Origin of the sequence: Saccharopolyspora sp. NFXS83, from assembly GCF_026241095.1 — a bacterium.
Lineage (GTDB): Bacteria > Actinomycetota > Actinomycetes > Mycobacteriales > Pseudonocardiaceae > Saccharopolyspora_C.
This window is the reverse complement of sequence record NZ_JAPFGB010000006.1, coordinates 112115-169785: the sequence shown is the minus strand read 5'-3', so window position 1 is coordinate 169785 and position 57671 is coordinate 112115. Positions and strand designations below refer to the sequence as shown.

The 57671-nt window shown below is 71.0% G+C and carries 45 protein-coding genes (2 of these 45 running past the window's edge); 22 read left to right on the top strand and 23 right to left on the bottom strand.

All coding sequences use genetic code 11. The annotated features are described in order from the left end of the window. The 5 genes from OOZ19_RS08940 to OOZ19_RS08920 form a co-directional block, all read left to right on the top strand. Positions 1-580: the 3' end of a glycosyltransferase family 87 protein gene (locus OOZ19_RS08940; RefSeq protein WP_266089570.1), read on the top strand. The gene continues 749 nt to the left of window position 1, outside the view; 580 of the gene's 1329 nt are visible here — the last part of the coding sequence; its start codon lies beyond the left edge, outside the window; the stop codon is at positions 578-580. A 769-nt stretch (positions 581-1349) separates the two neighbouring features. Further along, positions 1350-5915, top strand: coding sequence for a glutamate synthase large subunit (gltB, locus tag OOZ19_RS08935; RefSeq protein WP_266089569.1), 4566 nt, complete (start codon positions 1350-1352; stop codon positions 5913-5915). Next, positions 5908-7359, top strand: a complete 1452-nt coding sequence (locus tag OOZ19_RS08930; RefSeq protein ID WP_266089568.1) for a glutamate synthase subunit beta — start codon at positions 5908-5910, stop codon at positions 7357-7359. The genes gltB and OOZ19_RS08930 overlap by 8 nt, the downstream gene beginning before the upstream one ends. Positions 7360-7611: 252 nt before the next feature. Further along, positions 7612-9795 (top strand): ATP-binding protein, encoded by a 2184-nt coding sequence (locus OOZ19_RS08925; protein WP_266089567.1) that lies wholly within the window; start codon positions 7612-7614, stop codon positions 9793-9795. 86 nt (positions 9796-9881) lie between these two features. After that, entirely contained in the window at positions 9882-10835 is a 954-nt protein-coding gene (locus OOZ19_RS08920; protein WP_266089566.1) for a serine hydrolase domain-containing protein, read from the top strand. A gap of 9 nt (positions 10836-10844) precedes the next feature. Here OOZ19_RS08920 and OOZ19_RS08915 read toward each other — a convergent pair whose 3' ends face one another. Continuing rightward, positions 10845-11639, bottom strand: a complete 795-nt coding sequence (locus OOZ19_RS08915) for an HAD family hydrolase (RefSeq protein WP_266089565.1) — start codon at positions 11637-11639, stop codon at positions 10845-10847. Positions 11640-12148: 509 nt separating this feature from the next. Between OOZ19_RS08915 and OOZ19_RS08910 the strand changes: the two genes are divergently transcribed. Continuing rightward, positions 12149-13345, top strand: coding sequence for a macrolide family glycosyltransferase (locus tag OOZ19_RS08910; protein ID WP_266089564.1), 1197 nt, complete (start codon positions 12149-12151; stop codon positions 13343-13345). Positions 13346-13410: 65 nt separating this feature from the next. Here OOZ19_RS08910 and OOZ19_RS08905 read toward each other — a convergent pair whose 3' ends face one another. Further along, positions 13411-13989 carry a TetR/AcrR family transcriptional regulator gene (locus tag OOZ19_RS08905; protein ID WP_266089563.1) on the bottom strand — a complete coding sequence of 193 codons (579 nt, stop codon included), beginning with the start codon at positions 13987-13989 and terminating at the stop codon, positions 13411-13413. A gap of 154 nt (positions 13990-14143) precedes the next feature. Between OOZ19_RS08905 and OOZ19_RS08900 the strand changes: the two genes are divergently transcribed. Next, entirely contained in the window at positions 14144-14734 is a 591-nt protein-coding gene (locus OOZ19_RS08900) for a hypothetical protein (RefSeq protein ID WP_266089562.1), read from the top strand. 129 nt (positions 14735-14863) lie between these two features. On the opposite strand, the gene OOZ19_RS08895 is transcribed toward OOZ19_RS08900, so the two are convergent. After that, entirely contained in the window at positions 14864-15433 is a 570-nt protein-coding gene (locus OOZ19_RS08895) for a TetR/AcrR family transcriptional regulator (protein ID WP_266089561.1), read from the bottom strand. 73 nt (positions 15434-15506) lie between these two features. Between OOZ19_RS08895 and OOZ19_RS08890 the strand changes: the two genes are divergently transcribed. Continuing rightward, on the top strand, positions 15507-16556 hold the full coding sequence (locus tag OOZ19_RS08890) for a zinc-binding dehydrogenase (protein ID WP_266089560.1): 1050 nt from the start codon (positions 15507-15509) through the stop codon (positions 16554-16556). 108 nt (positions 16557-16664) lie between these two features. Here the strand turns inward: OOZ19_RS08890 and OOZ19_RS08885 are convergent, their stop codons facing one another. The 3 genes from OOZ19_RS08885 to OOZ19_RS08875 form a co-directional block, all read right to left on the bottom strand. Then, positions 16665-17285 (bottom strand): nucleotide exchange factor GrpE, encoded by a 621-nt coding sequence (locus OOZ19_RS08885; RefSeq protein WP_266089559.1) that lies wholly within the window; start codon positions 17283-17285, stop codon positions 16665-16667. 3 nt (positions 17286-17288) lie between these two features. After that, positions 17289-19154, bottom strand: coding sequence for a molecular chaperone DnaK (dnaK, locus tag OOZ19_RS08880; protein WP_266089558.1), 1866 nt, complete (start codon positions 19152-19154; stop codon positions 17289-17291). Between the two features lie 159 nt (positions 19155-19313). After that, positions 19314-19847 carry a DUF1697 domain-containing protein gene (locus tag OOZ19_RS08875; protein ID WP_266089557.1) on the bottom strand — a complete coding sequence of 178 codons (534 nt, stop codon included), beginning with the start codon at positions 19845-19847 and terminating at the stop codon, positions 19314-19316. 310 nt (positions 19848-20157) lie between these two features. Between OOZ19_RS08875 and OOZ19_RS08870 the strand changes: the two genes are divergently transcribed. Both OOZ19_RS08870 and OOZ19_RS08865 read left to right on the top strand, forming a co-directional pair. Next, complete coding sequence (locus OOZ19_RS08870; RefSeq protein ID WP_266089556.1) at positions 20158-20922, top strand: crotonase/enoyl-CoA hydratase family protein; 765 nt, start codon at positions 20158-20160, stop codon at positions 20920-20922. Beyond that, the gene (locus OOZ19_RS08865) at positions 20915-21676 is read left to right on the top strand and encodes a PaaI family thioesterase (protein WP_266089555.1); all 762 of its coding nucleotides are present in this window, start codon (positions 20915-20917) and stop codon (positions 21674-21676) included. Before OOZ19_RS08870 ends, OOZ19_RS08865 begins: the two co-directional genes overlap by 8 nt. A gap of 53 nt (positions 21677-21729) precedes the next feature. Here the strand turns inward: OOZ19_RS08865 and OOZ19_RS08860 are convergent, their stop codons facing one another. Next, positions 21730-23283, bottom strand: coding sequence for a long-chain-fatty-acid--CoA ligase (locus OOZ19_RS08860; RefSeq protein ID WP_266089554.1), 1554 nt, complete (start codon positions 23281-23283; stop codon positions 21730-21732). 332 nt (positions 23284-23615) lie between these two features. Here OOZ19_RS08860 and OOZ19_RS08855 point away from each other — a divergent pair, with 332 nt between their 5' ends. Next, positions 23616-24380: a 3-hydroxyacyl-CoA dehydrogenase gene (locus tag OOZ19_RS08855; protein WP_266089553.1), complete on the top strand. Its 765-nt coding sequence runs from the start codon at positions 23616-23618 to the stop codon at positions 24378-24380. 476 nt (positions 24381-24856) lie between these two features. Here the strand turns inward: OOZ19_RS08855 and OOZ19_RS08850 are convergent, their stop codons facing one another. Continuing rightward, the gene (locus OOZ19_RS08850; RefSeq protein ID WP_266089552.1) at positions 24857-25528 is read right to left on the bottom strand and encodes a TetR/AcrR family transcriptional regulator; all 672 of its coding nucleotides are present in this window, start codon (positions 25526-25528) and stop codon (positions 24857-24859) included. A 210-nt stretch (positions 25529-25738) separates the two neighbouring features. On the opposite strand from OOZ19_RS08850, the gene OOZ19_RS08845 reads away from it, so the two are divergent. From OOZ19_RS08845 to OOZ19_RS08820, 6 genes are all read left to right on the top strand, one after another. Then, positions 25739-27280 (top strand): acyl-CoA synthetase, encoded by a 1542-nt coding sequence (locus OOZ19_RS08845; protein WP_266089551.1) that lies wholly within the window; start codon positions 25739-25741, stop codon positions 27278-27280. Between the two features lie 83 nt (positions 27281-27363). Then, entirely contained in the window at positions 27364-28509 is a 1146-nt protein-coding gene (locus OOZ19_RS08840) for a thiolase family protein (protein ID WP_266089550.1), read from the top strand. 82 nt (positions 28510-28591) lie between these two features. After that, complete coding sequence (locus OOZ19_RS08835) at positions 28592-29821, top strand: acyl-CoA dehydrogenase family protein (protein ID WP_266089549.1); 1230 nt, start codon at positions 28592-28594, stop codon at positions 29819-29821. 22 nt (positions 29822-29843) lie between these two features. After that, positions 29844-30920, top strand: a complete 1077-nt coding sequence (locus OOZ19_RS08830; protein ID WP_266089548.1) for an acyl-CoA dehydrogenase family protein — start codon at positions 29844-29846, stop codon at positions 30918-30920. A 51-nt stretch (positions 30921-30971) separates the two neighbouring features. After that, the gene (locus tag OOZ19_RS08825; RefSeq protein ID WP_266089547.1) at positions 30972-31835 is read left to right on the top strand and encodes an enoyl-CoA hydratase-related protein; all 864 of its coding nucleotides are present in this window, start codon (positions 30972-30974) and stop codon (positions 31833-31835) included. A gap of 316 nt (positions 31836-32151) precedes the next feature. Then, the gene (locus OOZ19_RS08820; RefSeq protein WP_266089546.1) at positions 32152-33807 is read left to right on the top strand and encodes a class I adenylate-forming enzyme family protein; all 1656 of its coding nucleotides are present in this window, start codon (positions 32152-32154) and stop codon (positions 33805-33807) included. Between the two features lie 247 nt (positions 33808-34054). On the opposite strand, the gene OOZ19_RS08815 is transcribed toward OOZ19_RS08820, so the two are convergent. The 8 genes from OOZ19_RS08815 to OOZ19_RS08780 form a co-directional block, all read right to left on the bottom strand. Beyond that, entirely contained in the window at positions 34055-35029 is a 975-nt protein-coding gene (locus OOZ19_RS08815) for an acyl-CoA dehydrogenase family protein (RefSeq protein WP_266089545.1), read from the bottom strand. Further along, positions 35026-36120, bottom strand: coding sequence for an acyl-CoA dehydrogenase family protein (locus OOZ19_RS08810; protein WP_266089544.1), 1095 nt, complete (start codon positions 36118-36120; stop codon positions 35026-35028). Before OOZ19_RS08810 ends, OOZ19_RS08815 begins: the two co-directional genes overlap by 4 nt. Then, positions 36117-37436 carry an MFS transporter gene (locus OOZ19_RS08805; protein ID WP_266089543.1) on the bottom strand — a complete coding sequence of 440 codons (1320 nt, stop codon included), beginning with the start codon at positions 37434-37436 and terminating at the stop codon, positions 36117-36119. Before OOZ19_RS08805 ends, OOZ19_RS08810 begins: the two co-directional genes overlap by 4 nt. Beyond that, complete coding sequence (locus tag OOZ19_RS08800; protein ID WP_266089542.1) at positions 37433-39517, bottom strand: acetate--CoA ligase family protein; 2085 nt, start codon at positions 39515-39517, stop codon at positions 37433-37435. The genes OOZ19_RS08805 and OOZ19_RS08800 overlap by 4 nt, the downstream gene beginning before the upstream one ends. Positions 39518-39525: 8 nt before the next feature. Beyond that, a complete protein-coding gene (locus OOZ19_RS08795) occupies positions 39526-40308 on the bottom strand; it encodes an enoyl-CoA hydratase/isomerase family protein (RefSeq protein WP_266089541.1) in 783 nt (260 codons plus the stop codon). Positions 40309-40645: 337 nt separating this feature from the next. Continuing rightward, positions 40646-41350 carry a GntR family transcriptional regulator gene (locus OOZ19_RS08790; RefSeq protein WP_266089540.1) on the bottom strand — a complete coding sequence of 235 codons (705 nt, stop codon included), beginning with the start codon at positions 41348-41350 and terminating at the stop codon, positions 40646-40648. 151 nt (positions 41351-41501) lie between these two features. Continuing rightward, positions 41502-41822 (bottom strand): ferredoxin, encoded by a 321-nt coding sequence (gene fdxA, locus OOZ19_RS08785; RefSeq protein ID WP_266089539.1) that lies wholly within the window; start codon positions 41820-41822, stop codon positions 41502-41504. Positions 41823-41886: 64 nt separating this feature from the next. Further along, positions 41887-43266 (bottom strand): dihydrolipoyl dehydrogenase family protein, encoded by a 1380-nt coding sequence (locus tag OOZ19_RS08780; RefSeq protein WP_266089538.1) that lies wholly within the window; start codon positions 43264-43266, stop codon positions 41887-41889. Positions 43267-43408: 142 nt separating this feature from the next. Here OOZ19_RS08780 and OOZ19_RS08775 point away from each other — a divergent pair, with 142 nt between their 5' ends. The 4 genes from OOZ19_RS08775 to OOZ19_RS08760 all read left to right on the top strand — a co-directional run bounded on the left by OOZ19_RS08775 (position 43409) and on the right by OOZ19_RS08760 (position 49160). Next, on the top strand, positions 43409-43645 hold the full coding sequence (locus OOZ19_RS08775; RefSeq protein ID WP_266089537.1) for a hypothetical protein: 237 nt from the start codon (positions 43409-43411) through the stop codon (positions 43643-43645). Positions 43646-43706: 61 nt separating this feature from the next. Beyond that, positions 43707-44123, top strand: coding sequence for a CBS domain-containing protein (locus OOZ19_RS08770; RefSeq protein WP_266089536.1), 417 nt, complete (start codon positions 43707-43709; stop codon positions 44121-44123). Between the two features lie 467 nt (positions 44124-44590). Further along, positions 44591-45247: a response regulator gene (locus OOZ19_RS08765; RefSeq protein WP_266089535.1), complete on the top strand. Its 657-nt coding sequence runs from the start codon at positions 44591-44593 to the stop codon at positions 45245-45247. 4 nt (positions 45248-45251) lie between these two features. Continuing rightward, positions 45252-49160, top strand: a complete 3909-nt coding sequence (locus OOZ19_RS08760; RefSeq protein ID WP_266089534.1) for a HAMP domain-containing protein — start codon at positions 45252-45254, stop codon at positions 49158-49160. Positions 49161-49174: 14 nt separating this feature from the next. On the opposite strand, the gene OOZ19_RS08755 is transcribed toward OOZ19_RS08760, so the two are convergent. Next, positions 49175-49321 (bottom strand): hypothetical protein, encoded by a 147-nt coding sequence (locus OOZ19_RS08755; protein WP_266089533.1) that lies wholly within the window; start codon positions 49319-49321, stop codon positions 49175-49177. A gap of 238 nt (positions 49322-49559) precedes the next feature. Here OOZ19_RS08755 and OOZ19_RS08750 point away from each other — a divergent pair, with 238 nt between their 5' ends. Further along, the gene (locus tag OOZ19_RS08750) at positions 49560-49739 is read left to right on the top strand and encodes a hypothetical protein (RefSeq protein WP_266089532.1); all 180 of its coding nucleotides are present in this window, start codon (positions 49560-49562) and stop codon (positions 49737-49739) included. A 16-nt stretch (positions 49740-49755) separates the two neighbouring features. Here OOZ19_RS08750 and OOZ19_RS08745 read toward each other — a convergent pair whose 3' ends face one another. The 6 genes from OOZ19_RS08745 to OOZ19_RS08720 form a co-directional block, all read right to left on the bottom strand. Continuing rightward, the gene (locus OOZ19_RS08745; RefSeq protein WP_266089531.1) at positions 49756-50280 is read right to left on the bottom strand and encodes a hypothetical protein; all 525 of its coding nucleotides are present in this window, start codon (positions 50278-50280) and stop codon (positions 49756-49758) included. Between the two features lie 7 nt (positions 50281-50287). Further along, the gene (locus tag OOZ19_RS08740; protein ID WP_266089530.1) at positions 50288-51805 is read right to left on the bottom strand and encodes an Nramp family divalent metal transporter; all 1518 of its coding nucleotides are present in this window, start codon (positions 51803-51805) and stop codon (positions 50288-50290) included. A 19-nt stretch (positions 51806-51824) separates the two neighbouring features. Then, complete coding sequence (locus tag OOZ19_RS08735) at positions 51825-53957, bottom strand: acetate--CoA ligase family protein (protein ID WP_266089528.1); 2133 nt, start codon at positions 53955-53957, stop codon at positions 51825-51827. Beyond that, complete coding sequence (frc, locus tag OOZ19_RS08730) at positions 53957-55186, bottom strand: formyl-CoA transferase (RefSeq protein ID WP_266089526.1); 1230 nt, start codon at positions 55184-55186, stop codon at positions 53957-53959. The genes OOZ19_RS08735 and frc overlap by 1 nt, the downstream gene beginning before the upstream one ends. Before the next feature lie 130 nt (positions 55187-55316). Beyond that, positions 55317-57008: a thiamine pyrophosphate-binding protein gene (locus OOZ19_RS08725; RefSeq protein WP_266089525.1), complete on the bottom strand. Its 1692-nt coding sequence runs from the start codon at positions 57006-57008 to the stop codon at positions 55317-55319. Positions 57009-57490: 482 nt separating this feature from the next. After that, a protein-coding gene (locus OOZ19_RS08720) for a GntR family transcriptional regulator (RefSeq protein ID WP_266089524.1) crosses the window boundary here: on the bottom strand, positions 57491-57671 show its 3' end. 527 nt of this gene lie beyond the right edge of the window; only the last 181 of its 708 coding nucleotides appear in the window; its start codon lies beyond the right edge, outside the window; it ends in the stop codon at positions 57491-57493.

Genomic DNA, 57671 nt, shown 5'->3' with positions numbered 1-57671 from the left:
GGCCGGAACCTGCTTCGGCTTCGTGCTGAGCCGGTCGGCCTCGATGGACTACTGGTTCGGCAGCGGCCCCGCGGCCGGGGTGAGCGGTTCCGCGTTCCACACCAACCAATCGGTCATGGGCGGGCTCGCCCGGTTGGACCTGCCGACGTTGACCCAGTACTCCCTGTGGGCGCTGTTCGCCTTGGTGCTGACGCTGGTGACGGTCCGCGTGCTGCGGTCGGCGGAGGTGGGACCGGCGCTGCTGGGGACCGCGCTGCTGGCCCTGCTGATCTCGCCGACGTCCTGGTCGGACCACTGGGTGTGGGTGGCGCCGGGCCTGCTCGTCGTGGCCGGTACCGCCCTGCGCAGGCGCAGCACGGGCTGGCTGGCCGCCGGTGCGGTCATCACCGTGGCCGCGTTCGCCGCCACCTTCCGGATGTTGCCCGCGCGCGGTGACTGGAATGCCGTACAGCACGTGATCGGCGATTCCTATCTGCTGATCGGGATCGCAATGCTTTTGCTGCTGTCGCGTTATGCGGCACGACCGCGGCGGTTCCCCGAACCGCCGGGAGTGCTCACCGGTCGGCTCTCGCGCGATTGATCGGGGGAGGGGGAATCTTTCGTGACGGTGTGAAATCGTCCGATTCCGCTCCGCTCCGCGGCAATTCGACAATCGATCAAGAATGGCCTTCGCGGTGGTTCGCCCAGCGTGGCAGGAGAATTGCGCAGCGTGCCGATGCGGCCTTTCCGGGCGGACCGGTTCCGGGGTGGGTGGCGACGCGCGTCACGTGAGGAGTCGGATTCGTCCAGGTCAGGGGCGTGGCCTGCGAGGTTGTGAGTCGTCGGCGTCCGGGTGGGTGGACCGGTGGGCGCGCGTTTCCGCGCATGGTGAGAAAGGCGACCGCGCGGGTTGCGGCATCCGTGTGAACTTCGCACGGCCGTCGGACAATCGACCGCTCCACAGGGGACGGTGCGGCGAAAACCCGCTGCGCGCAAGGGTTCCTGAGCTGTGGCCTACATCACCAGTAACGCGGACTGGACCGAAAAAGCCGTCCTGAGCTGGGAGAACGCCTCTCGGCGGCGTGCTGTCGGCCGTCGCTCGCCGCAGGTGGCGGGCACGGGCGGTTGATCGAACGTGACCTGCGGTGGAGGCGCTTGGAGAGGATCGTCGCGCCGGGCGGGAAGGCGCCATGTGATTTTTACCCGCGTTACTCAGGCGTAGCCTTGAGCGGCATCGGTCTGTACAGTGCCTCAAACTGACCGACGATGCAACGGCGCATCCTTTTGTCAGTGCCCGATAGGTTTTCGCGGATCGATGGCGAGTGCTCACAATTCCCTCGCTCGATCCGGGCCTGGCGACGGGAGGATCGATGCCGGATTCCCAGTATTTGAGAAATGAGGCGCAACGTCGCGCCGCCGAGCGGGGTCTTTACGACCCGGCTCACGACCACGACGCCTGCGGGGTGGCGTTCGTGGCCGATATGCACGGGCGACGCAGCCATGCCTTGGTGGAGAACGCGCTCACGGCATTGCGAAACCTGGAACACCGGGGAGCCAAGGGCGCCGACCCGGAAACCGGAGACGGTGTCGGCCTGCTCACGCAGGTTCCCGACGCCTTCTTCCGCGCCGTCGTCCCCTTCGACCTGCCCGAAGCAGGCGGGTACGCGGCCGGGACCGCCTTCTTGCCCGCCGATGAGGAAGCGGCCGAGGAGGCCGTCGGAGTCATCGAGCGGATCGTGGCCGAGGAGGGGCTCACGCTGCTCGGCTGGCGCGAGGTTCCGATCATCGCGGACAACGCGGGCCGGTCCGCCCGCGAGGTGATGCCGAGCTTCCGGCAGCTGTTCATCGGGCACGGAACGGATGGAGCCGAGCAGGAATCGGCCCTCCAGTTCGAACGCCGCGCCTTCTGCGTGCGCAAGCGCGCCGAGCACGAGGCGGCGGTGTACTTCCCGAGCCTGTCGGCCCGGACCTTCGTCTACAAGGGAATGCTCAGCGAGACCCAGCTCGACGCGTTCTTCCCGGACCTGCTCGACGAGCGGTTCGCGAGCGCGATCGGCCTGGTGCACTCGCGGTTCTCCACGAACACGTTCCCGTCGTGGCCGCTGGCGCACCCGTACCGCTTCATCGCGCACAACGGCGAGATCAACACGATGAAGGGCAACCGGAACTGGATGCGGACCCGCGAGAGCATGCTCGCGACCGACCTCATCCCCGGTGACCTCAAGCGGTTGTTCCCGATCGCCACGCCCGACGGCAGCGACTCGGCGACCTTCGACGAAGTCCTGGAGCTGCTGCACCTCGGCGGCCGGTCGCTGCCGCACTCGGTGCTGATGATGATCCCGGAGGCGTGGGAGAACCACGCCGAGATGTCCCCGGAGCGCAAGGCGTTCTACGAGTTCCACAACTACCTGATGGAACCCTGGGACGGCCCCGCGCTGGTGGCGTTCACCGACGGCACCCAGATCGGCGCGGTCCTCGACCGCAACGGCCTGCGCCCCGGCCGCTACTGGGTCACCGACGACGGGCTGGTCGTGCTGGCCAGCGAGGTCGGCGTGCTCGAACTGGACCCGGCGCGCGTGGTGCGCAAGGGCCGGTTGCAGCCGGGCCGCATGTTCCTCGTCGACACCGGTGCGGGCCGCATCGTCGACGACGAGGAGATCAAGGGCGAGCTGGCCGCCGCGCACCCGTACCAGCAGTGGCTGGACGACGGCGTGGTGCACCTGGGCGACCTGCCCGACCGCGACCGCGAGGTGCCAACGCACGCGTCGCTGGTGCACAGCCAGCAGGTGTTCGGCTACACCCAGGAAGAGCTGGGAGTGCTGCTCAAGCCGATGGCCGCCGGTGGTGCGGAACCGATCGGTTCGATGGGCAACGACGTGCCGTTCGCGGCGTTCTCGAAGCGCCCCCGGCAACTGTTCGACTACTTCACCCAGCTGTTCGCGCAGGTCACGAACCCGCCGCTGGACGCGATCCGGGAAGAGCTGGTGACCTCGCTGGCCACCCACGTGGGACCCGAGCACAACCTGCTCGACCACGACCCGGACGCCTGCAAGCAGCTGGTGCTGCCGTTCCCGGTGCTGGACAACGACCAGCTCGCCAAGATCGTGCACATCAACGACGACGGCGACCGGCCCGGCCTCAAGCCCGCCACGATCCGCAGCACCTACGAGGTCGGCGGTGGCGGGCAGGCGCTGCGGGACCGGCTGGACGAGATCTGCGACGAGGTCTCGGCCGCCGTCGCCGACGGAGCGCACGTCCTGGTGCTCTCCGACCGCACCGCCGACGCCGATCACGCCCCGATCCCGTCGCTGCTGGTCACCGGCGCCGTGCACCACCACCTGGTGCGCGAGAAGACCCGCACGCGGGTCGGCCTGGTGATCGAAGCGGGCGACGTGCGCGAAGTGCACCACGTCGCGCTGCTGATCGGCTACGGCGCCGCCGCGGTCAACCCGTACCTGGCGATGGCCAGCGTCGAGGACCTGGTGCACAACGGCGTGCTCCAGGGACTCGAAGGCACGCAGGCCACCGGCAACCTGATCAAGGCGCTCGGCAAGGGCGTGCGCAAGACCATGTCCAAGATGGGCGTGTCCACGGTGGCCTCCTACACCGGCGCGCAGATCTTCGAGGCGATCGGTCTCGGCGCGGAGGTCATCGAGCGCTGCTTCGCGGGCACCACCTCGCGGCTCGGCGGCGTCGGCTTCGACCTGCTGGCCAAGGAGGTCGCCGAGCGGCACCGCAAGGCCTACCCGGCCGACGGCGTCCAGGCCGCGCACCGGAGCCTGCAGGTGGGCGGCGAGTACCAGTGGCGGCGCGAAGGCGACCCGCACCTGTTCAACCCGCGCACCGTGTTCAAGCTGCAGCACTCCACGCGGGCCGGGCGCTACGAGGTCTTCAAGGAGTACACGAAGGCCGTCGACGACCAGTCGCGCGACCTGATGACGCTGCGCGGGCTGTTCAAGTTCCGCGACGGCGTGCGCAAGCCGGTTCCGATCGACGAGGTCGAGTCCGTCGAGTCGATCGTGAAGCGGTTCGCCACCGGCGCCATCTCCTACGGGTCGATCTCGCAGGAGATGCACGAGACGCTGGCGATCGCGATGAACCGCCTCGGCGGCAAGTCCAACACCGGTGAGGGCGGTGAGGACGCCGACCGGTTCACCCCGGACGCCAACGGCGACTCGCGCCGCTCGGCGATCAAGCAGGTCGCCTCCGGGCGGTTCGGCGTCACCAGCGAATACCTGGTCAACGCCGACGACATCCAGATCAAGATGGCCCAGGGCGCCAAGCCCGGTGAGGGCGGTCAGCTGCCCGGTCACAAGGTGTACCCGTGGGTCGGCAAGACCCGGCACTCCACGCCGGGCGTGGGGCTGATCTCCCCGCCGCCGCACCACGACATCTACTCGATCGAAGACCTCGCGCAGCTGATCCACGACCTGAAGAACGCCAATCCGAAGGCGCGGATCCACGTCAAGCTGGTCAGCGAGGTCGGCGTCGGCACGGTCGCGGCGGGCGTGAGCAAGGCGCACGCCGACGTGGTGCTCATCTCCGGGCACGACGGCGGCACCGGTGCCTCGCCGCTGTCCTCGATCAAGCACGCGGGCGGCCCCTGGGAGCTCGGCCTGGCCGAGGCGCAGCAGACGCTGCTGGCCAACGACTTGCGCGACCGGATCGTGGTGCAGACCGACGGCCAGCTCAAGACCGGCCGCGACGTGGTGATCGCCGCGCTGCTCGGTGCCGAGGAGTTCGGTTTCGCCACCGCTCCGCTGGTCGTGTCCGGCTGCATCATGATGCGGGTGTGCCACCTCGACACCTGTCCGGTGGGCGTGGCGACGCAGAACCCGGACCTGCGGGCGAAGTTCGACGGCAAGGCCGAGTACGTGGTGAACTTCTTCAAGTTCATCGCCGAGGAAGTGCGGGAATACCTGGCGGAGCTGGGTTTCCGGTCCATCGAAGAGGCCATCGGGCACGCCGAGCTGATCGACACCGACGACGCGGTGCGGCACTGGAAGACCGAGGAGCTCGACCTCTCGGCCATCACCCACGTGCCGGAGCTGCCCGCGGGCGCGGCGCTGCACAACACGACCACCCAGGACCACGGGCTGGACAAGGCCCTGGACCACACGCTGATCCAGCTCAGCGAGGGTGCGCTCAAGGACGGCTCGCCGGTGCGGCTGGAACTGCCGGTGCGCAACGTCAACCGCACGGTGGGCACCATGCTCGGCCACGAGCTGACCAGCAGGTGGGGCGGCGAAGGTTTGCCGGACGACACGATCGACGTGACGTTCACCGGTTCGGCCGGGCAGAGCTTCGGCGCGTTCGTGCCGCGCGGTATCACGCTGCGGTTGCTGGGCGACGGCAACGACTACGTCGGCAAGGGCCTTTCGGGCGGGCGCATCGTGGTGCGGCCACCGGAGAACGCCTCCTACACCGCCGAGGACAACGTCATCGCGGGCAACGTGCTGCTCTACGGCGCGACCGGCGGCGAGCTGTTCGTGCGCGGTGTCGTGGGTGAGCGGTTCTGCGTGCGCAACTCCGGCGCGGTGGCCGTCGTCGAGGGCATCGGCGATCACGGTTGCGAGTACATGACCGGTGGTCGCGCGGTGATCCTCGGTGGCACCGGGCGCAACTTCGCGGCCGGCATGTCCGGTGGCATCGCCTACGTGCTGGACCTGCGCGAGGACCGCGTCAACCCGGAGATGGTCGACCTCGACCCGCTCGACGACGCCGACCGCGAGTTCTTGCACGACCGGGTCCGCAGGCACTTCGAGCAGACCGCCTCACAGGTGGCGAGCGAGCTGCTGGCCGACTGGGACCGTTCGGTGGCGCGCTTCGGCAAGGTCATGCCGCGCGACTTCAAGCGCGTGCTGGAAGCGCAGGACGCCGCCGAGCGCGACGGTCGCGACGTCAACAAGGCGATCATGGAGGCGGCTCATGGCTGACCCGAAGGGATTCATCACCACGGCGCGCCAAACGCCCCAGCGCCGCCCCGTGGACATCAGGATCAAGGACTGGCGCGAGGTCTACCTGGACTTCGAGCCGGGCCGGGTCAAGGAGCAGGCCGGGCGCTGCATGGATTGCGGCATCCCGTTCTGCCACCAGGGCTGTCCGCTGGGCAACCTGATCCCGGAGTGGAACGACCTCACCTGGCGCGGCGACTGGAGCGACGCCGTAGAGCGCCTGCACGCCACGAACAACTTCCCGGAGTTCACCGGGACGTTGTGCCCCGCCCCGTGCGAGGCGGCGTGCGTGGTCGGCATCAACTCCGATCCGGTGACGATCAAGCAGGTCGAGATCGAGATCATCGACAAGGCCTGGGACGAGGGCTGGGTGACGCCGCAGGCACCCGCGTCGAAGACCGGCAAGAAGGTCGCCGTCATCGGTTCCGGGCCGTCCGGGCTGGCCGCAGCCCAGCAGCTGACCCGCGCGGGCCACGACGTCGTGGTCTACGAGCGGGCGGACCGCATCGGCGGGCTGCTGCGCTACGGCATCCCCGAGTTCAAGATGGAGAAGCGCCGGCTGGACCGGCGGCTCGGGCAGATGCGGGCCGAGGGCACCGAGTTCCGCGCGGGCGTCAACGTCGGCGTGGACGTGACGGTGGAGCAGCTGAAGGCGGACTACGACGCGGTGGTCCTCTCCGGCGGCGCGACCGCCGCCCGCGACCTGCCGATCACCGGCCGCGAGGCCGTCGGCGTGCACCAGGCGATGGAGTACCTGCCGCTGTCGAACCGGGTGCAAGAGGGCGATCTGGTGTCCTCGCCGATCGACGCCGCGGGCAAGGACGTCGTCGTGATCGGCGGCGGTGACACCGGTGCGGACTGCGTCGGCACCGCGCACCGCCAGGGCGCGGCCTCGGTGACCCAGCTGGAGATCATGCCGACGCCGCCGTCGACGCGGCCGGACAGCCAGCCGTGGCCGACGTACCCGATGACCTTCCGCGTGTCCTCCGCGCACGAGGAAGGCGGGGAGCGGCTGTTCTCGGTCAACACGCAGGAATTCCTCAGCGACGCCGACGGGAACCTGCGGGCGCTGCGGCTGGTGGAGGTGCGCCGCGAGGACGGCCGCTTCGTGCCGGTCGAGGGCACCGAGCGGGAACTGCCGTGCCAGCTGGCGTTCCTGGCGATGGGCTTCGTCGGCCCGGAGAAGGAAGGTCTGCTCACCGACCTCGGCGTGGAGCTCGACGAGCGCGGCAACGTCGCCCGCGACTCGGACTTCATGACCACCGTGGACGGCGTGTTCACGGCGGGCGACATGGGCCGCGGCCAGTCGCTGATCGTGTGGGCCATCTCCGAGGGCCGTTCCGCGGCGGCCGGGGTGGACCGCTACTTGACGGGCCGGGACGTGCTGCCGGCTCCGATCGCTCCGACGGACCGCCCGATGGTCTGATCGATGGCATCCGGCGCCTCGGAATCCGCCGCGGATTCCGAGGCGCCTTTGCCGTGCGCTGCTGAGGGAAGGCCAGCGCGGTTCGATTCATCCGGGCGAGAGCGAACCCTCTGTGCGGCCCGTTCATCGTCCGCCCGGTTGTTCCACGAAGCCGTTGCCGATGTGCCGATCAGCCCAACCGGACCCGAAGTGAGCGTCCGGGAAAGATCAACTCGGTAATCTCGGTGCCACGTGACGATCGGGGATCGGGACATGGCGACTCAGGATCCGCGCAACGGCACCGGAGATGGGGGCGAACAAGGGCCACCGGGTGTGCACAACGAGGTCGCCGCGAACGCGGCATCCGACCTGGTGGTGCAGGCGGGCACCATCACCGGCGGCGTTCACCAGCACGTGAGCGCTCGCGAAGTTCCAGTGCCACGGCAGCTGCCCCGCACGCCGTCCACGTTCATCGGGCGCACCGCCGAGCTCGCCACGCTCAGCTCCGCGCTGGACGAGGCCGTTGACCGGGGCGACGGGGCCGCGGGGGCCAGGGTGTGCGCCGTCACCGGGAGCGGCGGCGTCGGCAAGACGTGGCTGGCATCCCGATGGGCGCACCAGAACCTCGCACGATTTCCCGACGGCCAACTCCACGTGGACCTGCGCGGGTTCGACCCTTCCGGGCAGCCGATGTCTTCCGAGGTCGCGGTGCGGGGGTTCCTGGACGGATTGGGCGTGGAACCCACGGCTATCCCGGTGGACTTGGAGGCGCGGGCGGCGCTGTACCGAAGTCTGGTGGCAGGCAACCGCATGCTGATCGTGCTGGACAACGCGGCCGATACCGCGCAGGTGGCTCCGCTGCTTCCCGGCAGCCCGACCTGCGCGGTGCTGATCACCAGTCGTCGGCGGTTGGCGGGGCTGGGGGTCAACCACGGTGCGTGGCTGCTGGACCTGGACGTTTTTCGCGAGGACGACGCTCGGGCGTTGCTCGCGGACCGGCTGGGCTCGGATCGGCTCGTGGCCGAGTCGGCCGCGGTGGCCCAACTGCTGCGGATGTGCGCGGGGTTGCCGCTGGCCCTGCGGGTGGTGGCCGCACGAGCCGAGTACCACTCCGACTTCCCGCTGGCCGTCTTGGCCGAGGAGCTCCGCGACGCGTCGGCTCGGCTGGACGGGCTGGACGCCGGTGACCTGCGTGCGAACCTGCGTGCGGTGCTCTCCTGGTCGGAGCACGCGTTGACGCCCAGGGCGACCAGCATGTTCGGGTTGCTCGGGACCGCGGTCGGGCCGGACATCGGGCTGTCCGCGGCGGCGTCGTTGGTCGGTGTTCCGGTGAGCCGGGTCCGAGTGGTCATGCGGGAGTTGGAGGCCGCTTCGCTGGTGCAGCAGCACGCACCGGGGAGGTATCGGATGCACGACCTCGTCCGCCTGTACGCCGCGGAACGAGCTGTCGTGGACCAAACCGAGTCGTCCCGGGAAGCCGGGACGCGACGACTGGTCGATCACTACCTGCATTCGGGGTTCTCCGGTGATCGGCTGATCGCGGATCACCGGCGCTCCATCCCGCTGGACCCGCCCGCCGAGGGGTGCTCGCCGGTGTCGATGCGCGATGATCTGGCGGCGATGGAGTGGTTCTCCGCTGAGCATCCCCACATCCTCGCGGCGCAGCGCGCCGCACTCGCGCACGGATGGCTGCGCCACGTGTGGCAGTTCGCCTGGGTGCTGGACAGCTTTCATTGGCGTCGTGGGCATCTGTACGACGACATCGCCAGCTGGCAAGCGGGACTTGCTGCTGCGGAGCGCATCGGATCCCTTTTCCCGATAGGTCTCGCGCACCGGCGGCTCGGCCGTGCTCATGGGCGGGTGAACCGATTCGAGCTGGCCCTCGAACACATGATGATCGGTCTTGAACTGGCTGAACACGCAGAGGACCGTCTGGGTCAAGCGCACGCTCACCGCATCGCCTCGTGGATTTGCGCGAACTTGGACGACGATGAGAAAGCCGTGGACCACGCGAAGGAATCACTGGTGCTCTACCGGGAGTTGGGAAACCCGGTGTGGGAAGCGCATGCGCTGAACCAGTTGGGTACGAGTCATTTACGCCTCGGAGCGCACGCGGAGGCGGTGGACTGCTGCGGGCGAGCGCTCGCCCTGCACCGGGAGCACCGGCACGTGTCCGGTGCGGCGGAATCCCTCGACAGCCTCGGCAGCATCGCGCTGAGCAACAGGAAATACGCTGCCGCGCGTGATTACTACCAGGATGCTCTTGCGTTGTACCGCTCGCTCGACAACACCTACGATGAAGCGGATGTGCTGGAGCACCTCGGGGAGGCGTTCGTGAATCTCGATTGTTTGCCCGAGGCTCGTCAAGCCTGGCGGGGCGCCCTTCGCTTGTACCGGTTCACCCATCGTGCCGAGGAGGTGGCTCGTATCACCGATCGGCTGGCCGGGGCCGGCTAGCGTTTCCGATGAGCGATTTCCATGCGTCCGGGGACTCGTCCGAAACGCGGGGTTGCTTCGCGAGATCACGAAGAGGAAGGTTGCCGATGGTGGATCGCGGTTCCTTTGAAGCAGTGCTGTCCGACCTTTCCGAGGCCGGTTCCCAGGGCCTTCGGATGAAGAGTTTGGTGGTGTCGAGCCCGGACGGGGTCTTCGCTGAGGACTTCGGCGCACCGGGTGCGCGGGTGGATCTGCGCTCCATAAGCAAGCTGGCCGTCTCGATGGCGCTCGGAATCGCGATATCGGACGGGGTTCGGTTGCGGGGTGAGCCGCTGGCGCTGGACATGCGGGTAGCACCTTTCTTCGAGGATTTCGCCGATCGGCAGTCAGCGGAGAGCCGGCGCCATTGGGGGGAGGTGCGATTGCGGCATCTGCTCAGCAATACTCTGGGGCATCGCGAGGGATTCTTGTTTCGCCGTGATGTGCAGGACCAGGATTCGAGCGAGCTCCTCGGCTACATCTTCGACCAGGAGATCAGCTTTCCTCCTGGTGTGCACTTCTCGTACTCGAACGTCGGCTGGTATCTGGTTTCGGCGATGGTGCGCAGGGAGCTGGGCAAATCGCTTTCTGGGTTTCTTTCAGAGCTGCTCTTCGATGGGATCGGGATATCCGACTTCAGTTGGCGGAAGTACGACGAGCACGAGGCGGGCGCCACCGGTCTGGCTGTTTCCGGCCGGGACCTGCACAAGTTGGGCCAGGTGCTCCTGCGGGATGGCTGGTACGGAGACGCCGAAGTGGTGCCGGGTTCGTGGGTGGACACGATTCGGTCGCCGGTGGTCCGCGCCGCCAGTGGTTACGATGCGAGCAGCCCGCTCCAAGCATCAGGATACGGCTACGGTATCTGGATTTGCCCGGACGGGACCTACTACTGCGATGGTTCAGGCGGCCAGTTCGTGATCGTGGTTCCGGGCGAGCGGCTGGTCATCACGGCGCTGGCTGATCAGGGTGACACCCTGGCGGTGTCCCACTGCCTTCGGCGGATACTCGCAACACCGCGTTGATGAGTTCTTTCAGAATGGTTTGTGATCACGTCGGTTCGAGCGCGTCACCGAGGTGCTGATCGCGGAGGAGAGCGTGGACATGGTGCGAATGACCACGTCCGCACCGGCGCGGGTGAAGCGCAGCGGATCGTCGTTGCGGGCGTATCCGATGCTCGACGCTCCCGCTCGGTTGGCCGCGACGATGTCCGATATCGCGTCGCCGACCATGACGCAACGTCGGATCGGAACGTTCAGCGCGGACGCCGCCCTGCGGAGCGGGTCCGGATTCGGCTTCATCAGGACGGCGCGTCCCGGCTCCCTGCCGACCACGTCGTGAACGTGTTCGGCGAAACCGCGTCTGGTCAGGTACTCCGCGACGACTTCCGCGGAGTTGTTGCTGACGACCGCGACCTTCAGACCTGCCTCGGTCGCGGCGACGGCGGTGGCGAGGCTGTGCGGCGTGGGCCGCGCGGTCCGCAGCGCACGCAGCTCGGCCGCTTCCTGGATGTCCTCGATGTCCGGGACCAGCTCCGGGGTGTTGAACTGGGCCCATTCGAGCAGCGCGAGTCCGCCCCGGGCATCGTGCAAATCGGCGGGGAAGTCGACCTTCTCCCGGTTGAGGACCGCGAGTATCGCGGCGGCTGTCGTCCTGGGGGAGTACCCGGCGAACAGCTCGCAGATCGGCCCGTCGAAGTCCAGCAGCAACCCGGCCGCGGACGAGATGAGTTCTTCAACGCCGGTGCTCGATCCGGCCCGGTGATCGGATTCCGCAGGCGCTGCGTCCGGCGGAGCGGACATTTCGAGGTCGTCCAGCGGATCTGGCACTGGTGCTCCCAGTTGGGCTTGGGCGCTGCGGGGTGCGGGTCGTCAGGAGCGTGCCGTCGGAACACGCCACTGGTTCGGCGCACGCGGGAGGCATCCTACTCGCCCTGCCGATCTTTCCCAGGGGCTCGCGACCGCGCCGAGGAACTCGGCTCGGGCCGGAGGCCGCGCACGGAGGACAGCACCGCCGCGCTGGTCTGACCGGCATCGCGCGGGCGCCGGTGGGATTCGCGTGATTGCGGGCGTTCCGTCGTTGTGGAGGGTGCGCCGCGGTGGCCGTTTTATCGGACTTGCGGCGTTCGGGCGAACGTCACAGTGGCAGGTTCACGCGCCGGCGAGGCTCTGAGTTTTCGCATTTCAGGTGGCGTTCCGCGGTGGTTCTTGTGGTTGTCGCGAAGGTAGTTGGTTGCTTAAAACACCTTTTTCCGGTGGCGCGCCGGGAGGATTATGAGGACGGTCGATCGGGCGCGGCGGTATGGGCCGAGCCGGGTAAGCATCGTTCTGAGGGGAACATGAGCAAGCACTTCGCGTTCGTCAGCATGACCGCGCACGGACACGTCAACCCGACGCTGCCGCTGGTGGAGGAGCTGGTCCGGCGTGGCCACCGGGTCACCTACGCCATCGGCCCCGAATTCCACGCCGCCGTCGAATCGGTCGGCGCCAGGCTGCTCGACACCGGCACCGTGATGCCCGAGATTCCCACGAACTTCAAGAACTTCACGCCCGAGGCCATGGCGCCGCTGCTCGAATTCCGGTTGAAGGACGTGCGCGAGTCCTTCCCGAAGCTGCTGGAGCACTTCGAGCGGGATCGGCCGGACGCGGTGTGCTTCGACCAGGGCGAGCTCACCGGCCGGATGCTCGCCGAGAAGCTCGGCGTGCCGGAGGTCGCGCTGGTGCCGCACTTCGCGGGCAACGAGGAGTTCTCGTTGCGCGACATCATGCAGAAGAAGGACGAACCGGACGTCTTCGACCCGAACCACCCCGTGCTGCAGGACTTCATGGCCCGGATGAAGGAGATCACCGCCGAGTTCGGCGTGACCTTCGACCCGGCCGCGTTCGGCCAGGTGCCGCCGTCACCGCTGAACCTCGTGTTCCTGCCGAAGAAGTTCCAGCTGCGCCCGGAGACCTTCGACGACCGGTTCGAGTTCATCGGCCCGTCGGTCGGTCAACGCGGCATCGTCGACTGGAAGCCTGCGCATCCCGAGTCGCCGCTGCTGTTCATCTCGCTGGGCACCGTGTTCAACCAGCGCCCGGACTTCTTCAAGCTGTGCATCGAGGCGTTCCGGGACTCGGAGTGGCAGGTCGCGATGTCCATCGGCAAGGTCGTCGACGTCGCGGATCTGGGCGATGTCCCGGAGAACTTCGACGTGCGCCCGAGCTTCCCGCAGCCCGCGGTGCTCCAGCACGCCGCCGCGTTCCTCACCCACACCGGCATGAACTCGACGATGGAGACGTTGTACTACGGCGTGCCGCCGATCGCGGTCCCGCAGATGCCGGAGCAGGAGGCCAACGCCGACCGCGCCGAAGAACTCGGGTTGGGCAAGCGCTTGCAGGCCGAGGACATCACACCGGAGCTGCTGCGCTCGACGGTGGACGAGATCGCCGCGGACGAGCGGGTCCGCGCCAACCTGGCGGAAATGCGCGAGGCCGTCCTCGCCGGCGGCGGGGCCTCCGCGGGAGCCGACGCCCTGGAGAAGTTCCTCGGCTGAGAGCCGCACGCGAACGGCCCGTCGTCCCGCCGCCGTCGGCCGGGAGGGCGGGCCGTTCGCTGCGCTCAGGTCAGGAAATCCGGCTCCGCGCGGCTGCGGAAGGTGAGCAGTCCCTCGACTCCGCGCGTGAACGTCTCGCAGACGGGTTGCGGATCCGTCAGGCAGCCCGCGGCCATCGCGCCGTCGCGCAACATCACGAAGTGCCGGGCGGCAGGAGCCGGATCGATCTTCCCGATCCCGGTGAACAGTTCGACCATCGTCGCGAGGTACCACTGCCGGTGCGCCTGGACGGCCTGGTGGACGGGGTGCGCCGGGTCGGGGTATTCGGCGGCGGCGTTGAGGAACGCGCACCCCCGGAAACCTGGTCCGCGGATGTCGTCGGTGACGGCTCGGCCGACGGCTCGCACGACGTCGTCCGGGTCGGAATCTTGGGCACGTGCCTGCTCCGTCCGCGCCCGGATGGCTTCGTCGGCGCGCGAGAGGTAGGCGACGAGCAGGTCGTCCTTGCTGGGGAAGTGCCGGTAGAGCGTGGCCCGCGTGACCTGCGCTCGGGCGATGACGCGATCGACCCCCACGGCGTGCAGGCCGTCGGCGTAGAAGAGCTCCGTTGCCGCGTTGAGCAGGCGAGCCCGTGCCTCCGACATCCGTCCCCCGTTCGTTTCGCTGGAGTGCCGCCGCGAGGCTAGCAGATAGAACGGTCGGTATTGACGAGGCGCGACGAGTGGTGCAGGCTCAAGTGTACCGACCGTTCTATCTCCCTGATGGGGCGGAACGCACTGCACTCCTGGGAGGGCTCCGATGTCCAGCTCTGCAACAGCCACCCGAAACGACGGGACCGGCACGGCCGCTGAAGCCGTCGAGAGCGCCGAGTCGCTGCGCGCGCTGTACTACGTCCGGTTCGGGTTCGCCCTGGTCTGGGTGGCCCTGCTGACGGCGATGGCCGGGACGCTCGGCCCGGCGGTGATCGCGCTGCTGGTGCTCTACCCGCTGTTCGACGTGGTCGCGGCGGTGATCGACTTCCGCTCGTCGGGTGCCGCCCGTCCGAAGGCGCCGCTCTGCATCAACATGGGGCTGAGCCTGCTCGCGGCGGCCGGCCTGGCCGTCGCGATCCCCGCCGGAGCCCCTGGCGTGCTGCGGGTGTGGGGCGCGTGGGCGATCACCGCGGGCCTCGTGCAGCTGCTCGTCGCGATCCTGCGCTACCGGCTCGGCGGCCAGTGGGCGATGATCCTCAGCGGCGGCATCTCCACGATCGCGGGCACCAGCTTCATCCTGATGGCGAACGGGCCGGACGCCTCGCTCGGCTCCGTCGCCGGCTACGCGCTGCTCGGTGGCATCTTCTTCCTGTTCTCCGCCCTCCGCTTGCACCGCCTGGCCGCCAAGGCGCGCTGACCGTCCGGGCACATCCGCCGCTGATCCGGGGCCGGGATCGGCCCGGTGGATCCGCGTGAACGCGATGTGCGACGGCGACCGGAGCGCCCGCGGTGAACTGATGGGGTGCGGCCGGTCGCCGTCGGGGTTTCAGCGCGAAGCGCCGGAACGGACCAGGATCCGTGCGAGCTCGGTGGCTTCCGCGAGGGTGTCGAGGGGGAGCGGCTGCATCGCCAGTGCGCCTTCGTGCAGCACGAGGAGTCGGGTGGCGAGGGTGCCGGGGTCCGCGCAGCCCGCCGCGGTGGCGAGGTCTTCGAAGAGGTTCCGCAGCCAGGACTTCTGGTCCGCGATGATGCGGTGCGCGGGGTGCGCGGGATCCGGGATCTCGGCCAGCGCGTTGGTGAACGCGCATCCGCGGGCGTTGGTCGCGCTCCAGGTCCGCAGCGCTTCGAAGGGTGCCGTGACGGCCTCGACGGGGTCCTCGCAGGCGTCCCCGGTGGCGCGGACCAGCGACCGCCAGCGCAGGTCGCGTTGCGCGAGGTAGGTCGCGACGAGCTGGTCCTTCGAGCCGAACTGGTTGTACAAGGTCCGCTTGGTGACACCGGAGCGTTCGGCGATCAGGTCCACGCCGACCGCGGTGATCCCGTTGTCGTAGAACAGTTCCTCGGCGGCTGCCGCGATCCGGTGCCCGGCCGCTGTCAGGGGGCGTGCTTCCTGCATTGAGCTCACTTCACAGGTCGGTGTACCGTGGCGGATGGTTCACCGGTCAGTATACCTAAGGGAGGTTCACGAGATGGGCATGTCCGAGACCATGCGCGCGGTCCGGATCGCGGCGCACGGAGGACCGGAGGTCCTCGAACCGGTAGAAGCGGCCGTGCCCGCTGCGGGCGAAGGGGAGGTGCTGGTCAAGGTCAGCGCTGTGGCGCTGAACAACACCGACCTGTGGACCCGGGACGGTGCCTACGGCCGCCCGGACGACCCCGAGGCGCTGTCGGGCTGGCGCGGGCCGATCGACTTCCCGCGGATCCAAGGCGCCGACGTGGCGGGGCGGATCGTCGCGGTCGGCGCAGGCGTGGACGACGGCCTCGTCGGTCGCCGGGTGGTCGTCGACCCGGCGATCTACGACGCCGAGGGGCCGGACGCGAACCCGGTGGGGTTGATGGGCAGCGAACGCGACGGCGGCTACGCCGAGTACGTGACCGCACCGGCGGAACGGGTCCACGACGTGACGGACTCCCCGCTCACGGACGACCAGATCGCGACGCTGCCGACCGCGTACGGCACCGCGCTGGGCATGATCGAGCGGGGCCGGGTGCGGGCGGGGGAGACCGTCCTGGTCTCCGGCGCGTCCGGTGGTGTCGGCGTCGCGCTGGTGCAGATCGCCCGTGCGCGCGGGGCGACGGTGCTCGCCATCAGCAGCGGATCGAAGATCCGGGCGGTGCGGGAGGCGGGTGCGCACGACGTCGTCGACCGCGCGGGCGACGTCGTCGAGCAGCTCCGCGCCGCCGCGCCCGGCGGCATCGACGTCGCGCTCGACGTCGTGGCCGGTGATCTGGTGAGCGAGGGACTCCCGTTGCTGCGCGAAGGCGGCCGATGGGTCATCGCGGGCGCGCTCGGCGGATATCGCACGACCGTGGACGTGCGCCGCCTCTACCTGCACAACGCGCAGGTGATCGGCTCCGCGATGCACACGCCCGCCCACTTCGACCTCCTCGTCGGCCTCGCCCGCCGCGCCGAGGTCCAGCCCGTGATCGCCGCGACGTTCCCGCTGGAGCAGGCCGCCCGGGCGCAGGAAGAACTCGCCCGCCGGAACCACGTCGGCAAGCTCGTCCTGCACCCGTGACGCAGCGGGAACGCGCACACCGCTGCCGCGTGTTCGGGGAACGCCCCCGTTGATCGCTTTCTGCGGAACCGATGTGCGCGTGACCCGCGTTCACGGGAAATCGCGACGTCAGCCGCCGGAGGCGACGCGCACCAGCGCGGGCCGGATGAGGTGGCCGTGCATGCGGTAGCCGGGCCGGAGCACCTCGGAGACCACGGCGTCGGCCTGGGCGTCGTCGTCGCGCAGCCGAACCACGGTGCCCGGCTCGGACTGCGCCGCCTCGTGCTCAGCGGGGTCGAACGGTTCGTGCAGCGGGTCGATGCGGTGCAGGCCCTCGGCGGCGAGGGTCTGCTGCAACTGCTTGTGCACCGCGCCCAGCGCTTCCGGATTGTGCTGGGCGCCGATCTCCACGGCGTCCAGCACCGGCAGCAGTTCCCGCAGCAGGCCCTCCGCCGCGCGGTCCAGGTGCGTGGTCTGCTCCCGCAGCATCCGCTTGCGGTAGTTGTCGAACTCCGCCGTCACCCGGCGCAGCGTCTCCAGGTGGGCGTCGCGTTCCCCTTGCAGCCTGCTGATCTGCTCGCCGGGTTCCGCCGAGGCGCCCACTTCGGCGGGGTCCGGGGTGGAGGGAGGTTCGGCCGTCCCCGGCGGCTCGGCCCTGGGCGAGGTCACGACGTGCGGCCTGCCGGGGCGGCGCTCCGCGGGCACCGGCAACGAGTTGCGGCGCGGGCCGTCGGGGCGATCGTCGTCCATCGCTCACTCCTTGGTGCCGGGTTCGTCGACGATCTCCGCGTCCACCACGTCGTCGGAACCCGAACCTCCGGTGGCGGAACCGCCGCTCGTGCCGGATCCGCCCGTCGAAGCGCCGTCGCCGGGGGGTCCGGTTTCGCTGTAGAGGGCCTGGCCGAGCGCTTGGGATTCGGTGGCGAGCTTCTCCACCGCGGCCTTGATGGCGGCGACGTCCTGACCGCGCAACGCCTCGTTGGTCTCGCCGATCACCGTGCGCACCCGGTCCTTGACGTCCGCGGGCAGCTTGTCGTCGTTGTCGGTGAGGACCTTCTCCGTCTGGTAGACGAGGGTTTCGGCCTGGTTGCGGGCTTCCGCCTCGTCGCGGCGCTGCTTGTCCTCGTCGGCGTGGGCCTCCGCGTCGGAGACCATCCGCTCGATGTCCTCCTTCGGCAGCGCCGAGCCGCCGGAGATCTGGATGGACTGCTCCTTGCCGGTACCCAGGTCCTTGGCGTTGACGTGCACGATGCCGTTGGCGTCGATGTCGAAGGACACCTCGATCTGCGGGACCCCGCGCGGAGCGGGCGGCAGGCCGGTCAGGTCGAAGCTGCCGAGCTTCTTGTTGTGCGCGGCCATTTCGCGCTCACCTTGGAAGACCTGGATCTGCACGGACGGCTGGTTGTCGTCGGCGGTCGTGAAGGTCTCGGAGCGCTTCGTCGGGATCGTGGTGTTGCGCTCGATGAGCTTGGTCATGATGCCGCCCTTGGTCTCGATCCCGAGCGACAACGGGGTCACGTCGAGCAGCAGGACGTCCTTGACCTCACCGCGCAGCACACCGGCCTGCAGGGCGGCGCCGACGGCGACGACCTCATCGGGGTTCACGCCCTTGTGCGGTTCTTTGCCGCCGGTGAGCTCCTTGACGAGCTCGGTGACCGCGGGCATCCGGGTCGACCCGCCCACCAGCACCACGTGGTCGACGTCCTGCACCGAGATCCCCGCGTCGCGCACCGCGTTCTCGAACGGTTTGCGGGTGCGCTCCAGCAGGTCGGAGGTGATCCGCTGGAACTCGGCGCGCGACAGCGTCTCGTCGAGGAACATCGGGTTCTTCTCGGAATCGACCGTGATGTAGGGCAGGTTGATGTTGGTGGTGGAGGAGCTGGAGAGCTCGATCTTGGCCTTCTCCGCGGCTTCCTTGATCCGCTGCAAGGCCATCTTGTCCTTGGTCAGATCGATCCCGGAGGACGCCTTGAACTTCTCCACCAGCCAGTCGACGATGCGCTGGTCCCAGTCGTCGCCGCCGAGGTCGGTGTCCCCGGACGTCGCCTTCACCTCGACCAGGCCCTCGCCCACGTCGAGCAGCGACACGTCGAACGTGCCGCCGCCCAGGTCGAAGACCAGGATCGTCTGTTCCTTCTCGCCCTTCTCCAGCCCGTAGGCGAGCGCGGCGGCGGTCGGCTCGTTGATGATGCGCAGCACGGTGAGCCCGGCGATCTGGCCGGCCTCCTTCGTGGTCTGGCGCTGCGCGTCGTCGAAGTAGGCGGGGACGGTGACCACCGCGTCGGTGACCTCCTCGCCGAGGTAGGTCTCCGCGTCGCGCTTGAGCTTCATCAACACCCGCGCGCTGATCTCCTGCGCGGTGTAGTCCTTGTCGTCGATCGTCGTCTTCCAGTCGGTGCCCATGTGGCGCTTGACCGACCGGATCGTGCGGTCGACGTTCGTCACCGCCTGGTTCTTCGCCGGTTGCCCCGTCAGCAGCTCGCCGCTGCGGGCGAAGGCCACCACCGACGGCGTGGTGCGCGCCCCCTCCGAGTTCGCGATGACCGTCGCGTCGCCGCCTTCCAGCACGGCCACGACGGAGTTCGTCGTGCCCAGGTCGATGCCCACCGCTCGCCCCATTGCGCCTCCTCGCCTCGGCCACACCGCAGCCCGGCCGTGCGGCGTCACCACGTGGCTCCTAACTCCAGACTCGGAGGTCGGCGCGGCACATCGGTAGGGGAGAACGTCCTTGCCGGAGGGCGACGCGCCGTGTTCCCGCGACGCGCCGGAGCGGGACGGTCAGGAGTCCGCGAGCTCCAGCAGCCGGGTCACCGTGGTCCAGTTGCGGGACGTGGCGCGCAGGCCGAGCCGGCGCTCCCACCAGGACTGCGGCACCCGGGAGTTCCGCACTCCTTCGGGGCACCACACGTAGACCTCGCGCTCGCCGAACCGCACCTCGTCCGGTGCGAACGCCGCCGGGTCGAGCTCGGCGAGCACCGCCGGGTCGGGGCGCGCGGACAGGAACGTGACCAGGTACTGCGCCGGCACCGTGGCGATCCCGGCCAGCGGGTCGGCGGCCACCACCGCGGCCAGCTCGTCGCGGGTCCGGACCACCACGGGCACGTCCAGCCCGAACTCCTCGGCGATGCCCGCCGAGATCACCCGCTCCGACTCCGCGGCGGGAGCGTCGGCGGAGAACACGACGTTCCCGCTCTGCAGGTGCGTCACGACCGCGTCGAACCCGAGCCGATCCACCGCCTCGCGCAACGTCGCCATCGGAATCCTGTTGTGCCTGCCCAGATTGATCCCCCGGAGCAACGCGATCTGCCGCACCGAAACCTCCCGTCGTCATCACCGCCCCGTCCCGCCGCCACGGCGAACACCGGAGCGCTCGACCGCAGCATCCCTCCCATCCCCGACAAGAGTCCGCGGACGCCGAGTCGATCGGCGTCCGTTCCGGTCGGCGGGTCGGTGGGCGAGCCGGATGAGAAGATCGCCAGGTGGTACCCGGTATCGCCCTGGGACGGTCTGGCTTGACTGTTTTTCCGGGGGCGGGTAACACTCGAAGCCCGGAAGCACTCCGCAGCGGGACGAACCACCGGCGAGGCGGCCGATTCCCTCAGCGAACAGAGGAGAACAGCACGTGAGCGACAGCGTCCGCACCGATTTCGGCGACGGCATCGCCGTGATCACCATCGACCGGCCCGAGGCGCGCAACGCCGTCGACAGGTCCGTCGCCGAAGGCATCGCCGCCGCCATCGACGAGTTCGAGTCCCGCAGCGACCTGGTCATCGGGATCCTCACCGGCGCCGGTGGCACCTTCTGCGCCGGCATGGACCTCAAGGCGTTCACCCGAGGTGAGCGGCCCGCGCTGCCCGGCCGCGGATTCGGCGGGCTCACCGAGCAGCCGCCGCAGAAACCGCTCATCGCCGCCGTCGAAGGCTGGGCGCTGGCCGGAGGGTGCGAGCTGGCGCTGTCGGCGGACCTCATCGTCGCCTCGCGGGAGGCGAAGTTCGGGCTGCCCGAGGTCAAACGCGGCCTGGTCGCCGCCGCCGGTGGTCTGCTGCGGCTGCCGAAGGCGCTGCCGTACCAGCTGGCGATGGAGATCGCCCTCACCGGCGACCCGCTGACCGCGGAGAAGGCGCACGCCCACGGACTGATCAACGCCCTCACCGAACCGGGCGGCGCGCTCGACGGCGCGAAGGAACTCGCCGGGCGGATCGCGGGCAACGGGCCGCTGGCGGTGCGCGCCACCAAGCAGATCGTCTCCGGCGCGCTGCGCTGGACCGACGCCGAGGCGTTCGCCGAGCAGGCCGACCTGGTGGGGCCGGTGTTCGCTTCGGCCGACGCCCAGGAAGGCGCCCGCGCGTTCGCCGAGAAGCGCGCCCCCGTCTGGCGCGGTGAGTGACCGAACCGCACGCGCTCGTACGACCAGCAAGGAGAGCACCGCCATCGCCCCGTACCGCCAGTCCGACGCCGAGACCGAACCCGAAGGCTCCGGCGAGGACCGAGACCAGGACCGAGCCCGCGCCGCGCGCGAACTCGGCGACGCATTGCGCGAGCTCACCGCCGCCGCCACCAGCACGGAGGTGGACGCCGCGACCTTGCGCAAGATCGCCGATCAGGCGAGGGACCTGGCCGGGCCGCTGAGCGCGGCCTCCCGCACCCGGCACACGCCGCCGTCCATCGACGACGCCAAGCCCGGCAGGCGGATGTACAACCCGGCCGTCGGGCCGGGAAACCCGATCGCACCGCCGATGCGGGTCGAGGTCGGCGACGGTGTCGTCGTCGGCACCTGCACGCTCGGGCTCGCCTACGAAGGGCCGCACAGCTACACCCACGGCGGGGTGAGTGCGCTGCTGATCGACCAGGTCCTGGGGCACGCGCACGCCGCCCTCGGGCGGCCCGGCATGACCGTGGCGCTGTCGCTGCGCTACCGCAGGCCCGTTCCGCTGGAGACGCCGCTGCGGCTCACCGCGTGGGTTCCGGAGGAGTCCATCACCGACCGCCGCACCGGACCCCAGGCCACCATCGCCACCCAGGACGAACCGGATCGGGTGCTGGTGGAGGCTTCCGGGGTGTTCGTCGTGCCCAGCGCCGAACAGGCGAGCCGGATCTTCGGCGACTCCCGTCCTCCGCGCTGGCAGCAGGACCGGTACTGACGAGAGGCCTCCGATCGTATTCCGCGCGTGGCGGAACACGATCGGAGGCGGGATCACGCGTCGGGGAGGCCACCTGCTTCGCGATCGGCGCGGAGGCGGGTCTTGAGGACCTTCCCACTCGGATTCCGCGGCAGTTCCGGCAGGATCGTGACGTGGCGGGGTCGCTTGTAGCCGGCCAGGTGCTCGCGGCAGTACTGCTCGACGTCCTGCGGCGTGGGCGGGTCCGCCGGGTCGCGGGCCACGAGCACCGCCAGCGGCGTCTCGCCCCACTTCTCGTCCGGCACGCCGATCAGCGCTACCTCGGCGACCTTCGGATGCCCGGCGAGCACGTCCTCGACCTCGGCGCAGTAGATGTTCTCCCCGCCGGAGATGATCATGTCCTTCTTCCGGTCGACCACGTAGTAGTAGCCGTCCTCGTCCTCGCGCACCAGATCCCCCGAGTGGAACCAGCCGCCCGCGAACGCGTCCGCGGTCTCGGCGGGTTTGCCCCAGTACTCCCGCATCACCGTCGGGCCGCGGTAGACGATCTCGCCGACCTCGCCGCGCGGCACGTCGTTCATCTCCACGTCCACCACGCGGACTTCGACGTTGAGCATCGGCGTGCCGACCGAGCCGATCTTGCGCAACGCGTCCTCACCGCGCAGCAACGTGGTGACCGGGCTGCACTCGGTCTGGCCGAACGAGGTCACCACCTGGGCCTGCGGGAACGTGTCGATCATCGTGCGCAGCAGCGAGGTGGACGCCGGGGCCGCGCCCCAGGAGATCCGGTGCAGCGCGGAGAGATCCCGCTCGGCGATGCCCGGCACCGCGCAGATCGCCTGCCACTGCGCGGGCACGAAGAAGCAGTCCGAGACGCGCTCGCGCTCCAGCACGTCCACGACCTCCGCCGGGTCGAACCGGCCGGAGCGCGACAGCACGGTCCTCCCGCCCAGCAACAGGTTCGGCAGCATTCCGGAGACCCCGGCGATGTGGAACAGCGGCGCGCCGGAGATCCCGACGCGCTCCCCGGCGGGCGTGCCCAGGTGCGCCATCATGCTGAACGAGTGCAGCAGCAGGTTGTGGTGGGTGAGCACCGCGCCTTTGGGGCGACCGGTGGTCCCGGAGGTGTACATGATGTACGCCGGTGAGCGTTCGTCCACGTCGATGCCGGGATGCTCCGGCCTGGCCGCCGCGAGCACGTCCTCGTAGCGCTCCGCGTCCGGCCCGGCCTCGGCGGCGTCTTCGCCGATGACCAGGCAAGTCGGCACGTCGGCCTGCTCGCGGGCCTTGCCCAGCACGGGTGCGAGCGCCGCGTCGGCGACGACCGCGGCGGCTCCGCTGTCGGTGAGGGCGTAGGCGATCTCGTCGGCGACCAGCCGGAAGTTGATCGGCACGCAGATCGCCCCGATCCGCCCGCAGGCGTGGTAGGCCTCCACGACCTCGATGCCGTTGAGGCCGAGCACCGCGACCCGGTCGCCCGCCGTCACCCCGCGCGCGAGCAGCGCGTTCGCGAGCCTGCTGAGCCGTTGGTCGAGCTCGCGGTAGGTGCGTCCGTCCTGGGCGAAGCGCAGCGCGACCGAATCGGGGATCTTGCGCGCGTGCCGGGCGATCTGGTCGCTGCTGGTCATGCCGGTACCTGCGGGCTGGGACGGGTGCATCGGCGTTCCTCGGCGTTGAGGGGCGGATGGGGCGGCGAATCCGGTGACGTCAGGACAACGAGACGTGGGGCCGTGGCGTGTCGGCGAGGGAGAGGTCCGTGATCCGGGAACCGTTCGGCGGCCGGGTCGTCGCGGGTGCGGGCCGCCTGCGCCGTCGGTGTCCATGGTGCGATCGCCGACCTGCGGCGGTCAACCCTGACTGCTCAGGGGGTTCTTGCCCTCCGCGCCCCGCGTGCCGTAGAAAACAGTCATCACTGACTGGTCGGGGCCTCGGGCGGCCCCGTCGGGGCGAGGAGGAACGCATGGACATCGCGGGTGGCGTCGCCGTCATCACCGGGGGAGCGTCCGGGCTCGGACTGGCCACCGCCAAGCGGCTGGTGGCGGCGGGCGGCAGCGTCGTGCTGCTGGACCTGCCGACGTCCCAGGGCGAGCAGGTCGCGGCCGAACTCGGCTCCGCGGCGCGGTTCGCGGCAGCCGACGTCACCGACGAGACGCAGGTCGCCGCCGCGCTCGACGTGGCCGACGAACTCGGTCCGCTGCGCGTGGTGGTCAACTGCGCGGGCCTCGGCAACGCGCTGCGAGTCGTGAGCCGCAAGCGCGGCCCGTTCCCGCTGGACGCGTTCGCGAAGATCATCAACATCAACCTGATCGGCACGTTCAACGTGCTGCGCCTCGGGGCGGAGCGGATGATCGCGCACGATCCGGTCGGGGAGGAGCGCGGCGTCATCATCAACACCGCCTCCGCCGCCGCGTTCGACGGGCAGGTCGGGCAGGCCGCCTACTCGGCGTCCAAGGGCGGCGTGGTCGGCATGACGCTGCCGATCGCCCGCGACCTCGCCGAACACCGGATCCGGGTCGTCACCATCGCGCCCGGCCTGTTCAACACCCCGCTGCTGGCCGGTGCGCCGGAAGAGGTCAAAGCCTCCCTCGGCGAGCAGGTCCCGCATCCCTCGCGGCTCGGCGAACCCGACGAATTCGGCGCCCTGGCCGAACACGTCGTCGCCAACCCGATGCTCAACGGCGAAGTCATCCGCCTCGACGGCTCCATCCGCATGGCCCCCCGCTGAGTCAGCGGACCGTTCGTCCAACGGGTTCGGACGAACGGTCCGTTCACTCACTGGCGGACTCCGGCGGGGCTCGTGGTCGCTGGGTGAGCGGACCGTTTGTCCAAGGGGATTGGACGAACGGTCCGTTCACCCTTCAGATCCGGGTCGTGAGCGGGCCGGGCGGGGGCGTTCCGTTCGAAGTCAACGGACCGTTCGTCCAACGAGATTGGACGAACGGTCCGTTCACTCACTGGCGGACTCCGGCGGGGCTCGTGGTCGCTGGGTGAGCGGACCGTTTGTCCAACGAGATTGGACGAACGGTCCGTTCGCTCCTGGAGAGATCTGCGGGCGGGGTGAGGCGTTGGGGCGGGGGCGCTGAGCCGATCATGCTCGTCGCGCGCCACCCGGACGCGGGCAGCGATGCGGCGGAGGAGCCGGTGCTGCTCGGTGCCGCGGCCTTGCCGCCCCGCGCGTCGATCGGCGAGCGCTGAAGCCGCTCACTGCTGGTCGAACAGCAGCCTGCGGGCCAAGCCCTTCCACAGCGCCAGGTGCGGGTCGGTCGCGGGGGAGCGGTCTTCGAAGGCGTAGGGCATCGCGGCGCCGCGCATGCTGGTGAACAGCAGCTCGCGGAGCAGTTCGTACTGCGGGTGCTCGCGCACGGCCGGTCCCCAGATGCCGTCGGTGACGTCGCGGATCGCGGCGCGCAGCCCGCGTTCCTCGGGGCGCAGCGCGGCGCCGAGCGCCGGGTTGGTGCGGGCGGCGGTCCACAGCTCGATCGCGGCCCAGAAGTGCGGTTCCTGGAAGGTCTCCCACAGCAGTTCGATGCAGCGGTCGACGCGCGCCGGGCCCTCGGGTTCTTCGGCGAGCTTGTGCTGGGCGTGCACCTGGGTCTGCGCGAGCCGGGTGTTCGCCAAGTGCTGCGCGGCGGCGACCAGGAGTCCGTCGCGCGACGGGAAGTGGTGCAGCAGCCGCCCCCGGGAGACGCCCGCCTTCGCCTGGATCACGAGGGTGGAGGCACCGGAGTAGCCGTGTTCGATGAGGCAGTCGACGGCGGCGTCGAGGATGAGCGCTCGGCTGTCGGCGGTGCGTTCTTCGCGCGTGCGGGGTGTCGTCCCGGCGGGGCCGCCGGAGCTCGGGTTGCGCGCGTTCGCCGTTTCGGACTCGACCACCGGCACAGCGTACCCGCTGGTGGACTGAACATGACCCCGGAAGCAGTCGGCATTGACCGCCGCCGTGCGGCGGTGCCAGGCTCGGTTGGTCCGGGGCGCCCGAGCCGGGTGCTGCTGGGCCGCGGTGGCCTCCGCCGCGTCGCCGGGCGGCGGAGGCCCGCGGCGGGGCGGCCGGGGGCGCGGCGAGGTCGAGGTTCGAGGAGGAACCGCATGTTTCCAGGTGCCCACGCCGCGACCGCCCCGGACCGGCCAGCCGTGATCATGGCGGGCTCCGGGGATCGGCTCACCTACGGGGAGCTGGAGGAGCGGTCGATCCGCCTGGCGCACTCGCTGCGCGAAGCGGGCCTGCGGCGCGGCGACGTGGTGGCGCTGCTGACCGACAACGCGCTGCCCGCCTTCGAGGTGTACTGGGCCGCCGTGCGGTCCGGCCTCTACGTCACCGCAGTCAACAGCCACCTCACCCCGGCCGAGATCTCCTACATCGTCGGCGATTCCGGAGCCGCGGCGCTGGTCGTGTCCGCCGCGCTCGCCGAGACCGCGTCCGAAGTGGCCGCGACCACGCCGGACGTGCGGGTCCGGTTGGCCTTCGGGGGCGCGGTCGAGGGCTACGGCGATTACGAGGCGGCGCTGGCGAAGTCCGCATCGGTGCCGCCGGCGGACCAGCCGCGCGGCGCGGACATGCTGTACTCGTCGGGAACCACGGGGCGCCCCAAGGGGATCCGGCCCAAACTGCCGGATCGCCAGGTCGGTGAGCAGGGCGACATCCTCACGGTGGTCGCCTCGCAGCTCTACGGGATCGACTCGGATTCGGTGTACCTCTCGCCCGCGCCGATCTACCACGCGGCGCCGCTGCGCTACTGCGCTTCGACGCACGCGCTGGGCGGCACGGTGGTGCTGATGGAGAAGTTCGAGCCGGAGCAGGCGCTGCGGGCGATCGAGCGCTACGGCGCCACGCACAGCCAGTGGGTGCCGACGATGTTCATCCGGATGTTGAAGCTGCCCGAGCAGGTGCGGAACCGGTACGACCTCTCCAGCCACCGGGTCGCGGTGCACGCCGCCGCGCCGTGTCCGGCGGAGGTGAAGCAGGCGATGATCGACTGGTGGGGGCCGGTGCTCTACGAGTACTACTCCTCGACCGAGGGCATCGGCATGACGTTCATCGATTCGCAGCAGTGGCGGCGGAAACCGGGCTCGGTGGGCAAGTCGGTGCTCGGCACGGTGCGGATCTGCGACGACGACGGCGTCGAGCTCCCGGTGGGGCAGGTCGGCACGGTGTACTTCGACCGCGAGGAGCAGGCGTTCGAGTACTGGGGCGACGCGGACAAGACCCGCGCCGCCCGGCATCCGGAGCACCAGAACTGGGCGACGGTCGGGGACGTGGGCTACCTGGACGACGAGGACTTCCTGTTCCTCACCGACCGGAAGGCCTTCATGATCATCTCCGGTGGGGTGAACATCTACCCGCAGGAGATCGAGGACCTGCTCGCGCTGCACCCGCGGATCGCGGACGTGGCGGTCATCGGCGTCCCGGATCCGGAGATGGGCGAGTCGGTGAAGGCGGTGGTGCAGCCCGCGCCCGGCGTCGAGCCCGGCCCCGAACTGGAGCGGGAGCTGCTGGAGTTCGTGCGCGCCCGGATCGCGCACTACAAGGTGCCGCGCAGCGTGGACTTCCTCGACGAGTTGCCGCGCACGCCGACGGGCAAGCTCGTCAAGGGCGTGCTGAAAGCCAGGTACGCGGCCGAATCCGGCTGATCCGGGCTCGTTCGGCGTAACGCCGGACGGCGCCACCTCGTTTACAGTCAGAGTTGACTGCTTATCTCGGTGGGAGGAACGCCATGCGTGACGCGGTGATCGTGGAGGCCGTGCGCACCCCGGTCGGCAAGCGCAACGGGGCGCTGTCCGGAGTGCACCCGGTCGACCTGTCGGCCCAGGTGCTCGACGCGGTCGTGGACCGGACCGGCATCGACCCCGGTGTTGTCGACGACGTCGTGTGGGGCTGCGTCGGCCAAGGGGGCGAGCAGACCTTGGACATCGCCCGCAACGCGGTGCTCGCGGCGGGCTGGCCGGACACGGTGACCGGCGTGACGGTGGACCGCCAGTGCGGGTCCTCGCAGCAGTCGGTGCACTTCGCCGCGGCCGGGCTCGTCGCCGGGCACTACGACGTCGTCGTGGCGGGCGGCATCGAGTCGATGAGCCGGGTGCCGATGGGCAGCACCGTCAACGGCGCCGACCCGTTCGGCACGCGGCTGATGGAGCGGTACGGCGGCACGCCGCCGAACCAGGGCATCGGCGCGGAGATGATCGCGCAGCGCTGGGGCCTCAGCCGCGCCCAGCTCGACGAGTTCAGCATCGGCTCGCACGAGAAGGCCGCCGCCGCGCAGGACGCCGGTGCCTTCGACGCGCAGATCGCGCCGATCACGCTGCCCGACGGCACCGTCGTCGACAAGGACGAGGGCATCCGCCGCGGCGGCACGGTGGACAAGCTCGGCGCGCTCAAGCCCGCGTTCCGCGAGGACGGCGTGATCACCGCCGCGAACAGCTCGCAGATCAGCGACGGCTCGGCGGCGCTGCTGATGATGACCGGGGAGAAGGCCGCGCAGCTCGGCCTGCGCCCGCTGGCGCGCGTGCACACCGCCGTGCTCGCCGGGGACGACCCGGTGATCATGCTGACCGCGCCGATCCCCGCGACGAAGAAGGCGTTGCGCCGCAGCGGGTTGTCGGTGGACCGCATCGGCGCGTTCGAGGTGAACGAGGCGTTCGCTCCCGTGCCGCTGGCCTGGCTCACCGAGATCGGCGCCGACGTGAAGACGCTCAACCCGCTGGGCGGGGCCATCGCCCTGGGCCACCCGCTCGGCGCGAGCGGCGCGCGCATCATGACCACCCTCGTGCACCACATGCGCGACGGCGGTGCGGAATTCGGACTGCAGACCATGTGCGAAGGCGGCGGCCAGGCCAACGCGACGATCTTGGAACGGCTCTGATCCGCCCGGACGGACGGTGAGAACGAGCCCCGCCGGAGCGTTCCGGGGTGGGCTGTCGGCTTGTGGAGGAAGGTGACCGCGGATGGTGGAATCGACACGGGCGGACTCCGGCTCGATCGAGGAATTCTCCAGGCGCGCCGGGGAATTCCTGGAGTCGGCGATCCCGGCGAGGTGGTCGGAGCTGGAACCGGCCGAGCTGATCCCGGTCGCGCGGGAATTCCAGGCCGCGCTCTACGACGCCGGATTCGCCGGCATCACCTGGCCCGCCGACTGCGGCGGCCGAGGCGGAACGGCCGCGCAGGAGCAGGCGTTCCGGGAGCAGGCCTCCACGCGCGACCTGCCGACCGGGCCGTTCGTGATCGGCCTCGGCATGTGCGGGCCGACGCTGGTCGACCTCGGCACCGACCGGCAGCGGGAGCGCTACGTCCGCCCGCTGCTGCGCGGCGAGGAGATCTGGTGCCAGCTGTTCTCCGAACCCGACGCCGGATCGGACGTGGCGAGCCTGCGGACGAAGGCCGTCCGCGACGGCGAGGACTGGGTCGTCACCGGCCAGAAGGTGTGGACGTCCGGTGCGCGCCACGCCGACTTCGGCGCGCTGCTGGCCCGCACCGACCCGGACGTGCCCAAGCACGCGGGGCTGACGATGTTCATCGTGGACATGCGCGCGCCGGGCGTCGCGGTGCGGCCGTTGCGGGACATGACCGGCAGGAGCCCGTTCAACGAGGTGCACTTCGACCAGGTGCGGCTGCCCGCGGACGCCGTGCTCGGCGAGGTCGGCGACGGCTGGCGCGCGGCGGTGACGATGCTCGGCCACGAGCGGGTCTCGCTGGGCGGCGCCACCCGGCGCCGCGACGAGCCGCTGAGCGCGGCCAACCTGGCTCGGCTCGCGCGCGCGAACGGCACCGCGACCGACCCGCAGGTGCGCGCCGAACTCGCCGGGCTCCACGCGGCGGAACGGGCGTTGGAGCTGTTCAGCGTCCGGCTGCGCCAGGAAGCGGAGTCCGGGACGCCTCCGGGCGCGCGCGGCTCGGTGGGCAAGCTCGGCGGCGCCATGCTGCTGTGGCAGGCCCTGCACGCCGCCGGGGAGATCGCCGGAACCGACGCGGTGGCCTGGGAACCCGGCGACGAGGCGGCGGAAGAGCTGGCGGTGGCGATCAACGCGGTGCCCGCCTCCAGCATCGCGGGCGGCACGAACAACGTGCAGCGCAACATCATCGGCGAGCGGATCCTCGGCCTGCCCAAGGAACCCCAGGTCGATCGGGACGTGCCGTTCCGCGAACTCCGCGTCGGCACGCAACGCGAAACCACCTGAACCGGCAGCGGGGAGTGCGCACATGCGATTGGTGTTGACCGGACAGCAGGAGGACCTGCGCACGGCGGTGCGCGACTTCCTCGCCGACCAGGCCGGACCCGCGCGGGTCCGGGAGGTGCTGGAGACCGCCGACGGGTTCGACCGGGAGCTGTGGCGCCGGGCGGGGTCGGAGCTCGGGGTGCTCGGGCTCGTCGTCGCCGAGGAGCACGGCGGAGCGGGAGCGGGACACGTCGAGCGGTCCGTCGTGGCCGAGGAGCTCGGCGCCACCTTGGTGCCGTCCCCGTTCCTCGCCTCGGCGGTGCTGGCGGTCGACGTGCTCAACGCCGTCGACGACATCGGGATGCGGGAGCGGTACCTGCCACCGCTGGCGGCGGGGGAGCTCATCGGCACCGTCGCGCACGGCGCGGAGGCGGCCGAACGCGACGGCGGCTGGCGGCTGGACGGCCGGCTGGCGCCGGTGATCTCCGGCGACGTGGCCGATGTGGTGCTGGTGCACGCGTCGACCCCGGACGGCACCGGTTGGTTCGCCCTCGACACGACGGCGTCCGGCGTGCGCCGCACGACGCTGCGCACGCTCGACCCGACCCGGCGGCTCGCCCGGATCGACCTCGCCGGCGCTCGCGCGACGCGGCTGGACGCGGCGGATCCGGACGCGGTGCGGTCCACTGCGGACGACCTGGCCGCGGTGGCGCTGGCCGCCGAGCAGGTGGGCGGGATGCGCCGCGTGCTGGAGATGACCACCGGCTACGCCGAGGTCCGGGTGCAGTTCGGCAGGCGGATCGGCTCCTACCAAGGCGTGAAGCACGCGCTGGCGGACCTCTACGGCTCGTGGGAGCAGGCGGTCTCCGTGCTGCGCCACGCCGCGTGGGCCGCTGACGAGGCCCCGGACGAGCTGCCGGTGGCCGCCGCCGTCGCCCAGGTCTTCTGCGCTCCGGCCGCCTTCCGGGCCGCCGCCGACGGCGTCGTGCTGCACGGCGGCATCGGCTACACCTGGGAGCACGACGCGCACCTGTACTACAAGCGGGCCAAGACCTCGGAGGTCCTGTTCGGCTCGGAACGGGACCGGCGCCTGCGCCTGGCGGACCTGTTGGGCGTGTAGGCCCGGTTCGGGCGAGGAATTCCCGGTGAACGCGTGGATGAGAGGTGCGGGTTGACGTATCGGCAGATCTCCTACGAGGTGCACGAGCAGGTCGCGACGATCACGTTGAACCGGCCGGACCGGCTCAACGCGTTCACCGACGTGATGCGGCGCGAACTGCTCGACGCCTTCGACGCCACCGACGCCGACGACGAGGTGCGCGCGGTGATCCTCACCGGTGCGGGGCGGGCGTTCTGCGCCGGCGCGGACCTCAGCAGCGGTGCGGGCACGTTCGACTACGACTCCCGCGACCCGGAGTCGCGGGCGACGGGGCTGACCGAGGACGGGGTGCCGCGCGACGGCGGCGGCACCTGCTCGCTGCGCATCGCGGCGTCGAAGAAACCGGTGATCGCCGCCGTCGGCGGTGCCGCCGTCGGGGTGGGGGCGACGATGCTGCTGCCCGCCGACATCCGCCTCGCCGGTGAGACCGCGCGGTTCGGGTTCGTGTTCGCCCGCCGCGGACTGGTGCCGGAGGCTGCCTCGACGTGGTTCCTGCCGCGCCTGGTCGGCATCTCCCAGGCGATGGAGTGGGCCGCGACCGGCCGCATCTTCGACGCGGCCGAGGCGAAGTCGGGCGGCTTGGTGTCCCGCGTGGTCCCGGACGCGGACCTGCTCGCCACCGCGCGGGAGATCGCGGCGGAGATCGTGCACAACACCGCTCCGGTCTCGGTCGCGGCGACCAGGCGGCTCATGTGGAGCATGCTCAGCGCGGACAACCCCTTCGAAGCTCACCGCCTCGATTCCCGCGCCATCCACGGCCTCGGCGCAGGCCCGGACGCGGCGGAGGGCGTGTCGTCGTTCCTGGAGAAGCGGCCCGCCGAATTCCCCGGCAAGGTCAGCACCGACTTCCCGGACTTTCTCCCGCCCTGGCCTTGAGCCGTCCGTGCCGAACGACCCTGCGCAGTGGGCCGGAGCCCGATGTGGCCGCGATCTCCGATGCAGCGCCGATGCGCGGCGACAATGCCGTCCTCACGAGGAAGCGGCTCAGCGCCCGCCGGTAGGTGACCTGCGTGCGCGGCCACTGCTCAGCGGCTCCGCCACGGACTGCACGAGACCGGCCTGCGCCCGTGAGCCGAGGTTCGCGGCGGCGGGGATGCGGCGGTTCGGGGGCTGTTTCGCGGGAGGTTCGTGGCGCAGACTGGGGACGATCGTGGTGCCGACCGGTCGACGCGGACCGGGGAGGAGTCGCTGCATGCTGGATCGGGAGCGTCTGCTGGCGGAGTTCACCGGACCCGGCGGGGAGTTCGAACTGGTCCCGCGCGACGTGCGCGGCATCCCGATGCGGATCTACGCCACCGGACCGCAGACCTTGCGCGACGTGCTGCTCAGCACCGCCGTGCACGGCGGTGCCGACTACCTCGTGTTCGGCGAGCAGCGGTGGACGTTCACCGAGCACCTGCGGGTGGCCACCGGCTTGGCGGCGAGCTTGCTGACCGATTTCGGCCTCCGCCAAGGGGATCGGGTCGCGATCGCGATGCGGAACTACCCGGAGTGGGCGCCGATCTTCTGGGCGGTGCAGGCCGCCGGGCTCGTGGCGGTGCCGCTCAACGCGTGGTGGACCGGGCCGGAACTGCGCTTCGCGCTGGAGGATTCCGGGGCGCGGGTGCTGTTCGCGGACGCCGAGCGGGTCGCCCGGCTCGCCCCGGACTTCGGCGAGCTCGACGTTGTGCAGGTCCGCGGCGACAGCCCGCAGGAAGGCGTGCGCTGCTGGGACGAGCTGCTCGCCGAGCTGGGTCCGGACGCGGCGCTGCCGGGCGTGGTGGTGGATCCGGACGACGACGCCACCATCATGTACACCTCCGGCACCACCGGACGTCCGAAGGGCGCGGTGGCCAGCCACCGCAACCACTGCACGAACCTGTGGAACATGGCGTTGGGGCGTCGAGCGCTGCAGGCCGCGGCGGGCGTGGAACCCGACCCGGACGCCCGGCCGTCGGTGCTGCTCACGTTCCCGATCTTCCACATCGCGGGGTTGTCCGGGCTGTGCTCGACGACGCTGGCGGGCGGGAAGCTGGCGACGATGCACCGCTGGGAACCGCGCGAGGCGATCCGCCTGGTGCGCGAGGAGCACGTGAACACCATCGCCGGAGTGCCCACGGTGCTGCGCGAACTCGTGCGCCACGCCGAGGGCGATCTGTCCACCGTGGAGGCGGTGAACATGGGCGGCGCGCCGATCCCGCCGGACCTGGTCGGGCTGGTGCACACCTCGTTCACCGCGAACGTCGCGCCCGGCAACGGTTACGGGCTCACCGAGACGACGTCCGCGGTCGTGAGCAACAACGGCCCCGAGTGCGTCGCCCACCCCGACAGCGTGGGCCGTTGCGTGCCCGGCGCGGACCTGCGGGTGGTCGACCCCGCCACGGCCGAGGACGTGCCCGCCGGGGAGATCGGTGAGCTGTGGTTCCGCGGCCCCAACGTCGTGCGCGGCTACTGGAACGACCCGAAGGCCACGGCGGAGGCGTTCGTCGACGGCTGGTTCCGCACCGGCGACCTCGGCTACGTCACCGACGGGCTGGTGCGGGTGGTGGACCGGCTCAAGGACATCGTGATCCGCGGCGGCGAGAACGTCTACTGCGCCGAAGTGGAGGCCGCGCTGTTCGAGCACCCGGAGGTGGCCGACGCGGCCGTGGTCGGCGTGCCGCACCCGGACCTGGGCGAGCAGGTCGCCGCGATCGTGCAGGTCCACGACGGCGCCGAGCTCGACCCCGACGAGCTGCGCCACCACGTCGCGGAACGGCTGGCGGCGTTCAAGGTCCCGGACCAGGTCTCGCTGCGCACCGAAGCGATTCCCCGCACCAGCACCGGAAAGGTCCTCAAGCGAGACCTGCGCCGGGAACTGACGAGCTGAGGCTCCCGTTGTGCGAACGTGGCCGGGCGGCGGAACCTCACCGGCCTGCTCGCCGCGGGAGCGATTTCCCGTGTCCGACGCGCGGGGAAACCGCCGTCCTCGCGAGGGGCCGCTGAGAACCCGCCGGTGGCCGGGCCGCACCGGTGGTCGCTGCTCAGCGGCTTCGCCGCCGACGAGACGGCGACACCGGAGACCGGCGCACGCGGAACCGAACAAGAGCCGAGGTGCGTCCTGGGCGCTGACCGGATCAAGCGGTGAGGTGCTCCCACAGTTCGTCCTCCCCGGCGGCGAGGGCGGTGCGGCCGAGCCAGGCGGACCACTCGCGTTCCGCGCCGTGCTCGTCGCGCCAGGCCCACAGCTTGCGGGTGACGTGGTGCAGCGAGTGCTCCCGAGTCACGCCCATCGCGCCGTGCAGCTGGTGCGCGTCGCGCGCGATCGAGGTCGCCGCCCGCGCCGCGCGGATCTTCGCCGTGGCGGTCGCGGGCCGTGCGCGCGCCGGATCCTCGGTGTGCGCGGTGCAGGCGCGGTCCAGCGCTGCCCGGGTCGACACGAGCTCGGCGCGCATCCGGGCGAGCGAGTTCGCGACCGCTTTCAGCGCGATCAGCGGACGTCCGAACTGCTCGCGCCGCGTCACGTGGAGCCGGGTGATCTCGTGCGCCCCGCGCGCAGCCCCGGTGATCGCGGCGGCGTTGAGCAGCGCGGCGCGGTCCACCGCCGCCGAACGGGCGGGTGCGTCCGGCAGCGGCGTGCGGGCGCCGGCGCCCACCGCGACGGTGTCCCGCGGTTCCGCGGCGAGGTTCGTGCCGGGGAAGACGCGTGCGGTGGCCATGTCTGCCAGGTACGCCGGTCCGGTGCGCGGCCACACCACCAGGTTCCGCGCGTGCCGCGCCCAGCCGGTCCCGCGCGGCACGCCGGTGTCGTCCTCCCACGCGGGCAGCACCAGTCCCGGCAGGTCCGCGCGTCCGGCGGCGGCCAACGCCCAGCGGGCGAGCGCCGCTTCCGCCAGCGGCGCGCTCAGCCCGTGCTCGGCCACCGCCCCGACCAGCGCCAGCAGGTCCGCGACGGAGCCGCCCGCGCCGCCGGAGCCCTCCGGGATCGACACCAGCGGCCACTCCAGCTCGGCCATCGTGGTCCACACCTCGGGCAGCCGATCATCGGCGTCCTGCGGGGTGGCTGAGCCGAGCACGTCGGCGGCGACCTCCGCGAGCAGTGCGTCGTTCACAGCGCCTCCTGCTTGGCGAGGATGGACAGCAGCACCTCGGAGGAGCCGCCGCGGATGCTGAACCCCGGCGCGGCGAGGATCGCCTCGCCCAGCGGGTCGTCCGGCGCGAGCACACCGGGAACCGCCGCTCCGCGGGCGAATTCGAGCACGTCGCGTTCGAACTCGGTGCCCAGGTACTTGAGCGTCGCGGCCTCCCGGATCGGCGCGGTGCCGGTGTCGAGCGCCTCGGCGACCCGGACGCACATCGCCCGCAGCGCGCCCAGGCGGGCGACCAGCTCGCCGAGCTCCACCAGCAGGCCCTCGTCGAGCTCGGTCCTCGCGTCGAGCAGCTCGGCGAGCACCGGATACGTCGAGAGCACCCGTTCCGGTCCGCCGCGTTCGTGGGCGAGCTGCTCGGTTACCTGCCGCCAGCCCCGGCCTTCCACTCCGATGACGCGGCCCGCGGGGACGAACACGTCCTCGAACACCACCTCGTTGAAGTGGTGCGAGGCCGCCATGTCCACGATCGGCGTGACGGTGATGCCCGGCGAGTCCGCGTCCACCAGGAACTCGGTGAGCCCCTCGTGCTTGCGCTCGGTGCGCTCCGTGCGGGCGAGGAGGTAGCAGTGCGTGGCGCGGTGGGCGTGGCTCGTCCAGATCTTGCGGCCGTCGACGCGCCAGCCGCCCGCGGTGCGCCGGGCGGTGGTGCGCACGGCGGCGAGGTCGGAGCCCGCATCGGGTTCGCTCATGCCCAGGCAGAGCACGTGATCACCGGAGGCGATGCCCGGCAGGACCTCCCGCTGCAACTCGGGCGTCCCGTGCCGCAGGATCGACGGGCCGATCTGGCGATCGCCGATCCAGTGCGCCGCGACCGGGGCCCCGGCCCGCAGCAGCTCCTCGGTGACCACCAGCCGGTCCGCGTTGGACCGTTCGGCGCCGCCGACGCGGCGCGGCCAGGTCATGCCGATCCAGCCGTGCCGGGCCAATTCGCGGGAGAAGTCCTGGTCGAACGAGCGCAGCCACGCGTCCGGCCGCGGTCGATAACGTCCCTCGTCCCGCCACCCGCGGCACAGGTCGCGCACCCGATGGCGCAGTTCGGTGCGTTCGGTCATGCCACCCGCTCCTCGTCCGAGCCGAGTTCCTCGGCCCTGCTCAGCGCCGCGGTCCGCGTCTCGGGCATCGCCAGGTACACGACGAGCGAGAACAGCGCGCATCCCGAGACGTAGAAGAAGAAATAGTGCTCGTGGCCCGCGTCGCGGAACGCCAGCGCGATGTACTCGGCGGTGCCGCCGAAGATCGCCTGCGCCAGCGAGTACGGGATCGCCACGCCCACCGTGCGCACGCTGGTGGGGAACAGCTCCGCCTTCACGCACGCGTTCACCGAGGAGTAGCCGCACACGATGGTCAGCGCGAGCATCGTCAGCGCCAGCGCGACACCGACCGACGGCCAGCGCTGCATCGCGGTGAGGATCGGGTAGGTGCCCAGCGTGGTGCCGACGCCGAAGAAGATCAGCACCGGCCGGCGGCCGATCCGGTCCGACACCGCCCCGCCCACCGGCAGCAGCACGGTGAACAGGCACAGCGCCAGGAACATCACCAGCGTCGCGTCCGATTTGGACAGTCCGACCGAGTTCGCCAGGTACTTCGTCAGGTACGTCGTGTAGGTGTAGAACGCGACGCTGCCGCCGATGGTCAGCGCGAACACCAGCAGCGCGGCCCGCCGGTGCCGCCACACCTCCCGCACCGTCCCGCGCCGCTCGGCGTCGTCGTGCGCCGCCTCCTCGCGGTAGGCGTCGGTCTCGTGCAGGCCGCGGCGCAGGTAGAACACCACGACCGCGGCGACGGCCCCGATGATGAACGGGATCCGCCAGCCCCACGCCGTCAGCTCCGCCTCGGTCAGCGTCGCCTGCACAACCATGAGCACGGCCAGCCCGAGCAGCTGGCCCAGCGTCACCGACACGTACTGGAAGCTGGAGCCGAGGCCGCGGTGCCCGCGCCGGGAGGCCTCCGTGAGGTAGGAGGCGCTGGCCGCGTACTCACCGCCGACGCTGAGGCCCTGCAGCACGCGGGCGACGAGCAGGACCACGGCGCCCAGGTAACCGGCGCGGTCGTGGGTGGGCGCGACGGCGATCATCAACGCGCTCAGCGACATCATGCTCACCGATAACGTGAGCCCGAACTTCCGGCCCCGCCGGTCGGCGACGCGCCCCAGCAGCCACCCGCCCAGCGGGCGGGCGAGGAAGCCGACCGCGAACACCGCAGCCGTGTTCATCAACTGCGCCGTGGCGTCGCCCTCCGGGAAGAACCGCCCGGCGAAGTACAGCGCGAAGCTGGCGTAGACGAACCAGTCGTACCACTCGACCAGGTTGCCGATCGAGCCGCCGATCACCGCGCGCACGTGCGGGCGGCGCTCCTGCGCCGTGCTCATCCGCGGACCTCCGACGTTCTGGTGAGCAGCAGGTCCGCCGCGGTCGCGCCCTCGGCGTGCACGATCAGCGGGTTGATCTCGAACTCGGCGAGGCCGTCGCCCAACGCGGCGGCGGCCTGCGACAGCGCGGCGATCGCCGTCGCCGCGGCCCGCACGTCGGCGGGCGGGCGGCCCCGGAAACCGGTGAGCAGCGGAGCCCCGCGCAACGCGCGCAGCATCCGCTCGGCGCCCGCGACGTCGACCGGCGCGAGCGCGGTGACCACGTCGGCGTAGAGCTCGGCGGTGACGCCGCCGAAGCCCGCGGTGAGCACCGGGGGGTACCCGTCACGGCTGCCTCGCACGCCGACCAGCAGCTCCACGCCCGGTGCAGCGAGTTCCTGCACTAGCACCCCGTCGATCCGGGCGTGCGGCGCCGCGCTCCGGACCGCGCGCAGCAGGCGTTCAGCGGCGGCTCCGGCTTCGGCGGCGGGCACCCCGAGCAGGACCCCGCCCACCTCGGTCTTGTGCGGCACGTCCGGTGACTGGACCTTGAGCACCAGCTCGCCGTGCAGCTCGCGGGCGACGGCCTCGGCTTGAGCGGCACCGGTGGCGAGCCCGCCGCGCGGCCTGGCCACGCCGAGCGCGTCGAGCAACCGCGCACCGGCGGCCTCGGTGAGCGTGCCGGTGGGCAGGTGCCCCGCCGAGCCCGGCGGGGCGGCCGGGGCGACGGTGGGGCAGTCGCGCGGCAGCAGCCGCGACAGCAGGGTGATCGCCGCGCTGCTCGTCGAGACGACGGGAATCCCCTCCCGCCGCAACCGCCCGGCGGGTGCCGCGATCTCGGCGTGCGAGTACTGCCACGCCACCGCGTACGGCTTGGCGCAGCCGCGGGAGGCCCGCAGGATCGACTCGGCGATCTGCTCCGCGGTGCGCCCGCCGAGCGTCGTCAGCAGCACCAGCACGGCGTCCACCGCGTCGTCGGCGGCCACGGCCTCGCAGACCTGGCCGAGCGCGCTCGCGTCGTTGATGACCTGCGCCGTCACGTCCACCGGGTTCACCAGGCTCCCGAACGGCGGGATCAGCGGCGCGAGGACGTCCTGGGTGGACCGATCGAGCTCCGGCAGTCGCAGGCCGGTGGGTTCGGCCTGATCGGCGGCGAGGCCACCGGCTCCACCGGAGCTGGTGACGACCCCGAGCCGCCCGCCAGCCGGACGCGGACCGCCGAGCGCGATCGCCGTGTCGAGCAGCTCGTCGATGTCGTCGACGAGCACCGCCCCGGACCGCTCGGCGACCAGGTCGAACGCCGCGCCGGAGCGGACCAGCGCCCCGGTGTGCGAGGCGACCGCGCGGCGACCCGTCTCCGAACGCCCGGAGCGCAGCACCACCAGGTGCTTGCCGAGCTCGGCGGCCCGGTCGGCCAGCTCGGTCCACTCCGCGCCGTCCGGCAACTGCTCCAGGTAGCAGGCCAGCACCCGGATCGCCGGGTCTTCCAGCAGCAGCGCGGTCGCCTCGGTCGCGGTGAGGTCGGCCTGGTTGCCGACGGAGATCCACGCGGTGAGACCGACACCCCGGTCGGCCGCCATGCCCAGCACGCTGCCGCCGAGCGCCCCGCTCTGGCCGACGTAGGCGATGCCGCCGGTCTCGGCGGGCGGCGCGGAGGGGAGGCCCGCGCCGGAGCTGAACGTCGCGGTCAGCGCGGCGGGCCGGTAGAGCAGGCCCTGGCAGTTGGGGCCGAGCACGCGGATGCCGCAGCGCCGCGCCGTGGCCGCCAGTTCGTCCTGGAGCGCGGCGCCGTCCGGGCCGACCTCGGCGAAACCGGAGGACAGCACGATCGCCAGTCGCGCGCCCGCCCGCGCGGATTCGGCGACGACCTCGGCCACCCGGTCGGCGGGCACCATGATCAGCACCAGGTCGACCGGGCCGGGAATCCGGTCCAGCGCCGGGTAGCAGGGCAGGCCGTGCACCTGCTCGTAGCGCGGGTTCACCGGGTAGACGGCGCCGGTGAACCCGTCGTCGAGGAGGAACCGGGTCAACCTGGCGGCCATGGCCTTGCGCTCGGAGGCGCCGACGACCGCCACCGCGGCGGGGTTCAGCAGCGATTCCACAGCGGATGTCACCGCCCCCGGAAGTCGGGGCGGCGCTTCTCGCGGAACGCGCTCAGCGCTTCAGCGGAGTCCTCGGTGGACTGCACGATCGCCTGGTGCGAGGAGATCAGGTCCAGCGAGGTGCGCAGATCGCACCGCGCCGACTGGTACAGCGCGCGCTTGATCGCCCGGACGGCCACCGGCGGGCCCGCCGCGAGCTTGCGCGCGAACTCGGCGGTCCGGTCGGCCAGCTCGGCGTCCGGGTAGCGGTAGGTGGCGATGCCGAGCTCGACGGCCGTGGCGGAGTCCACGAAATCCCCCGTCCACAGCAACTCCAGCGCCTTCGCCGTACCCACCAGCCGGGGCAGGAAGTAGCAGCCGCCGTCGCCCGGCACCAGGCCCACCCGCACGTAGCCCTCGGAGAAGCGCGCGGACTCCGAGATCAGCCGGATGTCGCACATCAGCGCCATGTCCATGCCCGCGCCCACCGCGACGCCGTTGACCGATGCGAGCACCGGCTTGTCCATGTCCTCCAGCGCGAGCGCCACCTGGTGTACGCGCTCGGTGAGCACGGTCTTGTTCTGCAGCACGGATTTCCGCTCGCCGGTGAAGTCGTCGAGGTCGACCCCGGAGCAGAACGCGTCCCCGGCGCCGGTCACCACCAGCACCCGCACGTCCGGGTCGGCGTGGGCCTGGCGGACCGCCTGCGCCCACTGGTCGACCATCTCCAAGGTGAACGCGTTCTTGCGCTCCGGGCGGTTGAGCAGGATCGTGCCCACGCCCTCGGAGACTCGGTATTCCAGGTCCGCCATGCCGCCGCCTTCCGCCGCCACCCCGTTGCGCAGACGGAGTGAACCACGTCACGATCGACGAAGTCCATGCAAAATTGAATACAATCCACCGGAACGACCAGTCCTCGCCCGAGCCCGCCGGACCTGCTTCGAGTGCTCTCCCGCCAGCTCTCGACCAGCTCCGCGCACCCGAGAAACCCGCTCGAGATCTTCGTGGATTCGCGCGCACCGACCTCTGGGGAGAGCCCGAAACCGGCCTGCGAAACCGGGGGTGCGGCCGGTGGTCGTGGTTCGGCGGCGTGTCGAGTTCGCGCGAAACCGCGCGGGGTCCAGGTGTGGCGTGGTTCGCGGCGGCCGGTCAGGTGGTCGGGGCGGGAGCGGGGGAGAGGGAGGGGGCGAGGGTGTCGCGGGTGGCGTCGCGGTGGGCGTTCATGAGTTCCACCGCGCGTTCGGTGCTGCCCCGCCGCAGGGCGGTGATCAGCTGCCGGTGTTCGCGGACGATGCGCCGCCGGGACGCCTCGTCGTAGAGGTAGACGGTCCGGTACACCTCGGTGCGCTGCCACACCCGCTCGATCTCGTCCACGACCAGGTTCAGCCCGGAATGGCGGAACACCGCGAAGTGGAACTCGTGGTTGAGCTCCAGCATCAGCGCCACGTCCGGAGCCGCGGCGGCCTCCGCGATCCGCTCGTTGAGGGCGGTGAGCTCGGCGAGCTGGCCGGTGGTCAGGCGCGGAATCTCGCGCAGCACCACCGTTTCCAGCGCCGCCCGCATCAGGTAGGCCTGGCGCAGCTCATCCGCGGACAACCGCGCCACCGTGTAGCCGACGTTCGGCCGGTGGTGCAGCACGCCCTCGCCCTCCAGCGCCTTCAACGCCTCCCGCACCGGCACCCGGCTCACCCCGAGGCGCTCGGCCAGAGCCTCTTGGCGAAGCGACTGGCCGGGCAGGATCTCCTGGCTGCGCAGCATCGTCCGGATCTGGTCGATGGCGCGGCGCACCGAACTGGGCTTGCCGCCCGCTGCCGCGGCGACGGCCGGAGTGCCGATGCGTTCCGATGTCCCCATGCGCCCCGTCGTCCCCGGCTAGTCCGTCGTGTCGGCTGGTGCCCGCGGCAGGCGGTGCGATCGCGAGATCCGCCGCACCGCCAGGAGATCCGGTGCGCCCGCCGTGCTGATCCATCGTACGGGTGCGCGGGGCGCTGCGGCGGCGGGCGCGTCAGTCGGCCATCTTCGGCAGGTTCGTGACGGGCGGGACGTCGCGGTCGACCTTGCCCACGCCGGCGGCGCCGCCCGGGGAACCGAGCTCGGTGAAGAATTCGGCGTTGGCCTGGGTGTAGGCCTGGTACTCGTCGGGCACGTCGTCCTCGTAGTAGATCGCCTCCACCGGGCACACCGGTTCGCAGGCCCCGCAGTCGATGCACTCGTCGGGGTGGATGTAGAGCATCCGGCCGCCTTCGTAGATGCAGTCGACCGGGCACTCGTCGATGCAGGACCGGTCGAGCACGTCCACGCACGGTTCGGTGATCACGTAGGTCACATCGCCTCCTGCCGAGCGGTTGCGCCCCCCGGCCTCCCCACCGCGGAGCGACTTGAAACTCCGGCTACGACGCGTCGAGGTCGTCGACCGCTGAACTGATCGCGCGGTGGAAGGTCGGGTAGGCGTAGATCATCCGGCGCAGCGTGGCGAGCGGGACCTCGGCGTGCACCGCGACGGCCAGCGCGCCCAGGACCTCGCCGCCGCCGGGGGCGACCGCGGTGGCGCCGACGAGCACGTCGCGGTCGGCGTCGGCCACCACCTTGATCAGCCCGTCGTTGCCCGCCTTGTGGATCCAGCCGCGCACCGCGGACGGGATCTCGGCGCTGCCGGTGCGCACCCGCAGGCCGCGGTCGGTGGCGGCCTTCTCGGTGAGCCCGACCATGCCGACCTCGGGATCGGTGAACGTGACCGAGGGGACCGCGCGGTAGTCGGCGGCGGGGCCCCGCTCGCCGAGGATGTCGGCCGCCGCGATGGGTGCCTGGTACACCGACGTGTGGGTGAACGCGCCGTGGCCGGTGACGTCGCCGATCGCCCACACCCCGTCGGCGGCGCGCAGCCGCTCGTCCACCGGGATCGTGCGGGCGGCTTCGTCGAGCCCGACGGCGCCCACGCCCAGCGCGGCGAGGTCGGTCCGCCTGCCGGTGGCCACCAGCAGCCGTTCCACCTCGACGGGGTCGCCCTGGTCGAATTCGACGCGGAACCGGCCGCCGGAGTGCGCGACCCGCCGCACGCCGGCTCCGACGCGCACGTCGACGCCCTCGGCGCGCAGCACCCGCTCCAGGGCCTCCGACACCTCGGGTTCGGCGGGGCCGAGGATCCGGTCACCGGTCTCGACGACGGTGACGGCGCTGCCGAAGCGGGCGAAGACCTGGGTGAACTCCAATCCCACCGGGCCTGCGCCGAGCACCAGCAGCGATTCCGGAGCCGTCCGCGCGGCGACCGCGCCCCGGTTCGTCCAGTACGGGGTGTCGGCGAGCCCGTCGATCGGCGGCACCGTGGGTTCGGTGCCCGGGTTGAGCACGATCGCCTTGCGCGCGTGGAAGGTCCGCGGCCCGGAGTCCGTCGTGACCGTCACCTCGCCGGGGGCGGTGATGCGGCCCCGTCCGCGGACCAGCCGCCCGCCGGTGCGCTCGAACCGCTCCACGGCGGCGGTGTCGTCCCAGCCGGTGGTGGCCTCGTCGCGGATCCGGTCGGCGACCGGCGTGAAGTCGGGCCGCACCGTGGCGGAACCGGCCAGTTCCGGGACGCGCCGGGCCTCGCCGAGCGCGTCCGCGGCGCGCACCATCATCTTCGTCGGAATGCACGCGTAGTACGGGCATTCCCCGCCGACCAGGCGGGACTCCACGGCCACGACGTCGAGCCCGGCCGTGGCGAGGCGCCCCGCGACGTCCTCCCCGCCCGGGCCCATGCCGATCACGACCGCGTCGACTTCTTCGGTTGCCATCCGGTGCTCCTGTTCGCCGCGTCCCTCCCGGAACCGCGTCCGGGACACCTCTCGCACCACCAGCGCACCACTGCTGCGCCGCTGCCGCACACGCATCGTCCCTGGCCTGCGGCTCCGCGTGGAAGTGACTACAACGGAAGGCATGGCCGACACCGATACCTCCGAACTCGCCCCGGGACAAAGCGTGGCGCGGGACAACGGTGAGCGGATGGGCCGCTCCCGCGCGGGACACCTGGTCTTCCTGCGCCGCAGGGTGGCCGAACCCGGCTTCGTCGTCGCCATCGACGCCCCGCGGGGCGCCGAGGGGGCCGACGGGGTGCTCACCGCGGTCTGGGCGCACGCGAACGAGGCGTTCGACCGCCTGATGCGGGAATCCTGACCCGCGCACGCGACCCGGCCGAGCTCGAAGGCCGCTCGGCCCGACCCGGAAGGAGAAGCTCATGATGGCGCGCGAGATCATGCACGCGGGAGCCCGCTGCGTGGGTGAGGACGAGAACCTGCAGGTGGCCGCCGGGATGATGCGGGACCTGGGAGTGGGGTCGCTGCCCATCTGCGGCCGGGACGACCGGTTGCGCGGCATGCTCACCGATCGGGACATCGTGCTGCACTGCTGCGCGGAGGGACGGGACCCGGCGCAGGTGACCGCGGGCGAGCTCGCGGCAGGCACCCCGCACTGGGTCTCCGCCGATGCCGAGACCACCGAGGTGCTCACGATGATGGAGACCCACCAGATCCGGCGGGTGCCGGTGATCGACCGGCATCGGCTCGTGGGCATCATCAGCGAAGCCGACCTCGCCAGGAACATCACCGACGACCAGCTGGCCCACTTCGTCGAAAGCGTCTACGCGCTGCGGTGACCTCGTGAGAGGTCGCCGGGCACGCTCGCGGCAGCGATTCCGAATGCGGGGCGCGCTCCCGTCGCGGGACCGCGAGCGCACCGGCTGACCGGCATCGCGAAGGGGTCGTGGAACCGGGGCGATGCGTTCCGTGACCTGTCCGCAACCTCAGCGGAACACGTGGGGGGTGCACTGACGTGCACGAACCTTCTCCGTGGAGGCGGTGCAGCGATGATGTTCTGTGCGAGTTGCCGCGAACCGATCCCGTCCTCTAGCCCGTCCGACGACTTCTGCCGCGAGCAGTGCCAGCTGTCCTGGCACGCGGGTCGGCTCGCTCCAGGCACGAGCGGCACCGCCGCCGCGCCCGCGTCCGGGTTCCACTTGCGAGATCGTCGCCACTCGGCGCCGGGTGCGTAACGCCCCTTCGCGTTTATGCTGGTCAATGCCCTGGTGTCCGCAGTGATCCACGAGGGGAGCCGGCGAGCGAGATGGCGATACGTGTGTTCGTGGTCGACGACCACGAGGTGATCCGGCGGGGCGTGGCGGCCCTGGTGAAATCCGATTCGGAACTAGAACTGATCGGTGAGGCGGCATCGGCGGCCGAGGCGCTGGCGCTGGTGCCGCAGCACCGGCCGGACGTGGCCGTGCTCGACGTACGGCTGCCCGACGGCAACGGCGTCGAGCTGTGCCGGGAACTGCGCTCGCAGCACCCGGAACTGCGGTGCCTGATGCTCACCTCGTTCGACGATCACGAGGCGCTGCTGGACGCGATCCTGGCCGGTGCGGCGGGTTTCGTGCTCAAGGGCGTGGTCAGCGAGGAGCTGCTCAGCGCGCTGCGGACCGTCGGATCCGGCCGGTCGTTGCTGAGCCCGAAGAAGACCGAGGCGATGCTGTCCTGGCTGCGCCGGGAGCAGGAACGCGCGGACCCGCTGCGGGAGCTGACCTCGCGGGAGCGGGAAGTGCTGGAGCTCATCGGGGAGGGCCTGACCAACCGCGAGATCTCCCAGCGGATGTACCTCGCGGAGAAGACGATCAAGAACTACGTCTCGCAGATGTTGGCGAAGCTCGCGATGCGCCACCGCAGCGAGGCGGCGGTGCTCGCGACCGAACTGCGGCTCGACCGCGGCACCCGGGGCAAGGACTGACGCGGTGACCGCTGATCCTGGGCGCGACCGGCTGCTCGCCGGATTACGGGACCTGCGGGACGGCAACTTCCGCCGCAGGCTCGCGGTGGCGGGTCCCGACGCGGAACTGGCGGCGGTGTTCAACGAACTCGCCGACCGCGAGCAGCACCTGATCACCGAGCTGCGGCGGGTCACCGCGGCGGCCGTGCGCGGGGAGTGGCCGCAGCCGCCGGTGAGCTTCGGCGGCGCTGGGGGCTGGCAAGGGGGCGAACAGGCCGTCACCGAGCTCCTGGAGGCGCTGCTGCGCCCCGCGGGCGAGCTCAGCCGGGTGCTGGGAGCGGTCGCGGCGGGCGACTTGACGCAGCGGATGCCGCGCCGCGCCGACGACCGGCTGCCCGGTGGCTTCGGCGACGTGGCCTCGACGGTCAACGACCTGCTCGACCAGCTGTCGCTGTTCGCCTCCGAGGTCAGCCGGGTCGCCGGGGAGATCGGCACCGAGGGCAGGCTGGGCGGGCAGGCGCAGGTGCCCGGCCTGGTGGGCACCTGGTGGGAGCTGGCCGACGCGGTGAACCAGATGGCCGCGAACCTCACCGGCCAGGTCCGCGACATCTCCCAGGCCGCGAAGGCCGTGGCTCGCGGCGACCTGAGCAGGCGCATCACCGTGGAGGTCTCCGGGGAGCTGGTGGAGCTCAAGGACACCTTCAACTCGATGCTGGACCAGCTCTCGGAGTTCGCCGACGAGGTGACCAGGGTGTCCCGCGAGGTCGGCAGCGAGGGCAGGCTCGGCGGGCAGGCGCAGGTGCCGGGCGTGGCGGGCACCTGGCGCGGCCTGACGGACTCGGTGAACCTCATGGCCGACAACCTCACCGCGCAGGTGCGCAACATCTCCCAGGTGGCCACGGCGGTGGCGCGCGGCGACCTGACCCAGAAGATCGACGTGGACGCGCGCGGCGAGGTCCTGGAGCTGAAGAACACGCTGAACACCATGGTCGATCAGCTCTCCGCGTTCGCCGACGAGGTGACCAGGGTGTCCCGCGAGGTCGGCACCGAGGGCAAGCTCGGCGGGCAGGCGCGGGTGTCCGGAGTCGGCGGCACCTGGAAGGACCTCACCGACAACGTCAACATCATGGCCGACAACCTCACCACCCAGGTGCGCAACATCTCCCAGGTGGCCGCCGCGGTGGCGGGCGGCGACCTGTCGAAGAAGATCACCGTGGAGACCAAGGGGGAGGTCGCCGCGCTGGCCGCGACGATCAACGGGATGGTCGAGACGCTGGGCGCGTTCGCCGACCAGGTCACGCTGGTCGCCCGCGAGGTCGGCACCGAGGGCATCCTCGGCGGGCAGGCGCGGGTGCCGGGCGTGGCGGGGACGTGGAAGGACCTCACCGACAACGTGAACCTGATGGCGCGCAACCTGACCAACCAGGTGCGCAACATCGCGCAGGTGACGACGGCGGTGGCGCAGGGCGACCTGTCCAAGAAGATCGACGTGGACGCCCAGGGCGAGATCCTGGAGCTCAAGACGACCATCAACACGATGGTCGATCAGCTCTCCGCGTTCGCGGGCGAGGTGACCAGGGTGTCGCGCGAGGTCGGCACCGAGGGCAAGCTCGGCGGGCAGGCCGAGGTCGCCGACATCTCCGGGACGTGGCGGCGCCTGACCGAGAGCGTGAACCGGCTCGCGGGCAACCTCACCACGCAGGTCCGGGCGATCGCGGGCGTGGCGAACGCGGTGACCAGCGGTGACCTGACCCGGCAGATCACCGTCGAGGCCAGCGGCGAGGTCGCCGAGCTCAAGGACGACATCAACGCGATGATCTCCAACCTCGCGGAGACGACCCGCACCAACGAGGAGCAGGACTGGCTCAAGACGCACCTGACGCGCCTGTCCGGGCTGATGCAGGGCCGCGGGGAGCTGCGCGCGCTCGCCGCGCTGATCATGACCGAGCTGGTGCCGCTGGTCTCCGCGCAGTACGGGGCGTTCTACCTGGCGCAGGGCGACGACGACGGCCCGGTGCTGACCCGCACCGCCGCCTACGGCCTGCCGCGCACCGATCCCCCGGAACGGTTCGAGCTGGGGGAGTCGCTGGTGGGGCAGGCCGCCGCGGACCGCAGCACGATCCTGGTGCGCGAGACCCCGCCGCGGTACTTGCGGATCAGTTCCGGGCTGGGCACCACCACCCCGGTCGGCGTGGTGGTGGTGCCGGTGCTGTTCGAGGACCAGGTGCTGGCCGTGCTGGAACTGGCCTCGGTGCACGAGTTCAGCGCGCTGCACCTGGATCTGCTGCAACGGTTGCAGGAGACGATCGGGGTGGAGGTGAACACGATCGTCTCCAACTCCCGGACCGAGGATCTGCTGGCCGAGTCCCAGCACCTGGCGCGGGAGCTGCGGGCGCGGTCCGAACAGCTGGAGCAGCAGCAGAACGAGTTGCAGCGCTCCAACTCGGAGCTCGCGGAGAAGGCCGAGCAACTGGCCGCGCGCAACCGGGACATCGAGATCAAGAACAGCGAGATCGAACAGGCCCGCCAGCAGCTGGAGGAGCGGGCGAGCGAGCTGTCGCTGGCGTCGGCCTACAAGTCGGAGTTCCTGGCCAACATGTCCCACGAGCTGCGGACGCCGCTGAACAGCTCGCTGCTGCTGGCGAGGCTGCTCGCCGACAACGTCGACGGCAACCTCACCGATCAGCAGGTGGACCTCGCCAGGACCATCCACGCCGCGGGCAGCGACCTGCTGGCCCTGATCAACGATGTGCTGGACCTGTCCAAAGTGGAGGCAGGGCACATGACGGTGCTGCCGGAGGACGTCGATCCGGCCGAGCTGGCCCGGCACCTGGAGTCGCAGTACCGCCCGCTGGCCGCGGACAAGGGGCTCGATTTCGAGGCGGTGGTGGCGGAGTCGGCACCGACGACGCTGTTCACCGATCAGAGCAGGGTGGAGCAGATCCTGCGCAACCTGCTGTCGAACGCGGTGAAGTTCACCGAGCACGGGTCGGTGCGGCTGCGCATCGAGCGCGGCGACCCGTCGGCGGCGGCCGATCCGGCGTTGCGGGCGCAGCCGGAGCTGGTGGAGTTCTCGGTGCAGGACACCGGGATCGGGGTGCCCGCCGGGAAGCTCAACCGCATCTTCGAGGCGTTCCAGCAGGGCGACGGCACGATCGTGCGCGAGTTCGGCGGCACCGGGCTCGGCCTGTCCATCAGTCGCGAGCTGGCCGCGCTGCTCGGCGGCGAACTCACCGTGCGCAGCGAACCCGGCCAGGGCAGCACGTTCACGTTCCACCTGCCCGTTCGGTTCCCCGCGCGGGACGAGCAGCCGGATCCGGGACCGGAGGCGGTCGCCGAGGTGGAATCGCCGCCGGAACCGGCATCGGGGCCCCCGCCGATCAGCGCGGAGGTCAAGTTCGACGTCGCGGCCGAGGGGATCGACCCGCCGATGCCGGATTGGGAGTCCGCGATCGACACCGGGCCGCTCATCGCCCCCGAGGACGGATCCGGTTCGGAGCACGGCACGGCGGGGTTCCCGCGCTTCGACGGGCAGAAGGTGCTCGTGGTCGACGACGATCCGCGCAGCGTCTACGCGCTGACCGCGTTGCTGGAGCAGCACGGGTTGCGCGTGGTGTACGTGGACAACGGGATCGCCGGGCTGGCCGCGCTGCAGGAGCACGACGACGTGTCCGTGGTGCTGATGGACGTGATGATGCCCGAGCTGGACGGGAACTCCACCATCCGCACCATCCGGCGCATCCCGCGCCACCGGGACCTGCCGATCATCGCGGTGACGGCGAAGGCGATGCACGGCGACCGCGAGCGCAGCCTCGCGTCCGGGGCCACCGAGTGCGTGACCAAACCCGTGGACGCCGACCACCTGCTGCGGCTGCTCGCCGGGCAGCTCGGCGTGGACGCCGGTCCGGAACCCGATCCCGCCGCCGGGCAGTGATCACCCGGCGGGCGTCAGTCGAGGTGGGGTTCGGGGGTGGTGGGCAGTTCGTCGAGCTGTTCGCGCAGCCGCTGAGACCAGCGAAGGTCGCGGGCGAAGGTCGCGTCGTAGTGGTCGACGCCGTGCGGCTGCTGCGGCTGGGACGGTCCTGGTGGTGCCATGCGGAATCCTGTGATCGGGGATTCCGGCCCCGCTCGGGGGACTGACGAGGCCGGAATCCCCTAGCTTACGAGCCGCGCGTCCGGTACTCGCAACCGGTGTCGGCGGACTCACAGATCCGCCCGGTTCGCGGGCCGTTCTCGGCCGATGGTGTGACCTCGCGCATGCCGGTTCGGCGGCTTTCCCGGCGGCCGGGATAGTGCAGACTGTATGCAGTGTGGGAACAGGAGGTGAGCACCCATGGGAGGACTGCGGAAGCTGGCGCGAGCGGTCGCGCGGATGCCGCGCGGTCACGCCGCCGACGGGCGCATGCTGGGGTTGATGACGGCCGCGGCCGTCGAATCGGCCGCGCGGCAGGGCGAATCCGCGGAGCAGGAGCGGAGAACTCCGCTGCCACGACAGCGGCAGCGGGTGGACTGACAGGTCTCCGGGCCGCTCAGCGGCCGTCGGCGCGGCGGGCGTGCGCCCGGGGCCGACCGGCTTGGCGGACGTAGTGGGCGGTGAGCGCGGCGGCGAGCTCGTTGTGCGCGGCCAGCCGCAGGAACCAGTGCGGGGCGAGGCGTTCGTGCAACCAGACGAACCCGATGGCGAATCCGGTGCCGATCAGCGCCTGGTACGCCAGGAAGCCCGCGAGCGGCTCGCGCAGGCCGGGCGAGCCGCTCAACACCCACCACGTGATCGTCTCGTGCAGCAACCGGGCCAGCGGGAACGCCACCAGCCAGTACGCCGCGGCCGGCGCGAACATCCCCGGCCGCAGCAGTCCGGAGGCCAGCAGCAGCCCGTGGCCGCCGCCGGACAACGCCAGCGGCAGCACCAGGGCGAGCGTCGTCACCGCCGTCCACCACGGCGGTTGCTGCGCGAGCGAGGCCAGCGGTCCGGCGAAGCCGCCGGCCACCGCACCGATGGCCGCGCCCGGCACCACGATCGGCGCCCGCTCCCGGAGAGGTCGTGGTCGTGTCATGGGCACCTCAACTCACCACCACGCCGAATCGGAGCAGGCTGTAGAACAGCATGCCCAGGTAGAACACCGCGCCGAAGCCGATGATCGCGTTGCTCCACCACTTCGGCCGGATCGGCTTCGGCAGCAGGCGGTTGTTCACCAGCAGCAGCACCACGCAGTACGCGCCCATCGCGAACGTGGACAGGAACGCCAGGACGTCCAGGATCGCGCCCGGGCCGTCGGCGGGACCGAACAGCAGGACGAGGATCCCGAAGATGATCACGCCCCACAGGAAGCCCGCGTACAGGTGCGAGAGCCGCAGCCGCCGCGCTCCCGGCACGAAGTGGTAGGTCATGTCGGCCTGCCCGCGGGAGAACGAGTCGAACAGCCCGAGCGTGGCGTTCAACCCGATCAGCGCGATGAACCCGAGGAACACCGTGCCCATCCAGGAACCGCCGGCCGCGGAGAAGGCGTCCGCCATCGCGCTGATCGCGGCCTCCCGCTCACCGGACTCGATGAGCCCCCGCACCCCCGGGTTCTGCCGGGCCGCGGACTGGGCCAGCACGGTGAACGAGATGGTGACGAGCATCGTCACGCCCCAGAACAGCAGCAGCGCGTCGAAGGTGACCCAGCGGCGCCAGCCCCGCCACTTGTCCAGCTCGGCCGGATCGTCGGTGTCGAACATGAAGCCGCGCGAGGGCATCGTCTCCTCCTCGGCGGCGTGCCGGAGCCCGCGGATGCGGGGGATGTGCGCGCCCATGCCCGCGCCCTTGTCGCGCAGGTGCAGCGTGTACCACATCTGCTGCATCCCGGACGGCCCGGCGAACGCGATGGAGCCGACCACGATGGGGAACCAGGTCGGCGACATCGCCTCGGCCGGGAAGTAGCCGAAGTGCAGCATCCCGGCCAGCGTGCTGCCCAGGTCCGCCAGGTTGCCCGCCATCGCGGCGACCACGCTGGTCCCCACCACGAGCAGTCCGATCAACAGGCTGAGCACGTTCTCCAGCAGCGGGTAGATCACCTTCGCGAGGCTGAACACCACCCCCACGAGCACCAGCCCGACGCAGGCCGACAGCACCCAGGGCACGCCGGTGATCTCCTCCAGCGCCGCCGCTCCCGCGGAGAGGTGCCCCGGCCAGATGTAGACGGCGATCGCGGTGACGAAGAAGAACCACATCAGCGGTTTCGCGATCCGGGCCGCGCCGCTGAAGATGCTCTCGCCGGTGGCCATCGCCCAGCGCGCCATCTCCAGCATCACCACGGCCTGCAAGGTGACGCCGATCAGGAACAGCCAGCGGATCTCCGGGCCGAACACCAGCACCAGCCGCGGCCACATGTAGGACTCGCCCATGCCCACGCCCAGCGCCACCAGGAACACGGTCGGGCCGAGCAGGTGGATCGAGGGCGGCGCGTCGGGCAGCGGCCGGATGGGCATCGCCTCCAGCCGCCCGGCCCGCCACACCCGCGCGCCGGTGCGCGCCCGCCGCTGCGGGCTTGACTCGGGCTCCTGTTCCGCACTTCCGGCGGAGGACTTGTCTGCTTCCACGGCACTGACCTCCTCGTCGTCAGTCCAGCAATCCGGCGGCGCGGGCCCACTGGTACTTGGCGCCCAGCACGGCCACCGGTTTCTCGGTGGTGTAGGGGAAAGCGACGACACCGCGGTCGTAGAGGTACTCGCTCGCCTGCTCGACCTCGGTGTCGCCGGCCAGCGAGGCCACGACCGGTTTGCTGATGCCCTCGGCACGGGCCTCGGCCACGACGCGTGCGGTGAGCTCGGCGAAGACCATCGGCGGGGTGACGATCGTGTGCCAGTACCCGAGGATCAGCGCGTGCACGCGCGGATCCCGCAGGCCCAGCCGGATGGTCTCCTCGTAGGTGCGGGGCGGTTCGCCGCCGGTGATGTCGATGGGGTTGCCCGCCGCGCCGAACGGCGGGATGTGGCGGCGGAACGCCTCGTCCAGATCCGGCGGGACGTCCATCAGCCGCAACCCGTTCGCCACGCAGGCGTCGGACAGCAGCACCCCGGAACCGCCCGCGCCGGTGATGATCACGACGTTCTCGCCCCGAGGCGTGGGCAGCACCGGCAGCCCGCGGGCGTACTCCAGCATGTCGTTGAGGCCGGGGGCGCGCACCACACCGGCTTGGCGCAGCACGTCGTCGTAGACCTGGTCGTCGCCCGCGAGCGCGCCGGTGTGCGAACTCGCCGCCCGCGCACCGAGTTCGGTGCGCCCGGCTTTGAGCACCACCACCGGTTTCGTGCGGGTGATCCGCCGCGCGGCCTCGACGAACGCCCGCCCGTCCTTGAGGTCTTCGAGGTGCATCGCCACGCACCGGGTGTGCTCGTCCTGCTCGAAGAACGCGAGCAGGTCGTCCTCGTCCACATCGGACTTGTTGCCGAGCCCGACGATCGCCGACACACCGGTCCGGGTGGTGCGGCTGAACCCGAGGATGGCCATCCCGATGCCGCCGCTCTGCGAGGTGAGCGCCACTCCGCCGCGCACGTCGTAGGGCGTGCAGAACGTCGCGCACAGGTCGTGCGGCGTGTAGTAGTAGCCGTAGATGTTCGGCCCCAGCAAGCGGATCCCGTGCTTCTCGGCGATGGCCACGACCTCGTCCTGCAGGGCGGTGTTGCCGGTCTCGGCGAACCCGGACGGGATGAGGACGGCCGCCGCGACGCCCTTCGCGCCGCACTCCTCCAACGCGGCGGGCACGAACTTCGCGGGCACCGCGAACACCGCCACGTCCACCTCGCCCGGCACGTCGTCGATGCTGCGGTACGCCCGGTGGCCGAGCACGGTGGCGGCTTTCGGGTTGACGGGCAGGATGCGCCCGCCGTAGCCGCCGTCGGTGAGGTTGCGCAGCACGGAGTTGCCGATCTTCCCGTCCTCGTTGGACGCGCCGATCACCGCGACCGAGGCGGGCCGCATCAGCTTGTTCATCGCCCGCAGGATCTCCTCGCGCGAATGCCGCCGGGGGCGCCGCGCGCCGTCCGGGTCGAGCAGCACCCGCACGTCGGCGGCGATCGCGCCGGAGGGGGCGGCGAACACCGGGTTGAGGTCGACCTCGGAGATCTCGGGGAAGTCGGTGACCAGCTCGGAAAGCCGGTGCAGCACGCCGGCCAGCGCCTCCGTGTCGACGGGTTCGGTCCCGCGTGCTCCGCGCAGCACCGCGGCGGCCTTGATGTCGCCGAGCATGCCGCGGGCCTCGGCCGCGTCGACCGGGGCCATCCGGAACGTGACGTCTTCGAGCACCTCGACCAGAACGCCGCCGAGGCCGAACACGACGAGCTTGCCGAAGGTGGGATCGGTGGTGGCGCCGATGATGACCTCGTGCCCACCGGTGATCATCTGCTGCACCTGCACGCCGGTGAGCGTCGCGGTCGCGTCGTGGCGGCGGGCGCGGTCGAGGATCGTCTCGTAGGCCGCGCGCACGTCCTGGGCGCCCTCGATGCCGGTGAGCACGCAGCCGGCCTCGGTCTTGTGCAGGATCTCCGGCGAGACGATCTTCAGGGCGACCGGTCCGCCGATGTCGGCGGCCAGCAGCACCGCCTGCTCCGCGCTGCGCGCGAGCCCTTCGGCGGCGGCGGGGATGCCGTAGGCGTCGCAGAGGGTGCGGCCCTCCGGTGCGGTCAGCGCCGAGCGCCCTTCGGCGAGCACGGCGTCGAGCACCCGGCGCACCGCTTGCTTGTCGTGGCCCATCAGATCACTCCGTTCGCCTTGAGCTCGGCCAGTTCGGCGACGTCCACGCCCAGCCGATCCCGGTAGATCTGCTCGTTGTGCTCGCCCAGCAGCGGGGAGCGGGTGACGTGGGTGGGCGAGTCGGACAGCTTGATGGGGCACCCGACGGTCCGGTACGGACCGCGCTGCGGGTGCTCGACGGTGACGATCATGCCGTTGTCGGCGAGCGAGGCGTCCTCGATCAGCTCGCGGGTGGACAGGATCGGACCGCACGGCACGCCCTGCTCGGTCAGCCGCGCGAGCACGTCCCACTTGCCGTGGCGCAGCGTCCACTCCTCGATGAGCCGGAACATCTTGTCCAGCTTGGACAGCCGCGCTTCCGGCGTGGCCCAGTCCGGATCGTCGATCAGCTCCGGGCGGCCGATCAAGCGGGCGATCGGCGCCCAGCCGACGGGCTGCACGATCACGTAGACGTAGTCGTTGGCCCCACCCGGGCTGCACCGCAGCGCCGAACCGGGCTGGCCGCCGCCGGAGGCGTTGCCGGAACGCGGCACCTCGGAGCCGAACTCGTCGTTCGGGTACTCCCGCAGCGCCCCGTGCGCGAGCCGCTGCTGGTCGCGCAGCTTCACCCGGCACAGGTTGAGCACGGCGTGCTGCATCGCCACCGACACCCGCTGCCCGCGACCGGTGCGCTCCCGCTGCAGCAGCGCCGCGAGGATGCCTGCGACGGTGTGGATTCCGGTGCCCGAGTCACCGATCTGCGCGCCCGTCGCGGTAGGCGGACCGTCCTCGAAGCCGGTGGTGGCCATCGAGCCGCCCATCGCCTGCGCCACGACCTCGTAGGCCTTGTAGTGGGTGTAGGGGCCGTCGCCGAACCCCTTGATGGAGGCGTAGATCAGCGCTGGGTTCAGCGAGCGCAGCCGGTTCCAGTCGAATCCCATCCGGTCGACCGTGCCCGGCCCGAAGTTCTCCACCAGCACGTCGGCGTCCTGGACCAGTTCGGTGAACAACTCCTTGCCACGGGTGCTCTTCATGTTCAGCGTGATGCTCCGCTTGTTGCCGTTGAGCATCGTGAAGTAGAGGCTGTCGGCGTCCGGCACGTCCCGCAGCTGGGTGCGGGTGATGTCGCCGGCCGGGGCTTCCAGCTTGAGGACTTCCGCGCCCAGCCACGCGAGGATCTGGGTCGCCGACGGTCCGGATTGGACATGGGTCATGTCCAGCACCCGGACGCCTTCCAGTGCGGTGCTCATGATCGTCACTCCTTCGCGCCCGAGAGGGGCGATTCGAAGCCGTCCCGCGAGGGCGGGGAATGTCGCGCGTTGGTGGGAGAATCCGGTCGCCGCGGTGAGCCGGTGATCCCGGCTCACGGCGGCCGGAGGGTCACTTGTACATCGTCTGGTTCATGGTTCCCGGCGCGTACACGTCCGGGTCGATCCACACGTTGATCAGCGAGGGCTTCCCGGATTCCCGAGCGCGCAGGAGGGCCGGTCCGATCTCGGCGGGATCGCGCACTTCCTCGCCGTGGCCGCCGAGCATCCGCGCGAACTCGCTGTAGGGCACGTCGCCGAGCGTGTTGCCCACCCGGTCGCGGTCCGCGCCGTACTTCTGCGCCTGGCCGTAGCGGATCTGGTTCATCGACGAGTTGTTCCCGACGATGCCCACGAACGGCAGGTCGAAGCGCACCATCGTCTCGAAGTCCCAGCCGGTGAGGCTGAACGCGCCGTCGCCGAACAGGCACACCACCTCCTGGTCGGGGCGCGCGTGCTTGGCGGCCATCGCGAACGGCACGCCGACGCCGAGCGTGCCGAGCGGCCCCGGATCCATCCAGTGCCCGGGTGCTTTGGGCTGCACGACCTGGCCGGAGAACGTGACCACGTCACCGCCGTCGCCGATGTAGATGGAGTCCTCGGTGAGGAATTCGTTGATCTCGTGCACCAGCCGGTACGGGTCGATGGGGGAGGCGTCGGACAGCTGCCGGGGCAGGCGCTGGTCGTAGGCCGCCTGCTCGACTTCGCGCAGTTCGCGCAACCACTCCTTGCGGGCGGTGGAGCCGTTCTCCAGCCTTCCGGACGCGGCCTGGGCCGTGGCCCGCAGCACGGCGTCGGCGTCGCCGACGATGCCCAGGTCGACGTCCCGGTTCCGGCCGACCGTGCGGTAGTCCAAGTCGATCTGCACCACGGTGGCCTGCGGGGAGAGCCTGCGCCCGTATCCCATCCGGAAGTCGAACGGGGTGCCGACGATGACGATGAGATCCGCGTTGGCGAACGCGTGCCTGCGCGCCAGCTGGAAGTGCAGCGGATCCTGCGGCGCGAGCGTGCCGCGCCCGGCGCCGTTCATGAACGCGGGCACGTCCAGCGTGCGCACCAGCTCGACCGCCGAGTCCGTCGCCCGGCACGTCCACACCTGATTTCCGAGCAGGATGCACGGTTTCTCGGCGTGCACCAGCAGATCCGCGAGCCGCTCGATCGCCTCCGGGTCACCGGCCGAGCGCGTGGAGGCCCGGTAGCTCGCGGGCACCCTGGCGCGGTCCACGGGGACCTTCGCGTCGAGCACGTCGCGCGGGATTTCCAGGAACGACGGTCCGGGAGCGCCGTGGTGGCACTCGCGGAACGCCATCGAGACCAGGTCGGCGACCCGCTCGGTGTGCGGCACGGTCGCGGCGAACTTCGTGATCGGCGACATCATGTCCACGTGCGGCAGGTCCTGCAGCGAGCCCATCTTGTGCTGCGAGAGCGCGCCCTGGCCGCCGATGAGCAGCAGCGGGCTCTCCGCGCGGAACGCGTTCGCCACGCCGGTGACCGCGTCGGTGGTGCCGGGGCCTGCGGTGACCACGGCGCAACCGGGTCGGCCGGTGACTCGGGCGTAACCGTCGGCGGCGTGCGCGGCGACCTGCTCGTGGCGCACGTCGATGACCGAGATGCCCTCGTCGACGCAGCCGTCGTAGATGTCGATGATGTGCCCGCCGCACAGGGTGAAGATCGTGTCGATTCCTTCGGCGCGCAGCGCCTTCGCGACCAGGTGGCCGCCGGAGATCAGTTCGGTGTCGTTAGCGGAAGGACCGGAATTCGCCATTCGGTGCTCGTCTCCTCACCGCGCGCCCGGCATGACCTGCCGATCGGCGCACCCTCGGTGGAGCTCCATACTGCATACCGTATGAGCTAGGCGTACTCCTCGGTCCGGGAGCTGTCCAGAGGCGCGTCCGGCATTACGCACGGATGGCGGCGCGACGGTTTCCGTCAGTTGAACAAGCCTTTAGAACTCTTTGGTGATTTTCAGGGAGCGCAGGTGAGAAGACCGCGGTGGCTTCCTCGTGGCGGCAGCGATTTCACCCGCGGAGCCCAAGGAGAATCGACCCGGTGACGAGGGAGCCGGTGAGCCTTGGCGAACTGCGAGGGCGGGTGCTGCTCAGCGGCCTCGCGGCCGGCGGCACGTCAGCAGGTCGCCCGCGAAGGACCGGTGCAGGTGGGAGGAGGATCGGTGACGGCCGGGAACCGTTGCGGTGCAACGGATTCCCCAGGCTCGTTCGCGGTCCGGATCTTTTCGGACGGCGATCGTCAGGACTTGCGCTTCCGGGCGGGTTTCGCCGGTTCCTCCGCGCGGCCCAGGTAGGTGAGCCGGGTGTGCTCGGTGTGCTCGCGCATCAACCGGGCGGCGCGGTCGCCGTCGCCCCGCTCGATCGCGTCGATCAGCGCGGCGTGCTCGTCCCAGGACTTCTTGCCGCGCGACCGGGCCACC

Bases quoted from the DNA above. Each gene is read 5' to 3' on its own strand.
- gltB (WP_266089569.1), top strand. From the start codon at position 1,350: ATGCCGGATTCCCAGTATTTGAGAAATGAGGCGCAACGTCGCGCCGCC.
- OOZ19_RS08930 (WP_266089568.1), top strand. From the start codon at position 5,908: ATGGCTGACCCGAAGGGATTCATCACCACGGCGCGCCAAACGCCCCAG.
- OOZ19_RS08925 (WP_266089567.1), top strand. From the start codon at position 7,612: ATGGCGACTCAGGATCCGCGCAACGGCACCGGAGATGGGGGCGAACAA.
- OOZ19_RS08920 (WP_266089566.1), top strand. From the start codon at position 9,882: ATGGTGGATCGCGGTTCCTTTGAAGCAGTGCTGTCCGACCTTTCCGAG.
- OOZ19_RS08910 (WP_266089564.1), top strand. From the start codon at position 12,149: ATGAGCAAGCACTTCGCGTTCGTCAGCATGACCGCGCACGGACACGTC.
- OOZ19_RS08905 (WP_266089563.1), bottom strand. From the start codon at position 13,989: ATGTCGGAGGCACGGGCTCGCCTGCTCAACGCGGCAACGGAGCTCTTC.
- OOZ19_RS08900 (WP_266089562.1), top strand. From the start codon at position 14,144: ATGTCCAGCTCTGCAACAGCCACCCGAAACGACGGGACCGGCACGGCC.
- OOZ19_RS08895 (WP_266089561.1), bottom strand. From the start codon at position 15,433: ATGCAGGAAGCACGCCCCCTGACAGCGGCCGGGCACCGGATCGCGGCA.
- OOZ19_RS08890 (WP_266089560.1), top strand. From the start codon at position 15,507: ATGGGCATGTCCGAGACCATGCGCGCGGTCCGGATCGCGGCGCACGGA.
- OOZ19_RS08885 (WP_266089559.1), bottom strand. From the start codon at position 17,285: ATGGACGACGATCGCCCCGACGGCCCGCGCCGCAACTCGTTGCCGGTG.
- dnaK (WP_266089558.1), bottom strand. From the start codon at position 19,154: ATGGGGCGAGCGGTGGGCATCGACCTGGGCACGACGAACTCCGTCGTG.
- OOZ19_RS08860 (WP_266089554.1), bottom strand. From the start codon at position 23,283: ATGACCAGCAGCGACCAGATCGCCCGGCACGCGCGCAAGATCCCCGAT.
- OOZ19_RS08855 (WP_266089553.1), top strand. From the start codon at position 23,616: ATGGACATCGCGGGTGGCGTCGCCGTCATCACCGGGGGAGCGTCCGGG.
- OOZ19_RS08845 (WP_266089551.1), top strand. From the start codon at position 25,739: ATGTTTCCAGGTGCCCACGCCGCGACCGCCCCGGACCGGCCAGCCGTG.
- OOZ19_RS08840 (WP_266089550.1), top strand. From the start codon at position 27,364: ATGCGTGACGCGGTGATCGTGGAGGCCGTGCGCACCCCGGTCGGCAAG.
- OOZ19_RS08835 (WP_266089549.1), top strand. From the start codon at position 28,592: ATGGTGGAATCGACACGGGCGGACTCCGGCTCGATCGAGGAATTCTCC.
- OOZ19_RS08830 (WP_266089548.1), top strand. From the start codon at position 29,844: ATGCGATTGGTGTTGACCGGACAGCAGGAGGACCTGCGCACGGCGGTG.
- OOZ19_RS08820 (WP_266089546.1), top strand. From the start codon at position 32,152: ATGCTGGATCGGGAGCGTCTGCTGGCGGAGTTCACCGGACCCGGCGGG.
- OOZ19_RS08810 (WP_266089544.1), bottom strand. From the start codon at position 36,120: ATGACCGAACGCACCGAACTGCGCCATCGGGTGCGCGACCTGTGCCGC.
- OOZ19_RS08805 (WP_266089543.1), bottom strand. From the start codon at position 37,436: ATGAGCACGGCGCAGGAGCGCCGCCCGCACGTGCGCGCGGTGATCGGC.
- OOZ19_RS08795 (WP_266089541.1), bottom strand. From the start codon at position 40,308: ATGGCGGACCTGGAATACCGAGTCTCCGAGGGCGTGGGCACGATCCTG.
- OOZ19_RS08790 (WP_266089540.1), bottom strand. From the start codon at position 41,350: ATGGGGACATCGGAACGCATCGGCACTCCGGCCGTCGCCGCGGCAGCG.
- OOZ19_RS08780 (WP_266089538.1), bottom strand. From the start codon at position 43,266: ATGGCAACCGAAGAAGTCGACGCGGTCGTGATCGGCATGGGCCCGGGC.
- OOZ19_RS08775 (WP_266089537.1), top strand. From the start codon at position 43,409: ATGGCCGACACCGATACCTCCGAACTCGCCCCGGGACAAAGCGTGGCG.
- OOZ19_RS08770 (WP_266089536.1), top strand. From the start codon at position 43,707: ATGATGGCGCGCGAGATCATGCACGCGGGAGCCCGCTGCGTGGGTGAG.
- OOZ19_RS08765 (WP_266089535.1), top strand. From the start codon at position 44,591: ATGGCGATACGTGTGTTCGTGGTCGACGACCACGAGGTGATCCGGCGG.
- OOZ19_RS08755 (WP_266089533.1), bottom strand. From the start codon at position 49,321: ATGGCACCACCAGGACCGTCCCAGCCGCAGCAGCCGCACGGCGTCGAC.
- OOZ19_RS08750 (WP_266089532.1), top strand. From the start codon at position 49,560: ATGGGAGGACTGCGGAAGCTGGCGCGAGCGGTCGCGCGGATGCCGCGC.
- OOZ19_RS08745 (WP_266089531.1), bottom strand. From the start codon at position 50,280: ATGACACGACCACGACCTCTCCGGGAGCGGGCGCCGATCGTGGTGCCG.
- OOZ19_RS08735 (WP_266089528.1), bottom strand. From the start codon at position 53,957: ATGGGCCACGACAAGCAAGCGGTGCGCCGGGTGCTCGACGCCGTGCTC.
- frc (WP_266089526.1), bottom strand. From the start codon at position 55,186: ATGAGCACCGCACTGGAAGGCGTCCGGGTGCTGGACATGACCCATGTC.
- OOZ19_RS08725 (WP_266089525.1), bottom strand. From the start codon at position 57,008: ATGGCGAATTCCGGTCCTTCCGCTAACGACACCGAACTGATCTCCGGC.